General features: G+C 68.5%; 52 protein-coding genes and 1 pseudogene (1 of these 53 cut by a window edge). 30 read left to right on the forward strand and 23 right to left on the reverse strand.

Going from position 1 to position 56,211, the window contains the following annotated elements:
- Window positions 1–86: 86 nt before the first annotated feature.
- The 5 genes from WT53_RS30310 to WT53_RS30330 are packed head-to-tail and all read right to left on the reverse strand — an operon-like array spanning window position 87 to window position 4,626.
- Window positions 87–590 carry a phage protein NinX family protein gene (locus WT53_RS30310; RefSeq protein ID WP_060262573.1) on the reverse strand — a complete coding sequence of 168 codons (504 nt, stop codon included), beginning with the start codon at window positions 588–590 and terminating at the stop codon, window positions 87–89.
- Window positions 591–618: 28 nt separating this feature from the next.
- Window positions 619–1,410, reverse strand: coding sequence for an endonuclease/exonuclease/phosphatase family protein (locus WT53_RS30315; protein ID WP_034209226.1), 792 nt, complete (start codon window positions 1,408–1,410; stop codon window positions 619–621).
- Window positions 1,401–3,599: a VTT domain-containing protein gene (locus WT53_RS30320; protein ID WP_060262575.1), complete on the reverse strand. Its 2,199-nt coding sequence runs from the start codon at window positions 3,597–3,599 to the stop codon at window positions 1,401–1,403. The genes WT53_RS30315 and WT53_RS30320 overlap by 10 nt, the downstream gene beginning before the upstream one ends.
- A complete protein-coding gene (locus WT53_RS30325) occupies window positions 3,596–3,934 on the reverse strand; it encodes a hypothetical protein (RefSeq protein WP_034209224.1) in 339 nt (112 codons plus the stop codon). Before WT53_RS30325 ends, WT53_RS30320 begins: the two co-directional genes overlap by 4 nt.
- Entirely contained in the window at window positions 3,931–4,626 is a 696-nt protein-coding gene (locus WT53_RS30330) for an MgtC/SapB family protein (RefSeq protein ID WP_034209491.1), read from the reverse strand. The genes WT53_RS30325 and WT53_RS30330 overlap by 4 nt, the downstream gene beginning before the upstream one ends.
- A 176-nt stretch (window positions 4,627–4,802) precedes the next feature.
- Here WT53_RS30330 and WT53_RS30335 point away from each other — a divergent pair, with 176 nt between their 5' ends.
- From WT53_RS30335 to WT53_RS30345, 4 genes are all read left to right on the forward strand, one after another.
- Window positions 4,803–5,045 (forward strand): DUF6566 family protein, encoded by a 243-nt coding sequence (locus WT53_RS30335; protein WP_034209223.1) that lies wholly within the window; start codon window positions 4,803–4,805, stop codon window positions 5,043–5,045.
- Window positions 5,046–5,131: 86 nt separating this feature from the next.
- On the forward strand, window positions 5,132–5,839 hold the full coding sequence (locus WT53_RS30340; protein WP_034209222.1) for a succinate dehydrogenase/fumarate reductase iron-sulfur subunit: 708 nt from the start codon (window positions 5,132–5,134) through the stop codon (window positions 5,837–5,839).
- Window positions 5,840–6,308: 469 nt separating this feature from the next.
- Window positions 6,309–6,455 carry a hypothetical protein gene (locus tag WT53_RS33715; protein WP_155294510.1) on the forward strand — a complete coding sequence of 49 codons (147 nt, stop codon included), beginning with the start codon at window positions 6,309–6,311 and terminating at the stop codon, window positions 6,453–6,455.
- 508 nt (window positions 6,456–6,963) lie between these two features.
- Window positions 6,964–8,955: an alpha-galactosidase gene (locus WT53_RS30345; RefSeq protein ID WP_230624962.1), complete on the forward strand. Its 1,992-nt coding sequence runs from the start codon at window positions 6,964–6,966 to the stop codon at window positions 8,953–8,955.
- A 145-nt stretch (window positions 8,956–9,100) separates the two neighbouring features.
- Here WT53_RS30345 and WT53_RS30350 read toward each other — a convergent pair whose 3' ends face one another.
- A complete protein-coding gene (locus WT53_RS30350) occupies window positions 9,101–9,775 on the reverse strand; it encodes an HAD family hydrolase (protein ID WP_034209221.1) in 675 nt (224 codons plus the stop codon).
- Between the two features lie 199 nt (window positions 9,776–9,974).
- Here WT53_RS30350 and WT53_RS30355 point away from each other — a divergent pair, with 199 nt between their 5' ends.
- On the forward strand, window positions 9,975–11,159 hold the full coding sequence (locus WT53_RS30355) for a sugar transporter (RefSeq protein ID WP_034209220.1): 1,185 nt from the start codon (window positions 9,975–9,977) through the stop codon (window positions 11,157–11,159).
- On the opposite strand, the gene WT53_RS30360 is transcribed toward WT53_RS30355, so the two are convergent.
- The 7 genes from WT53_RS30360 to WT53_RS30390 all read right to left on the reverse strand — a co-directional run bounded on the left by WT53_RS30360 (window position 11,156) and on the right by WT53_RS30390 (window position 18,648).
- Window positions 11,156–12,346 carry a helix-turn-helix domain-containing protein gene (locus WT53_RS30360; RefSeq protein WP_230624961.1) on the reverse strand — a complete coding sequence of 397 codons (1,191 nt, stop codon included), beginning with the start codon at window positions 12,344–12,346 and terminating at the stop codon, window positions 11,156–11,158. The two genes, WT53_RS30355 and WT53_RS30360, sit on opposite strands and share 4 nt — an antisense overlap.
- A 167-nt stretch (window positions 12,347–12,513) precedes the next feature.
- The gene (locus WT53_RS30365) at window positions 12,514–13,641 is read right to left on the reverse strand and encodes an NAD(P)-dependent alcohol dehydrogenase (RefSeq protein WP_034209219.1); all 1,128 of its coding nucleotides are present in this window, start codon (window positions 13,639–13,641) and stop codon (window positions 12,514–12,516) included.
- Between the two features lie 14 nt (window positions 13,642–13,655).
- Window positions 13,656–15,125 (reverse strand): benzaldehyde dehydrogenase, encoded by a 1,470-nt coding sequence (locus WT53_RS30370; protein ID WP_060262577.1) that lies wholly within the window; start codon window positions 15,123–15,125, stop codon window positions 13,656–13,658.
- A gap of 260 nt (window positions 15,126–15,385) precedes the next feature.
- A complete protein-coding gene (locus WT53_RS33180; RefSeq protein ID WP_080747850.1) occupies window positions 15,386–15,997 on the reverse strand; it encodes a C39 family peptidase in 612 nt (203 codons plus the stop codon).
- 3 nt (window positions 15,998–16,000) lie between these two features.
- Complete coding sequence (locus WT53_RS30380) at window positions 16,001–16,843, reverse strand: hypothetical protein (RefSeq protein ID WP_155294509.1); 843 nt, start codon at window positions 16,841–16,843, stop codon at window positions 16,001–16,003.
- The gene (locus WT53_RS30385) at window positions 16,761–17,561 is read right to left on the reverse strand and encodes an aspartate/glutamate racemase family protein (RefSeq protein ID WP_034209215.1); all 801 of its coding nucleotides are present in this window, start codon (window positions 17,559–17,561) and stop codon (window positions 16,761–16,763) included. Before WT53_RS30385 ends, WT53_RS30380 begins: the two co-directional genes overlap by 83 nt.
- 13 nt (window positions 17,562–17,574) lie before the next feature.
- Complete coding sequence (locus tag WT53_RS30390) at window positions 17,575–18,648, reverse strand: ATP-grasp domain-containing protein (protein ID WP_060262579.1); 1,074 nt, start codon at window positions 18,646–18,648, stop codon at window positions 17,575–17,577.
- A 1,080-nt stretch (window positions 18,649–19,728) separates the two neighbouring features.
- Here WT53_RS30390 and WT53_RS30395 point away from each other — a divergent pair.
- The 9 genes from WT53_RS30395 (at window position 19,729) to WT53_RS30435 (ending at window position 29,366) form a co-directional block, all read left to right on the forward strand.
- A complete protein-coding gene (locus WT53_RS30395) occupies window positions 19,729–20,865 on the forward strand; it encodes a muconate/chloromuconate family cycloisomerase (RefSeq protein WP_034209213.1) in 1,137 nt (378 codons plus the stop codon).
- Window positions 20,866–20,916: 51 nt separating this feature from the next.
- Window positions 20,917–21,858, forward strand: coding sequence for a catechol 1,2-dioxygenase (gene catA / locus WT53_RS30400; protein ID WP_034209212.1), 942 nt, complete (start codon window positions 20,917–20,919; stop codon window positions 21,856–21,858).
- 116 nt (window positions 21,859–21,974) lie between these two features.
- Window positions 21,975–23,333, forward strand: a complete 1,359-nt coding sequence (locus WT53_RS30405) for a Rieske 2Fe-2S domain-containing protein (RefSeq protein WP_034209211.1) — start codon at window positions 21,975–21,977, stop codon at window positions 23,331–23,333.
- The gene (benB, locus tag WT53_RS30410) at window positions 23,330–23,818 is read left to right on the forward strand and encodes a benzoate 1,2-dioxygenase small subunit (RefSeq protein ID WP_034209210.1); all 489 of its coding nucleotides are present in this window, start codon (window positions 23,330–23,332) and stop codon (window positions 23,816–23,818) included. Before WT53_RS30405 ends, benB begins: the two co-directional genes overlap by 4 nt.
- Before the next feature lie 39 nt (window positions 23,819–23,857).
- Window positions 23,858–24,880 (forward strand): benzoate 1,2-dioxygenase electron transfer component BenC, encoded by a 1,023-nt coding sequence (benC, locus tag WT53_RS30415; protein WP_034209209.1) that lies wholly within the window; start codon window positions 23,858–23,860, stop codon window positions 24,878–24,880.
- On the forward strand, window positions 24,877–25,653 hold the full coding sequence (gene benD / locus WT53_RS30420; protein WP_034209208.1) for a benzoate diol dehydrogenase BenD: 777 nt from the start codon (window positions 24,877–24,879) through the stop codon (window positions 25,651–25,653). The genes benC and benD overlap by 4 nt, the downstream gene beginning before the upstream one ends.
- A 108-nt stretch (window positions 25,654–25,761) precedes the next feature.
- Complete coding sequence (locus tag WT53_RS30425; RefSeq protein ID WP_034209207.1) at window positions 25,762–26,160, forward strand: RidA family protein; 399 nt, start codon at window positions 25,762–25,764, stop codon at window positions 26,158–26,160.
- Between the two features lie 91 nt (window positions 26,161–26,251).
- Window positions 26,252–27,388, forward strand: coding sequence for a porin (locus WT53_RS30430; protein WP_052100418.1), 1,137 nt, complete (start codon window positions 26,252–26,254; stop codon window positions 27,386–27,388).
- 172 nt (window positions 27,389–27,560) lie between these two features.
- Window positions 27,561–29,366, forward strand: a complete 1,806-nt coding sequence (locus tag WT53_RS30435) for a tannase/feruloyl esterase family alpha/beta hydrolase (protein ID WP_230624960.1) — start codon at window positions 27,561–27,563, stop codon at window positions 29,364–29,366.
- Window positions 29,367–29,450: 84 nt separating this feature from the next.
- On the opposite strand, the pseudogene WT53_RS33185 reads toward WT53_RS30435, so the two are convergent.
- The 5 genes and pseudogenes from WT53_RS33185 to coxB form a co-directional block, all read right to left on the reverse strand.
- Window positions 29,451–29,639: pseudogene (locus WT53_RS33185) on the reverse strand (hypothetical protein); the annotation flags it as partial.
- A 127-nt stretch (window positions 29,640–29,766) separates the two neighbouring features.
- Window positions 29,767–31,368, reverse strand: a complete 1,602-nt coding sequence (locus WT53_RS30440; protein WP_034209205.1) for a cytochrome c — start codon at window positions 31,366–31,368, stop codon at window positions 29,767–29,769.
- Window positions 31,359–31,760, reverse strand: coding sequence for a hypothetical protein (locus WT53_RS30445; RefSeq protein ID WP_034209204.1), 402 nt, complete (start codon window positions 31,758–31,760; stop codon window positions 31,359–31,361). The genes WT53_RS30440 and WT53_RS30445 overlap by 10 nt, the downstream gene beginning before the upstream one ends.
- Window positions 31,757–34,396 (reverse strand): cytochrome c oxidase subunit I, encoded by a 2,640-nt coding sequence (gene ctaD / locus WT53_RS30450; RefSeq protein ID WP_034209203.1) that lies wholly within the window; start codon window positions 34,394–34,396, stop codon window positions 31,757–31,759. Before ctaD ends, WT53_RS30445 begins: the two co-directional genes overlap by 4 nt.
- A gap of 13 nt (window positions 34,397–34,409) precedes the next feature.
- On the reverse strand, window positions 34,410–35,468 hold the full coding sequence (coxB, locus tag WT53_RS30455; RefSeq protein WP_060262582.1) for a cytochrome c oxidase subunit II: 1,059 nt from the start codon (window positions 35,466–35,468) through the stop codon (window positions 34,410–34,412).
- 303 nt (window positions 35,469–35,771) lie between these two features.
- On the opposite strand from coxB, the gene WT53_RS30460 reads away from it, so the two are divergent.
- Together WT53_RS30460 and WT53_RS30465 are read left to right on the forward strand one after the other, a co-directional pair.
- Entirely contained in the window at window positions 35,772–36,755 is a 984-nt protein-coding gene (locus WT53_RS30460) for an SDR family oxidoreductase (protein WP_034209487.1), read from the forward strand.
- A 5-nt stretch (window positions 36,756–36,760) separates the two neighbouring features.
- Complete coding sequence (locus WT53_RS30465) at window positions 36,761–38,539, forward strand: glycoside hydrolase family 15 protein (RefSeq protein ID WP_034209486.1); 1,779 nt, start codon at window positions 36,761–36,763, stop codon at window positions 38,537–38,539.
- Window positions 38,540–38,564: 25 nt separating this feature from the next.
- On the opposite strand, the gene WT53_RS30470 is transcribed toward WT53_RS30465, so the two are convergent.
- Window positions 38,565–40,400, reverse strand: a complete 1,836-nt coding sequence (locus WT53_RS30470) for a thiamine pyrophosphate-requiring protein (RefSeq protein WP_034209201.1) — start codon at window positions 40,398–40,400, stop codon at window positions 38,565–38,567.
- 131 nt (window positions 40,401–40,531) lie between these two features.
- Between WT53_RS30470 and WT53_RS30475 the strand changes: the two genes are divergently transcribed.
- From WT53_RS30475 to WT53_RS30515, 9 genes are all read left to right on the forward strand, one after another.
- The gene (locus tag WT53_RS30475) at window positions 40,532–41,632 is read left to right on the forward strand and encodes an enolase C-terminal domain-like protein (RefSeq protein WP_034209200.1); all 1,101 of its coding nucleotides are present in this window, start codon (window positions 40,532–40,534) and stop codon (window positions 41,630–41,632) included.
- An 18-nt stretch (window positions 41,633–41,650) separates the two neighbouring features.
- Window positions 41,651–42,502 (forward strand): hypothetical protein, encoded by an 852-nt coding sequence (locus tag WT53_RS30480; protein ID WP_060262584.1) that lies wholly within the window; start codon window positions 41,651–41,653, stop codon window positions 42,500–42,502.
- Window positions 42,499–43,164 (forward strand): gluconate 2-dehydrogenase subunit 3 family protein, encoded by a 666-nt coding sequence (locus WT53_RS30485; protein WP_059779934.1) that lies wholly within the window; start codon window positions 42,499–42,501, stop codon window positions 43,162–43,164. The genes WT53_RS30480 and WT53_RS30485 overlap by 4 nt, the downstream gene beginning before the upstream one ends.
- A complete protein-coding gene (locus WT53_RS30490) occupies window positions 43,151–44,821 on the forward strand; it encodes a GMC family oxidoreductase (RefSeq protein WP_060262586.1) in 1,671 nt (556 codons plus the stop codon). The genes WT53_RS30485 and WT53_RS30490 overlap by 14 nt, the downstream gene beginning before the upstream one ends.
- Window positions 44,822–44,919: 98 nt before the next feature.
- Complete coding sequence (locus tag WT53_RS30495) at window positions 44,920–45,303, forward strand: DUF305 domain-containing protein (RefSeq protein ID WP_034209196.1); 384 nt, start codon at window positions 44,920–44,922, stop codon at window positions 45,301–45,303.
- 127 nt (window positions 45,304–45,430) lie between these two features.
- On the forward strand, window positions 45,431–46,171 hold the full coding sequence (locus WT53_RS30500) for an FRG domain-containing protein (protein ID WP_034209195.1): 741 nt from the start codon (window positions 45,431–45,433) through the stop codon (window positions 46,169–46,171).
- Between the two features lie 163 nt (window positions 46,172–46,334).
- The gene (locus WT53_RS30505) at window positions 46,335–46,838 is read left to right on the forward strand and encodes a low affinity iron permease family protein (RefSeq protein ID WP_034209194.1); all 504 of its coding nucleotides are present in this window, start codon (window positions 46,335–46,337) and stop codon (window positions 46,836–46,838) included.
- A 181-nt stretch (window positions 46,839–47,019) separates the two neighbouring features.
- Entirely contained in the window at window positions 47,020–47,499 is a 480-nt protein-coding gene (locus tag WT53_RS30510; RefSeq protein WP_034209193.1) for a BON domain-containing protein, read from the forward strand.
- Window positions 47,500–47,612: 113 nt separating this feature from the next.
- Window positions 47,613–48,095, forward strand: a complete 483-nt coding sequence (locus WT53_RS30515) for a hypothetical protein (protein ID WP_034209192.1) — start codon at window positions 47,613–47,615, stop codon at window positions 48,093–48,095.
- Window positions 48,096–48,105: 10 nt separating this feature from the next.
- Here the strand turns inward: WT53_RS30515 and WT53_RS30520 are convergent, their stop codons facing one another.
- Both WT53_RS30520 and WT53_RS30525 read right to left on the reverse strand, forming a co-directional pair.
- A complete protein-coding gene (locus WT53_RS30520; protein WP_052100416.1) occupies window positions 48,106–48,543 on the reverse strand; it encodes an NUDIX hydrolase in 438 nt (145 codons plus the stop codon).
- Between the two features lie 200 nt (window positions 48,544–48,743).
- On the reverse strand, window positions 48,744–48,944 hold the full coding sequence (locus WT53_RS30525) for a hypothetical protein (RefSeq protein WP_034209191.1): 201 nt from the start codon (window positions 48,942–48,944) through the stop codon (window positions 48,744–48,746).
- Window positions 48,945–49,103: 159 nt separating this feature from the next.
- On the opposite strand from WT53_RS30525, the gene WT53_RS30530 reads away from it, so the two are divergent.
- The 3 genes from WT53_RS30530 (at window position 49,104) to WT53_RS30540 (ending at window position 53,809) form a co-directional block, all read left to right on the forward strand.
- Complete coding sequence (locus tag WT53_RS30530; protein WP_034209190.1) at window positions 49,104–50,486, forward strand: HlyD family secretion protein; 1,383 nt, start codon at window positions 49,104–49,106, stop codon at window positions 50,484–50,486.
- Between the two features lie 85 nt (window positions 50,487–50,571).
- Window positions 50,572–52,164: a DHA2 family efflux MFS transporter permease subunit gene (locus WT53_RS30535; protein ID WP_034209189.1), complete on the forward strand. Its 1,593-nt coding sequence runs from the start codon at window positions 50,572–50,574 to the stop codon at window positions 52,162–52,164.
- A gap of 1 nt (window position 52,165) precedes the next feature.
- Entirely contained in the window at window positions 52,166–53,809 is a 1,644-nt protein-coding gene (locus WT53_RS30540; RefSeq protein ID WP_034209188.1) for an efflux transporter outer membrane subunit, read from the forward strand.
- A gap of 67 nt (window positions 53,810–53,876) precedes the next feature.
- On the opposite strand, the gene WT53_RS30545 is transcribed toward WT53_RS30540, so the two are convergent.
- Window positions 53,877–54,587, reverse strand: a complete 711-nt coding sequence (locus WT53_RS30545) for a response regulator (RefSeq protein WP_034209187.1) — start codon at window positions 54,585–54,587, stop codon at window positions 53,877–53,879.
- Between the two features lie 588 nt (window positions 54,588–55,175).
- Here WT53_RS30545 and WT53_RS30550 point away from each other — a divergent pair.
- Together WT53_RS30550 and WT53_RS30555 are read left to right on the forward strand one after the other, a co-directional pair.
- Entirely contained in the window at window positions 55,176–55,508 is a 333-nt protein-coding gene (locus WT53_RS30550; RefSeq protein WP_034209186.1) for a hypothetical protein, read from the forward strand.
- 23 nt (window positions 55,509–55,531) lie between these two features.
- Window positions 55,532–55,753 carry a hypothetical protein gene (locus WT53_RS30555; RefSeq protein WP_034209185.1) on the forward strand — a complete coding sequence of 74 codons (222 nt, stop codon included), beginning with the start codon at window positions 55,532–55,534 and terminating at the stop codon, window positions 55,751–55,753.
- Between the two features lie 22 nt (window positions 55,754–55,775).
- Here WT53_RS30555 and WT53_RS30560 read toward each other — a convergent pair whose 3' ends face one another.
- Window positions 55,776–56,211, reverse strand: the 3' portion of a protein-coding gene (locus tag WT53_RS30560; protein ID WP_034209184.1) for a GNAT family N-acetyltransferase. Its footprint extends 131 nt past the window's final position; 436 of the gene's 567 nt are visible here — the last part of the coding sequence; its start codon lies beyond the right edge, outside the window; the stop codon is at window positions 55,776–55,778.

Raw genomic sequence — 56,211 nt, forward strand, 5'->3', positions numbered from 1 at the left:
CGCGACCGCCGGCCGGGCAGGCGTCGGCGGGAATGCGGATTGAAGGGGACTGTCGTTTTTACATGACCGCCGACTCGCGCCTGCACTCACATGCGCGGAATCGACCGAATATCCGAACTGTCGCCGGCCGCCGGATCGCCGGCCGCCGGGTCGTCGTCCGAAGTTGGAATCGGCACCCCCGGGTCATACCGCACCACCGCGCCATGTTCGATCCGGTGCGGGAACGGCGGCGGCTCGCCCACCTCGTCGCCGAAGCGCGCGCGCACGAACGCACGCAGCAGCGCTTCGCGGGCCGTGCGGCCGCGGGCGCCGCAGGTCGATGGGCCGTCGACGAAGGTCGCGTCGCATTCGACGGTGTCGCCGTGGCCGGCGATCCGAAGGTCGATCACGCGATCGAGCACCGCGCCCGCATCGGCCCACGACGCCGAAGGCGCGAACGGCGCGTCGAGATGCCGGAGCGCGTCGCATGCGGCCGTCACGACGACGGTGGGCGAGACGGCCGTGAAGCGCAGCGTGTCTTCGTCATCCGCGCACAACGCGCGGGCGCACCAGTAATCGAGATCCTTTCCGTCGAGGGCGTCGGTTCGCATGAGCGGGCTCCGTCGGATCGAAAAAAGCTCACCGCGCAAGCGCCGTGCCCGTCGCGGGCGTCGCGCGCATCCGCGCCACCAGCGGGTAGTGATCGGACGCGTGCCGCGCCCGCGCGCTGCGATGCACGACCACGTCCACCAGCAGCTCGCCCGGATGGATCCAGATCCGGTCCAGCGAGAACACCGGCCACACGGTCGGGAACGTGCGCGGCGCAGGCGCGCGCCGGAACCGCGTGACGAGCGCCTGCAGCGCGCGGCCGCGCACGAACCATTCGTTGATGTCGCCGAGCAGGATCACCGGCATCGCGCCCGTGTCGAACGCCGCGAGCAGCCGCTGCACCTGCGCGCTGCGCTCGCTGGCCGACAGCCCGAGATGGGTCGCGACCACGCGGATCGGGCCGGCGCTGCAATCGATGTCGGCGTCGAGCGCGCCGCGCGGCTCGCGCGGGTGGAACGACAGGTCGAGCGTGCGCGCCGCGCGGATCGGGCAGCGCGACAGCACCGCGTTGCCGTAGCGGCGCTCCGGCGTGTCGATCGTCGGGCCGGCCACCGCGTGCATGCCGGTCGCGTCGCGCAGGTGCGCGAGCACGTCCGGCGCACGCGTGCCGCCGAGCGGCACTTCCTGCAGCGCGATCACGTCCGCGTCGAGCTCGTCGATCACCGCCGCGATTCGGTCGGCCGCGCGCGCGTGCCACACGCCGTAGCCGCCGCGGATGTTGTAGGTCGCGATCCGCAAGTCGCGTCCGCCCGGCGCGGCGACGGGCGCCGCGTCGGCGGCGACGACGTGCGGCGGCGGGGCCGCGTGTGTGCTCAGCGCCATCGTCGCAGCACCCTCACGAGCAGGATCGACACGCCCACCAGCGCGAGGCCGATCGCCGCGAGCCACGCGAACGCGCCCGGTCCGGGATGGCTGAGCGCGGCAGTCAACTGGTGCGCGAACGTGACGGTCAGCACGATGCCGGGCAGCATCCCGAGCGCGGTGCCGATCAGGAAGTCGCGCAGCCCGATGTGCGACGCGCCGGCGACGAGGTTCACGACGGTGAACGGTGCGATCGGCAGCAGCCGCAGCACGGCCATCGCGACCACGCCGCGCCGGCCGATGTGCTCGCTCAGCCGGTTCGCACGCGGGCCGGCGAGCCGGCGCACCGCGTCGCGTCCGAGCCAGCGACCGAGCGCGTAGGTCGCCGCGGCGGCCGCCATCGAGCCGACCCCCGCATACGCGAAGCCCGGCCACGCGCCGAACACGAGCCCCGTCGCGGCGATCAGCAGCGTGATCGGCACCGCGCAGGCCGCCGCGACCACGTAGGCCGCGAGCAGCAGCACCGGCGCGGCCGGCAGCCGCGCGATGCCGGCCACCGCGCGGGACAGCGACGCGACGTTCAGGTACGCACCCAGCGGCGTGAAGCGCCACGCGAGCGCCAGCGCGGCGATGGCGAGCACGATCGCCCCCAGCACGAAAAAGCGCGCGGTGAGCGAGCGATGCTGCTCGTGCGGCACGAATTCGCGGACGAACCGGTCCGGCTCGATCGGCTGCTCGGGGTCGAGCCGCGCGCTGACCGGCACGAGCGCCTCGAATTGCGGCGACACGGCCGGGTCGAGCGTGCGCAGCGTGCGGCCCGGCTTCGCGCGCAGCCGGTCGAGCACGACGTTGGGCCGTTCCCCGCACGCGAACGCGTTGGCCACCGCATCGGGCGTCGTGCCGAGATGCTCGGCCAGCAGCCGCTCGCGCATGCGCGCGATCGCGCCGCGAATGCGGGCGTCGCCGGCCGCGACGAGCGCGATGCAGCATTCGGTATCGAGCAGCATCGAGCGGTTGTTCAGGTTCGCGCTGCCGATCACGATGCATTCGTCGTCGACGATCGCGACCTTGCTGTGCACGTTCACGCACGCGTCGCCGAGCCCGTCGACGTGCGGATACAGCAGCCGGTAGCGGTCGAAGCGGTCGGCCGACGCGAGCGTCGCGTGCAGCCGCGCGCGCAGCACGCCCATCGTCGCTTCCTGCAGCCAGCCGCTCTGCACGCGCGGCGCGACGACCGTCACGTCCGGCCCGTGCGCGTCGGCGAGGCGCGCGGACAACGTTTCGCGCACGACCGCCGCGGTGAAGTACTGGTTTTCGACATACAGGTGCCGCTGGGCGGCGCGGATCGCGTCCTCGACGAGCGCGCGCACCTGCCGCACCGGCTCGCGGCCGCCGTGGCGCGGCGCCGTATACGCGATGCCGAGCCGCACGTCGCGCACGTCGACGCGCGCATCGGGCGGCCACGGATCGTCGTCGTCCGCCCGGTCGAGATGGCGCTGCGCGCGGATCGCGATCGGGCGCCCGCATGCCTGCAGCCAGCGGGCCCGCGCCTGTTCGCCGATCGCGGCGGCGGCGTCGCCGTCGAACATCGCATGCACGTCGTGGAACGGCCCGTACGGCATGCCGTGCTCGTCGCGGCGGCGCGGGTCGTCGGCCGCATGCGCGGGCGTGTCCCAGCGGGCACGCGTCAGATCGAGGCCGCCGACGAAGGCAAGCCGGTCGTCGATCACGACCAGCTTCTGGTGATGCGACGCGCCGCGCGGGTGCGCATCGTCGAGCCGGAACCGGATGCCGCGATGCGCGCGCCAGCCGGCCCGATACACGGGCGGCCAGTCGCGCTCCAGCGCGTAGATCATCGCGAAGTCCCACGCGAGCACGTAGATGCGCAGGTTGTGGCGGGCGGATGCGAGCGCGTGCAGAAAGGCCGCGAGCGTGTCGGGCAACGTGTCGTCGGCGCCGCCCGGCGCGAGCCGCATCCGGCTGTCCACGTCCCAGCCGACGATGAACACCGTATGGCGTGCGCGCAGCAGCGCCGCGCGCAGCGTCGAGAAGTACGCGTCGCCGTCGACCAGCATCGCAAAGCGGTCCGCGCCGCGGATCGCGTCGCAGTTGCGCCCGCGCTCGAGCAGGCCGTGCTGCGGCGGGCCGTCCGCCGGCGCGGCGTCGAGCCGACCATCGTCGGCGCGGGCGATGCGATCCGGCACGATCATCGGGCGCCGACGTCCCGGTCGCCGTCGAGCCACTGCAACAGCGCATCGCAGCGTGCACGCAGCGCCTGCAGTTCCGGCGAATCCGCGTCGAGCCGCACGCGCTCGCCGCTGTGCGGATCGCCGTGCGCGACCGCGATCTCGTAGATCTCCTGCGCGATCGTCGCCGACGCGTGCGCGATCCTGATCCGGTCCAGCCAGTCGCATTCGGCGTGGCGGCACGCGAGCCACGCGCGTAACGCGCCGACCAGTTGGCTGGTCGTGAGCCAGGCCCCGCTGCGCATGCGCGCGGCCAGTTGGCTCGTCACGAGATAGGAGAGCAGGTCGGTCTGGGTCACGCGAAACTCCTTGACGAGGTGTCGGGTCGACAGGTCCGTACGCACGCGATGTTTTGCAGCGTCTCGCAGATCGCCGCGAATTCCGGCCCGCTCGTGCGCGAGAACGAGACGGAGATGTCGTCGGTGTCCGGATCGTCGTCCGACTGCTGGACGATGAATCGTTTCACGCGCACGCGGCCGGGGCCGAGCGCTTCGTGCAGCGTGCCGAGCGTCAGCCCGCCGCGCTCGGCCACGAGCAGCAGCGTGCGCTGCTGGCGCTGCGCGATGAAGCTGCGCTCGAGCGGCTTCACGCCCGCGAGGATCGCGAGCACGATCGCGGTTGCGCCGATCGACGCAACCACCATGCCGCCGCCCGCGGCGAGCCCGACGCCGGCCACCGCCCACAGGCTCGCGGCCGTCGTCAGCCCGCGCACCATTTCGCCGCGCAGCAGGATCGAGCCCGCGCCCAGAAAGCCGATGCCGGACACCACCTGCGCGGCGACCCGCGACGGATCGAGCACGACGCCGTTTTGCCCGCGCACGTCCTCGAAGCCGAACGTCGACACCAGCATCACCAGCGCGGCGCCCACGCACACGAGCATGTGCGTGCGCAGCCCGGCGGCCCAGTTCAGGCGCTCGCGTTCGAGCCCGATCACGCTGCCGAGCAGCGCGGCCAGCAGCAGGCGTCCGAGTAATTCGAGGTGGCCGATCATGATGTGCATTCCTTCCGGCCCTGCGCGAGGCGGGCCCGTTGCGCTTCGACGCGGAAAAGGGACGCAAGCGGCGTGCCGGCCGGGCACGGCGCGTGCGCACGAGGCCGACGGCGTGCGTGGCGCGCCGCCGGCGCGCATTTTTTGCATCGCCATCGCAGATAAGACAGGAGGCCACCGTGGCACATCAACAGGACGCACAGGTTCGGGACCCGTATCGCGGTCATGAAATCCTCGTATGGGCGCGGCCCAACGAGCGAGGCGCGTGGCGCGACGAGGTACAGGTGTACGCCGCCGGCGCGCGCATCGAACTGGCCGTACCGGAGGCCGCCGGCCCCGAATGGCTGACCGAGGTCGAGGCGCTGCGCGCGGGCGTCGAGCGCGGCCGCTATCTGGTCGACAAGCGCGTGGACGACGATTGATCGGCATGGCGCTTGCGGCGCCGTGCGCCGCAACGCCGTCCCGCAGCATCCCGTGAACCCATGCCGGCCCGCGCCGGGAGGAACCGATGAGCGATCCGCGCACCTTGCATATCTACCGCTACGATCCCGATCGCGACACGCAGCCGTACCTGCAGCGCTACGAGATCGACGTGGACCCGGCCGACCGCATGCTGCTCGACGTGCTCGGCCGCGTGAAGCGCGACGACGAGACGCTCGCGTACCGGCGCTCGTGTCGCGAGGGGATCTGCGGCTCGGACGCGATGAACATCAACGGCAAGAACGGCCTCGCATGCCTGACCAACATGCAGACGCTGCCGCGCGAGATCGTGCTGCGGCCGCTGCCGGGGTTGCCGGTGGTGCGCGACCTGATCGTCGACATGACCGACTTCTTCAACCAGTACCACTCGATCCGGCCATACCTGATCAACGACACGACGCCGCCCGCGCGCGAGCGGCTGCAATCGCCGGAAGAGCGCGACCAGCTCGACGGGTTGTACGAATGCATCCTGTGCGCGTGCTGTTCGACGTCGTGCCCGAGCTATTGGTGGAACCCGGACAAGTTCGTCGGGCCGGCCGGGCTGCTGCAGGCGTACCGCTTCATCGCCGATTCGCGCGATCTGGCGACGGCCGAGCGGCTCGACGATCTCGAGGATCCGTACCGGTTGTTCCGCTGCCGGACGATCATGAACTGCACAGACGTGTGCCCGAAGGGGCTGAATCCGACGAAGGCGATTTCGGAGATCCGGACGATGCTGGTCAGGCGGACGGTGTGACGCGCGACGCCTGAATGCTTGCCGTGGAACTGATGACAATACCGCGGTCAGCAGTTGCAGCAGAGGTCGTCGCGCCGTCCAGCCGTCCATCCTGGAAGGCGACATGGCGATGAAGCGCGACGCGCACGACTTCGATGGGTCGTCGTGGAAAGGTCTATCGCTTCGGCGTGGTTGCCGGCTGAAACGCTGAATAGCGCATGACGTGGGTCGAGGTCGCTGCGTCATTCTCAATGTGTCTCAGGATCACCGTGCTGGAGGCCCCGACGTACGTTCGATGCTCGACCATGCGCCTCCGATCGTTCTCGACATTCAGCGCACGAACCTCGAATCCCGGTTCGCGTGCCAGGGGTGACCTTCAATCCCGTGCATTTGTCCGCTTGGCCGCCTCCACGCCTCACCGCGGTCATCTTTTTTGTCCCATATAAATCGCCTTGACCGTCAACGTCTGGATGAACGCGATTGTCCGGACGTGCGCCGCGATATCAAGGATACCGAAGAAATACTGCGGCATGTGTACGCGATCAAGGGAGGATTTGCGATGGTGCAGGAGCATGCGATAGTCGCGATCCGCGCCGAAATCGAGACGCAGGGCCTGCGGGGCATGTCGACGCGATGAGCGGGTTGCTCGCGAGGTTGTCGGATGCGTGACCCGGCTGCTCGGATCATGCAGCGATGGGATCGGACAGCAAGACGACGCTATCCACGCCGACGGGAGCGGTCCGGCAGCATGAGCGTGTCAACCGAAATTGATTGAATCGGTTAAATAATTGCATCTTTCGGCTTGATTGTGGAAATGATCCCAGTATCTGGCCGCGCGTCGCAAAGATTGAATAAACGCCAAGGAACTCACTAATCTGCGAACGCGTGCCGCGCACACGGGTACGCGCCACTCAAATAATCTGGAGACGCAGATGAATTTGAAAAATAAGTTAGGAATATTGACTGTCGGCATGCTGCTGGCGGCCGGCGTGATATCCGGGTGTGGCGGTGACGATGCGAGCCCCGCCTCCGTCAGCAGCAGCGCCGCGATGGCGGCTACCGGAGCGGGCGGTACCGAGACGACCGCGACGTCCGACAGTGACGCGACGACGGACGCGGCACCGTCCGCGCGAAAGCAGATCGCCGTGAATCCTCCGCCGATGGGCTGGTCGTCATGGAACAGCCTCGCGGAAGATGTCAGTTTCGATACGATCAAGGCGCAAGCGGACGGGTTGGCCAAGCTGAACGAGAGCATTGCGTCGGGCAACAAATACCAGTATGTGAATATCGACGAAGGCTGGTGGACCTCCCGAAAGCGCGACGCGAACGGCAACTTCATTATCAACGTCGACATGAACGGCAATCCCACCAACCAGTGGCCGGGCGGCATGAAGGCGATGGCCGACTACATTCACGGCAAGGGGCTGAAGGCGGGCATCTATATCGACTCGGGGCCGCAGGGCTGCGGCAGCACGAACGGCGTGCACTTCGTCGGCAGCGATTACGCGCACTACGATCACGATTTCCTGCAGTTCGCGCAATGGGGCTACGACTTCGTGAAGGTCGACTGGTGCGGCGGCAGCGCGGCCGGATACGATCCGCAGCAAGCGTATACGGCGATCTCGCAGGCCATTCAGAAAGCCTACGCCGCGACCGGAAAGCTGCTGGTGCTGAACATGTGCGACTGGGGCACGTTGGGCAAGAGCGGTTATCCCGATGCTGGGCTGGGGCCGTGGGCCTGGGGCGCGGGGATCGCCACGTCGTGGCGTACGACGGGGGACATCTACGGCCCCGGAAGCGGCGTTCCGAAGTTCGGCTCGGTGCTGGGCAACTTCAACGGAAACTATCATCCGGAAGGGCAGCACACCGGCTACTACAACGATCCCGACATGATGGTTGCCGGCATGGGCATGACGGCGGCGAACGATCTCGCCCACGTGAATCTATGGGCGATCGCCGGCGCGCCGATGATCCTCGGCAACGATCTGTCGAAGCCGCTTTCGAGCGACAGCGTGACCCTGCTCACCAACCCCGAACTGATCGCGATCGACCAGGATGCGCTGGGACTGCAGGGATTGAAGGTCGCGGACGCCAACGGGCAGCAGATCTGGGCGAAGCTGCTGGCCGGCAGCGGAAGGCGTGCGGTCCTGCTGTTCAACAACGGCGCCGCGGCGAGCCCGATGACGGTGACGTGGAAGCAACTGGGGCTGGCTGCGGGCACCCGGGCCACGGTGCGCGATGTCTGGGCGCACAAGAATCTCGGCACGGCCGCCGACGCCTATACGGTCGCGAGCGTTCCGGCCGGAGGCACCGTGATGCTGGTGCTGCGCGGCAAGGACGCGCCGTCGTCCACGTTCCTGCCGAGCACGCTGTCGGGGGGCGCCGCGTATGCGCATTGCATCGCTTGCGCGAGCGGCAGGAAGGTCACGGGGCTGGGCACGGTGACGTTCAGCGACGTCGCGTCGTCGACGGTCGGCGGCTTCGTCCGGATCGCTTACCTGAATGCCGGGCCGGAAACCGCCAAGGCGCAGCTCGGCGTGAACGGCGGCAATCCGACGACGGTGGCATTTCCGCCTGCCGGCAAATCCGTCGGCACCGTGACGGTATACGTCGGGCTGAAGTCGGGGCTGAACACGTTGACGCTGTCGAGCCTCGACGGTGCCACGCCGGCGCCCGAGATCGCATCGGTCGCCGTGGTGGCCGGGCCGGTGAAACTGCCGCCCCCGCCTCCGCTGGCGTACGAAGCCGAGGCGGCCGGCAACACGCTCGGTGGCGCGGCGCGCGTTGCGCCCTGCAACGGCTGCTCGGGCGGCCAGGACGTCGGCTACATCGGCAACGGCGATGGAACCAGCAACGGCACGCTGACGATCAACGGCATCAACGTGGCGGCGAGCGGGACGTACAGTGTGTCGGTCAGCTACGCGAACGGCGATGGGGCGCCGCGTAATGCGCAGATCAGCTTCGACGGCGCGACGCCGGTCACGGTATCGTTCCCGTCGACGGGCGGCTGGGGGAACGTATCGACGCTGACGGTGACCGGCACGTTCCAGCAGGGCAGTGCGAACACGCTGCGTTTCTCGAACCCCACGGGCTGGGCGCCCGACATCGACGGCATCGCCGCTCCGGTGAAGCAGTAACGACGACGCGCGCGGCCTGCCGGTTCGGGCAGGCCGCGCCTTCACGTCGAGCTTGTCGCCCACGCAAGCTGCCGGAAACTTGCATGCGATCGCCGCACCGGCCCTCGGGTGGGCCGGTTGCCGACATCGACGGGCCGCCCGGCGCTCAGGGCCGCGCCGCCACCTCGTCGAGGTGCCACAGCAGGTCCGCCGGATCGTCGTACACGCGCAGTGCGCCGGCGCGTTCCAGTTCGTCGCTGCCATACCCGCCCGAGAGCAGGCCGACGCCGAGCGCGCGGCAGCGGGCGGCCGCGAGCATGTCCCAGATGCTGTCGCCGACCACCACCGTATGCTCGATCGGCACGTTCAGCTTCGCGGCGGCGGTCAGGAACAGGTCCGGGTCCGGCTTCGCATATTTCACCTGATCGCGCGTGACGACCACGTTCTTCGCCGGATCGACGCCGAGCGCCTCCAGATTGATCGCCGCGGTTTCCATCCGCCCGCTAGTCGCGATCGCCCAGCGGATGCCGGCATTCGACAGCGCGGCCAGCAGCTCGCGCGCGCCCGGCAGCGGCCGGACCTGCGCGCGCAGCCGCTGGTATGCGGCCGCATGCAGCCGCGCGAGCCGCTCGACGCGCGCCGCGTCGATGTCGCCGGCCGTCTCGCGCAGCAACTGATTCAGGAACAGGCCGCCGCTCATCCCGATCTTGCGGTGGATGCGCCATACCGACAGCTCGATGCCTTCGGCGTCGAGTGCTTCCTTCCACGCGAGTACGTGCTGATAGACGCTGTCGACGAGCGTGCCGTCGAGATCGAACAGAAATGACGTTTCAATACGCATGCGAATCTCCTGGCCCGGTAGCGTTCGGGCAAATCGTCGGCAAAACCCGGTTCGTCACATTATCGGCGCGCGGCCGTGTCACCGCCATGTCCCGCGCGGCACGCGCCGCGTCCGCGGCAGCGTGTCGAACGGCGCTGGTACAATCGCGCCGATGCGCCGGGCGGGCCGCCCGCGCGCCCAACCTTCGCCGAATTCCCGTATGGCAACCCCCGACGCCGTCAGTTCCGAGCAATCGTGGTGGGGCGTTCTGGCCCTTGCACTCGCCGCCTTCATCTTCAATACCACCGAATTCGTGCCCGTCGCGCTGTTGAGCGCGATCGGCGACAGCCTGCAGATGCAGCCGACCGCGGTCGGCCTGATGCTGACGATCTACGCGTGGGCCGTTGCGGTCGTATCGCTGCCGCTGACGTTCGTCACGCGTCACGTCGAGCGCCGCAAGCTGTTGAGCGTCGCGCTGCTGGTGTTCGTCGGCAGCCACGTCGTGACCGGCGTCGCGTGGAATTTCACGGTGCTGATGATCGGCCGGCTCGGCATCGCGTGCGCGCATGCGGTGTTCTGGTCGATTTCGGTCCCGCTCGCCGTGCGGCTCGCGCCGAGCGACCGCAAAAGCCGTGCGCTCAGCCTGCTCGCGATGGGCTCGGCGATCGCGATGGTGGCCGGGATTCCGCTCGGTCGCGTGATCGGCGAGGCGTTCGGCTGGCGCGTCACGTTCCTGATCATCGCGGGCGCGGCGGGCGTCGCGTTGCTGCTGCTGCGCGCGACGTTGCCGTTGCTGCCGAGCCAGGGCGCAGGCTCGCTGAGCAGCATCGGGGTATTCCTGCGCAAGCCGGCGCTGGTCGCGCTGTACGCGATTACCGTGCTCGTCGTGTCCGCGCACTTCACGTCGTACACGTACATCGAACCGTTCGTGCAGAGCGTCAACCATGCGAGCAGCAGCCGGATCACGTACGTGCTGATCCTGTTCGGCGTCGCCGGCCTGCCGGCCGCGGTCTGCTTCAATCGCCTCTATCCGCACCGGCCCGACGATTTCCTGCTGGCGTCGATCGTCGCGCTGTCGGGCTGCCTGCTGATCCTGTTCCCGTGCGCGCTGAACATCGTCACGCTGTCCGTGCACACGCTGGCGTGGGGCGGCGCGATCGTCTGTTTCGGGCTGGCGATGCAGGCGTGGGTGCTGAAGCTGGCGCCGGAGGCGACCGACCTGGCCGTATCGATCTATTCCGGGCTGTACAACGTCGGCATCGGCGCCGGTGCGCTGCTCGGCAACCATATCGCGGGCGACTTCGGGCTGCCGTGGATCGGCACCTTCGGCGGCGCGGTCGCGATCTTCGCGGCCGGGATCGCGTGGCTCGCGTTGCGGCTGCACGAGCGGCGGGCGGAGGCTTAGGGCTTCGTCCCGAATCGCCGATGCGGCCCGTCGGGCCGGATTCCCGCCGTATCGAGCTGCCGAAGTTTCGCGTACAGCGTCGTGCGTGAAATGCCGAGTTGCCGCGCGGCCGCCGACACATTGCCGTCGTGTTCGTCGAGCGCCCGGCGGATCGCATCGAGCGACTGTTCGTGCAGGCTCGCCTGCGGACCGGCGGCCGGCGCCGCGTTGCATACGTCGGCGGCGTCTTCGAGCCCATCGGCCTGACGCGCGAGCGTCGCGCGATCGAGCGGCGCACGCACGGTGCGCACCCATACGTGGCTACCGTCGTCGCGCGCGATCCGCTGCGGCGTGCGCGACGGCGTCAGCAAGCGCCGCTGCTGCGCGGGCGTCGCGCCGGGAAACAGCTGCCGGAGATCGTACGGCCCGAGCGGCCCTTCCGGCGCGAGATCGAGCATCCGGCGCGCCAGCCGGCTCACCGCGCGCACGCGGCCCGCTTCGTCGAGCGCGACGACGCCGGCGAGCGGCGTGCCGAGCCAGCGCGCGTCGTGCTGAACCTGCAGCAGATGGCAGTCGCGCAGCATCGCATAGAGCCGCTGCTCGGCGGACAGCGACGCGTGCCGGAACGACTCGCGCAACTGCGCGACATTGCGCCGGCCGACGCCGGTGATGTCCAGCGCACCGATCACTTCGCCGTCGAAGCCGACCAGCGGCACCGCGAGACAGAACACCCGCGAAAACGCGTCGAGATAGTGCTGCGCGCCCGCGACGACGGTTTCGGCGCCGTCGTGGATCACGCAGCTCGGGGCGGTCGTGCCGATGTTCGGTTCGACGATCCGGCGTCCAATGACGATCGGCGTGAGCAGCGCGTCGTCGCATTGCGGGCTGCGCCGTACATGGACGATCGTGCCGTGCGGATTGACGCACATGATCGTCCATTCGTTGCCGCCGAATGCGGCCCACAGCGGCTCGATTTCCTGCGCGACGCAGCGGGTCAGCCGCCGGTCCGCGCGCGATTCGTCGAGTTCGCGCTGCATTTCGTAGCGGGCGGTTTGCCACGGCCGCAGCCCGGCGTCGCGCGAACGCAGCCACGAGCGCGCGACGCTGGCCGGCAAGGCCGTTTCCGGCAGCGGTTCGCCCGCGGCGAAGCGGGCGCGGAGCCGGTCGAGGTCGACCGGCCGAGACAGGGATTCGGGGGCTGGGTTCACGCTGCGCTCCAGTGGGGTCGATGTCCGGGCCGGGTATTGCCGGCCCGGCGTGTCGCGCGAATGCGTAATATAGCCCGGTGCCCGAAGCCGGGTATTTTCGTTCCCGGCAACGGCGTCCACCGCATGACGCCGGTTGGCGTCGGCGGGCGGCCGGCGGTGCCCCGCGCCTAGTGCGGCAAACGCAGGATCGGCTTGAGCGTGCTCCCGTCGCTGCTGTCCGCAGCCGCCTGATTGATCTGGTCGAGCGGATAGAACTTCACCAGCCGGTCGAACGGAAACCGTCCTTGCAGATGCAGTTGCACGAGTTGCGGGATGAACGTCTGCGGCACGCTGTCGCCTTCGACGATGCCGCGGATCGTGCGGCCGCCGAGCAGCAGACTGTTCACGTCGAATTCGGCCTTCGTGCCGAGCTTCGGCGCGCCGACCACGCCCATCGTGCCGCGCGAGCCGAGCGCTTCGATCCCTTGCGACAGCACGGCCGGCAGCCCGGTCGATTCGAGCGCGAAGTCGGCGCCGCCGCCGGTGATCTCGCGGATCGCGTCGACGACATCGACTTCCCGGCTGTCGATCGCGTGCGTCGCGCCGAGCTCGAGCGCCAGCGCGAGCCGCGACGGCACGATGTCGACGGCGATGATCGTCGTCGCGCCCGCGATGCGCGCGGCCATCACGGCGCTCATGCCGACCGCGCCCGCGCCGAAGCTCGCGAAGCTGCTGCCCGGGCGCACCGCGAGCGAATGGATCACCGCGCCCGCGCCGGTCTGGATCCCGCAGCCGAGCGGGCCGAGCAGCTCGAGCGGCGCTTCCTTCGGCACCTTGATCGCGTTGTTCTCGCGCGCGAGCGCGTAGCTCGCGAACGACGACTGCGCGAAGAAATGATCGTGCAGCGGTTGCCCGGCTTCGTCCCGGATCGCGGTCTGCCCGTCGGCGTCGGCGCCGCCGAAATTCAGCGCGAAGAACTGCCGGCAATACGCGCCGTGACCGCCGACGCACGACGCGCAGTGGCCGCACGCGCCGTAGGTCAGCACGACGTGATCGCCGGCGGCGAGCGTCTTCACGTTCGGGCCGACCGCCTCGACCACGCCCGCGCCTTCGTGACCGAGCACGGCCGGCAGCGGCACCGGATAGTACTGGTCGCGCACGATCAGGTCGGTATGGCACAAGCCGGTCGCGACGACGCGCACCAGCACCTCGTCGCCGCGCGGCGCGCGGATCCGGGCCGCTTCGATCGAAAAGGGCGCGCCGGCGGCGCGCGCGACGGCCGCGGTGACGGCGCGTGTATCGTGTTCGGTGTACATGGTCGGTCTCCTCGTCAAATCGGATAGAGCGGCGCTTCGCCCTTGATCGTCAGCCACTGCCACTGCGTGAATTCTTCCCAGTTTGCCGCGCCGCCGATGCTCGAGCCGTTGCCCGACGCGCCGACGCCGCCGAACGGGTTGATCGCCTCGTCGTTGACCGTCTGGTCGTTGATGTGCAGCAGCCCCGTGTTCAAGCGCTCGCCGATGCGCAGCGCGCGGCCGACGTCGGCGGACAGGATCGCCATCGACAGCCCGTATTCGGTCCGGTTCGCGAGCGCGATCGCGTCTTCGTCGGTATCGAACGGCACGACGACCGCCACCGGCCCGAAAATCTCCTCGTCGAAAGCCGGATTGCCCGGCGCGACGCCGCTCAGCACCGTCGGCTCGAAGAACAGGCCGCGATGGCCGCCGCCCGTCTCGACGCGGGCGCCCGCGCGGCGCGCCGCGTCGACCAGGTTCGCGGCATGGTCGCGTTGCGCGGCGTTGATCAGCGGGCCGAGGCCGACGTCGCCGGCGGCCGGGTCGCCGACGCGCAGGCTGCGCGCCTTCTCGACGAGCTTCGCGACGAAGCGATCGTGAATCGCGCGCTGCACGAGCACGCGGCCGGTCGTCATGCAGATCTGGCCTTGATGCAGGTACGCGCCCCATGCGGTGTTGGCGATCGCGCGGTCGAGATCGGCATCGTCGAGCACGATCAGCGAGTTCTTGCCGCCGAGTTCGAGCGACACCTTCTTCAGGTGGCGGCCCGCCGCTTCGCCGACCTTGCGCCCGGCCGCGGTGGAGCCGGTGAACTGGATCATCGCGACGTGCGAATCGGCGACCAGCGCCGCGCCGGCCGCGCCGTCGCCGGGCAGCACGTGCAGCACGCCTTCGGGCAAGCCGGCGAGCTCGAACACGCGCGCGATCGAGACGCCGCCGCATACGGCGGTACGCGGATCGGGCTTCAGCACGACCGCGTTGCCGAGTGCGAGCGCGGGCGCGACCGCACGCATCGCGAGGTACAGCGGGAAGTTGAACGGCGAGATCACGCCGACCACGCCGCGCGGGCGGCGGCGCGCGAGCGACAGCCGGCCGGCTGCGGACGGGAGCACTTCGCCGGCCGCGCGCGATGGCAGGCCGGCTGCTTCGTGGAGCGCCTTGATCGTGACCGACGTTTCGAACGCCGCCTTCGCGCGCGTCGAGCCGCTTTCGCGCACGAGCCAGTCGACGATTGCATCGAAGTGCGTTTGCGCGACGGCCGCCGCGCGGCGCAGGACCGCTGCGCGCTCGTCGTAGGGCAGGGCGAACCATGCGGGCTGGGTGCGGTGGGCGGCGGCCGATGCTTCGGCGATGGCCGCGCCGTCGGCGAGACCGACGCGGCCGAGCGTGTGGCCGGTCGCCGGTTCGATCACGTCGGCCGTGTGCGGGCTCGCATGCCAGCGTCCGGTGAAGGTCTTGCCGCGCCAGACGTCGGGGTCGAATAGGGCGGGGTGGGTGATATCCATGTGCGCTCCTGGGGAAATCGGATCGGCCGGGGCGGGGTTGGTGCTTGGGGGCTGGCCGGCATGCGCGGGAGGGTAGGCGGGGGCGGAGAGGCGGGGCTATCCGGGTTTCTTCCCACGCGCGGAGGGCGCGTGGATTGGGGGGGGTTTGCGATTCTGTGTGCGGAAACTGAACAGTCGTTGCGCGATTTTTGCCGCATGCTGTCTGATGACACGACAGGTATGGCTGGTGCGGCGGGACGTGTGCTGTGTCTTTTGTGCGCTTATGGTGCAATCAGAATCCCTCTGTTTGCGAAATAGCGATCGAATGTACTACGCTCCATCGACACGTATTCCTGCGTGTTATGTTCAAAGCCTGACGGATTGTGAAACACCCACTCATCGGTCGCGGGATTGACTCCAAGCACCAGGACAAGATGCCCGCCACGCGTAGGAGGCTCAAACCCTGCATGCCGGATTCCCGGATGAACAGACGCCATGAACATATATCCGTCGCGCAAGCTGCATTCGATCATAGATGATTCCGTATGCTCGACGACACGACCATCGATCTGAAAGCGCTCGCGAATCCAGTTGACGAATGGTCGGTAGAGCAGGCGCTTTCCTTTGTCGCCAATCTCGGGTTGATAGACACCGAAGGTTACGGCCTCACGCACGAGTTCCAACAGCGGAATCACTCGCGCGGTGCGATGTGCCAGCAACATCTTCAAGCATGTGATGCCGCAAATGTGCGGGCTCCATTGAGCATACTCGGCTGGGCTGCTGGCGCCTGAGTTGCGCCAGAGCGGATCGTCCTCGGCGCGCAGTTCGCGCGACACGAATTGAGAGACCAAGGCCCTTGATTCCCATTGCGAAAAATACGGCACGTCAATCATTTTTCATCCCATGAACAGAAGTGCAACGCCTACGGCCGCCACTGCGCCGAACACGAGTTGCTCGCGAAGTTTGCCTTCGTCGTAGAGAATGGCTGAGACGCCCAATAGCAACGGGACACGCAGCGCAATCGCTAGGTAACCTAACGCGACGGGCAAGATCGTTTGTAATGAAAAATTGAAGAATAACTCGGGGAGCGCCCATATTGCCCCCACAAACAGGAGCGGGCGGACGCGAATGCCGAAAAGCGTGCGCCGGACGCACCATGCCGCAAGTACGTTTCCGAGACCGGTCCAGAACAAATAGGGAAGCCAGCCGGCTCGCGGGATGCCAATCTTGTCGCAGACAGCGAAACCAACGACTATCACGATCATCCACACAAACCGCCGCTTGTCTGCCACTTGCATCGAAGCGAGATGACCGAACATGGCAAAACCGACCCCAGCCGCAAACAATATCGAGATCGCTGCGATACCGCTTGGCGTGAGGTGGGTTCCAAATGCCCACGATTCGACGGCCGCGATGAAGCCGATAGCGATTGGGAACGTATAAGTCGTCGCGGACAAGCTCCGCCCGATGAGACGCTGCTGCATGCTCATCAGCACAGCGAGCAACGCGCCCTTGACTAGACCTGCGCCAACGCCGCCAAGATGTGAGTGCAGAACCGGCGCGCGGCCGGCTATAGCCAGAACCGACCACAATGCGACGCAGCTCACGACTGTGCCGAGGCCTACACACAGCGAGGTGGCATCGGGGTCAATGTCGTCAACGACCCGCTTGAACAGTAGCGTCCGAACGGTGACGAGCAGCAGAATTACCAGAAAAAATTCGGCCTGTACCAAGCTCAAGGTTGCTGTCCTCAATCGTGGATCGATGGCTCGATACGCCGAGTGCCGAATCGAGATGCACGTCGATGGAGTCGATGATCGCAATTCCGCCGTGGAAGGCGAAGTTCGGAAGGATGAGCGGGATTTCGGTGCATCCCAGAATTACGGCCTCGACGCCGGACAGCGCGAAGTTCTTCACGACCCCCATGAAGATATCGCGCGATACTTGGGAAAAAATACCGTGGCACAGTTCGCGATAGATGATGTTGTGAATAACGGCGCGGTCGCTTGCTTCAGGCGTCACCACTTTGACACCGGCCGATTCGAGTCGCTCTCGATAAAACTCGCGCTCCATTACGTACCGGGTTCCCAACAATCCGACACGCCTATAGCCGCAATTCAGAATGTGCGACCGCGTTGAGTCGATGATGTTGACGATGTCCAGATCGAAGCTGCGTTGAAGCCGGTCGCAGGTATTGCTCGTCGTATTCGAGCAAATCAGCAACTTTCGTGCTCCTGCATGCTGAATAACCTCCGCCGCCCGGGCGAGAATGCCGTACTCCCCGTCGACATCGTTTGCCTGCTGCCGTGCGAGGATCTCTTCGAAATTCAGACTTACCATGACGAGATCTGCAGAGACATGCGAGCCTCCCGATTGCTGTGCTCGCATGTTCAGCCGCCGATAGTATTCCATCGTCGATACCCAGCTTACACCGCCTATCAAGCCAATCCGTTCCATTCATGCCTCCACGTCAGTCGATTTGATAATCGACGAAGCTTTTCCGCGGCTTCTCAGAAAGAAGATTGCTGCGGAACTGCAAGATTGCTTCGGCGAGGGTGATATTGGATGCCCCGAGCATCTTTGGGAACAGGCTGTTACGCATCAGGCCTGGGATCGGATTGGCCTCGAGGAAGAAAACAGAATCATCTGAGGATGAAATGAAATCGAATCGACACATGTTTCTAAAACCGACGGATCGAAATATGTCGACTGATATCTTCTTCATAGCCCGAATGACTGTCGATTCATTCGTTACGACGATCTCGTTCGCTTTTCCGGTACGATGCTTTTGTTCGTGACCAAAAAATGCGCCATCCGTTTCGATGCGGACTGCAGGCAATGCGATGATGGAGTCATTCTTCTGGATGCATCCGATTGAATACTCAGTGCCTGAAATATATTTTTGGACGAGGGCATGTGTGTCATGTTGGAAAATTTGCTCTAGATTCTCGTTGATCGACGTTATATTGTCGAAGTCGACGATATAGCGATGCGTGAATAGGGATGCGCCAAGGGAATTTGGCTTGACGACGACGGCCATTCCGGAAAATCGATCCATGATGCGAGTGCCGGCTTCAAGGAGGTCGTGGTCCTGTAGCAAGAGCGTGTCAGGGATTTGTACCTCCGGATGCGTGCTGGCCACAAATTGATTCATGTGGTATTTGCTCATCGCCAGACTGGCTGCAAGAACGGGCCCGAAACTTCCAGGCACAGATGTTATTGCTGCCGCACCTTGAACATGGCCGTCTTCGCCGAAGTTTCCGTGCAGCAGGTTCAGGACAAATGTGCCAGCGTTCGCCATTCGTCCTAGAGCAGCCCAGTATGGCATGGGCTTGCAAGACCCCATGTAGTCGTCCAGAGAGAGATCAGGCTGGAACGGCGTGATGGTGACGCGGCCTTCGACATCTACGTAGTAGATGTCTTCTATCTCTATCAAATCACCTTGATGGATTTCCCTGGCAACGTGACGGAACGATTCTACCGATGCTCGATGTTCCGAAGACTTCCCGCCAAATACGATCGAAATACGTACACGACTCGACATTAGAGCCTCCGACGGTTTCAGTGGTATTGAAGGAATTCGACGGATCTCAGATCAAAAATCCGTCACGAAAGCAAGTTCACGGATTCTAACGGCAGCGGAGACGAAAAATTATTTTATTTTGGTCTAAAATTAACTTTAGAACATGATTATTATTTTTCTCGATGGATAGCCTGGCAGAATTGTCAGAGTCTAAAAAATGGATTGATGATGAAACATTTTTATATTGGACTATCTCCGAAGCGTTGATAAGGTCCAGGTTCAAGCGCATCACGTGCAGCCTGCTTTTGTCACGGGATCCCTACGGGGAACGCCTATAGCAGGAAGACATCGAGATTGCCCTGAACTGTCGCAATCGCCTCGTTCGTGCTACAGACGAAGAAAGGAGAGATAGTCCCTTTCGGGAAGTCTCTTGTGAGTCCGCTGCGGCCGAAGGAGAAGGTGACCTCTCGCTCGAAGATCGGCGCGCGGAGCACTGAGTGTTCTTTTGCAGGGAGTATCAGCGCATAGAGCGACCGCCTACAGGATCAATACCGCTCGTTTGCGAGGCGTTCGATTCGATGGCCGATTGGGGTTGGCCATTCAATTCGGCTGCTATCGGTCTACACGCTGACGTTCGGTAAGGGATTCCCAAGGACCGCTCCTTGCCGATAGTTGCCGTCAGCCTCTGATGAACGACGAGTATCGTCAACAACGTAGGTTTCTACCTACCCCCTTACTTCCCGTCGTTCGCAGAAACCGACGCCGAAGCCGAAAGCTGCAAGGCCAGCCCACCGTTTTCCCATCAGGAAAACCCTGATCGACCCAGGCCGGCCGCCGATTCCAGCCGATTTGCCCGCTGCAGAAAGCAACCGCGCCGCGCCCCCCGCCAAGCGATATCCCGCCCCCCAGCGACCCCGCTCCAGCAAGCCTTCCAGCCCGTATACCTAGCCAAATCAGGTATGGTGCAACGCAATATTTCGCATCCTGACCGCGATTTCCATACCCACCAGGTATCAAAAATCCCGCCTAAAAGTATTGGACGCTCCATTTCCCCGCCGCGTATAAATCCGTCCCATGAACTCCCCCCACGCAGCGTGCCCCATGTCCTCCGCCACCATCGAACGCATCGAAACCCGCCTCGTCGATCTGCCGACGATCCGTCCGCACAAGCTGTCGGTGGCCACGATGCACGGCCAGACGCTGATGCTCGTGAAGGTGTTCTGCAGCGACGGCGCGATCGGTATCGGCGAAGGCACGACGATCGCCGGAATGGCCTACGGCCCGGAAAGCCCGGAAGCGATGAAGCTCGCGATTGACGCGTACCTCGCGCCGGCGATCGTCGGCAAGGACGCGACGCGCGTCCAGACGCTGATGGCGTTCGTCGGCAAGCTCGCGAAGGTCAACCACTTCGCGAAGAGCGCGCTCGAAACCGCGCTGCTCGACGCGCACGGCAAGCGGCTCGGCGTGCCGGTCAGCGAACTGCTCGGCGGGCGTCGCCGCGATCGCCTGCCGGTTGCGTGGACGCTCGCGTCGGGCGACACGTCCACCGACATCGCCGAAGCAGAACGGATGCTCGACCTGCGCCGCCACAACGTATTCAAGCTGAAGATCGGCGCGAAAGCGCCGGAAACGGATATCCGCCACGTGGCCGAGATCAAGAAGGCGCTCGGCGAGCGCGCGTCGGTGCGCGTCGACGTGAACATGGCGTGGAGCGAGACGCAGGCCGCTCGCGCGATTCCGGCGCTGGCCGATGCGGGCTGCGAACTGGTCGAGCAGCCGGTGGCGTCCGCGGCGGCGCTGGCGCGCCTGATGCGCCGCTTCCCCGTCGCGCTGATGGCCGATGAAATCCTGCAAGGCCCCGACAGCGCATTCGAGATCGCGAAGCATCACGGCGCGGACGTATTCGCGATCAAGATCGAACAGAGCGGCGGCCTCTTCGCCGCACAGCGCGTGGCCGCAATCGCGGACGCGGCCGGCATCGAGCTGTACGGCGGCACGATGCTCGAAGGTGCGTTCAGCACGGTGGCGTCCGCGCACCTGTTCGCGAGTGTCGCGAACCTGCAGTGGGGCACTGAGCTGTTCGGGCCGCTGCTGATCACCGAAGAAATCCTGACGCAGCCGCTGGATTACAGCGACTTCGAACTGACCGTGCCGGACGGCCCCGGTCTCGGCATCGCGCTCGACGAGGACAAGGTCAGGCGCTTCACCCGCGACGGGCTGACGAAAGTCGTGCGGTAACCGAGTCAGGCAAAGACCGTCATTCCCCCAAATACACGTGGAGACAGCATCATGAGCGTCAAAGTTTTCGATACCCGGGAAGTGCAGGACCTGCTGAAGGCCGCGTCGAACGCGGGCGCGAACGGCACGAAGGGCGACGCGCGCACGCAGCAGATCGTGCTGCGCCTGCTCGGCGACCTGTTCAAGGCGATCGACGATCTCGACATCTCGCCCGACGAAGTGTGGGCCGGCGTGAACTACCTGAACAAGCTTGGTCAGGATGGCGAAGCAGCGCTGCTCGCGGCCGGCCTCGGTCTCGAGAAATATCTCGACATCCGGATGGACGCCGAGGACGAAGCGATCGGGCTGCACGGCGGCACGCCGCGCACGATCGAAGGGCCGCTGTACGTGGCCGGCGCACCGGTGCGCGAAGGCGTCGCGAAGATCGACCTCGATGCCGACGACGGCGCGGGCCCGCTCGTGATTCACGGCACGGTCACGGGCCTGGATGGCAAGCCGATGGCCGGCGCGCTGGTCGAGTGCTGGCACGCGAACTCGCATGGCTTCTACTCGCACTTCGACCCGACCGGCGCGCAGAGCGATTTCAACCTGCGCGGCGCGGTGAGGACGGGTGCGGACGGCAAATACGAATTCCGCACGCTGATGCCGGTCGGCTACGGCTGCCCGCCGCAGGGCGCGACGCAGCAACTGCTCGACCGCCTCGGCCGCCACGGCAACCGCCCGGCGCACGTGCACTTCTTCGTGACGAGCGACGACCACCGCAAGCTGACGACGCAGTTCAACATCGACGGCGATCCGCTGATCTGGGACGACTTCGCGTATGCGACGCGCGAGGAGCTGATTCCGCCCGTGGTCGCCAGGACCGGCGGCACGGCGCTCGGCATGAAGGCCGATGCGTACCAGGACATCGAGTTCAATTTCGTGCTGACGCCGCTGGTGCAGGGCCGGGACAACCAGATCGTCGAACGCCCGCGCGCTTCCGCAGCGGCATAACTGCCGGCGGCACGGCGGCGCGCGTGCGCCGCCGCTGTCGGCCGGTCCCCCGAGATTCAACCGATACCGATGCGAGCGTGCTTGCAGGACGCGGCACGCGCATGGAAGGAGCCATCATGTCCGCCACGATCGACCACACCGACACACTGGATCACCTGCTCGAAACCGCCGTGCAGGATGACAAGGAGGCCGGCATCTTCCGCTGCCGCCGCGACATCTTCACGAACGCGGAACTGTACGAACTCGAGATGAAGCACATCTTCGAGGGCAACTGGGTATATCTGGCGCACGAAAGCCAGATTCCGGACAACAACGATTACTACACGACGTGGATCGGCCGCCAGCCGATCGTCATCACGCGCGACAAGACCGGCGAGCTGCATGCGGTCATCAATGCGTGTGCGCACAAGGGCGCGATGCTGTGCCGCCGCAAGCACGGCAACAAGGGCAGCTTCACGTGCCCGTTCCACGGCTGGACCTTCTCGAACACCGGCAAGCTGCTGAAGGTGAAGGACGAGAAGACGACCGAATACCCGGTGCAGTTCAACACGCACGGCTCGCACGACCTGAAGCAGGTCGCGCGCTTCGCGAACTATCGCGGCTTCCTGTTCGGCAGCCTCAATGCGGACGTCCTGCCGCTCGAGGATTATCTCGGCGAGGCGCGTGTGATCATCGACCAGATCGTCGACCAGGCGCCGAACGGCCTCGAAGTGCTGCGCGGCAACTCGTCCTACATCTACGAAGGCAACTGGAAGATGCAGATGGAGAACGGCTGCGACGGCTATCACGTCAGCACCGTGCATTGGAACTATGCGGCGACGATGGGCCGTCGCAAGGAAGACGGCACCAAGGCGGTCGATGCGAACAGCTGGAGCAAGTCGGTCGCGGGCGTGTACGGCTTCGACCACGGCCACATCCTGCTGTGGACCCGAACGATGAACCCGGAAGTGCGGCCCGTGTACCGGCATCGCGACGAAATCCGTGCGCGCGTCGGCGACGTGCAGGCCGATTTCATCGTGAACCAGACGCGCAACCTGTGCGTGTACCCGAACGTGTTCCTGATGGACCAGTTCAGCACGCAGATTCGCGTGGTGCGGCCGCTCGGCGTCGACAGGACCGAGGTCACGATCTTCTGCTTCGCGCCGAAGGGCGAGAGTGAAGCGGATCGCACGACGCGGATTCGCCAGTACGAGGATTTCTTCAACGTGACCGGCATGGGCACGGCCGACGATCTCGAGGAATTCCGCGCGTGCCAGGCCGGCTATGCGGGCATCACGGCGATGTGGAACGACCTGTCGCGCGGCGCGCCGCTGTGGATCGACGGGCCGGACGAGAACGCGAGAAGGATGGGGCTGAACCCGCGCATTTCCGGCGAGCGCAGCGAGGACGAAGGGCTGTTCGTGTGCCAGCACGAACACTGGGTGAACGTGATGCGCGATGCGCTGAAGAAGGAACGCGGGGAGGTGGCGGCATGAGCTTCGATTACCGGACGATTTGCGCGGCGCTGTATCGCGAAGCGCGCCTGCTCGACGATCGTGCGTGGGACGAATGGCTGACCTGCTACGCCGAGGACGTCACGTACTGGATGCCCGCGTGGGACGACGACGATCGCCCGACCGACGATCCGACCAGCCAGATCTCGCTGATGTACTACACGGACCGCGGCGGCCTCGAGGATCGCGTGTTCCGGATCAAGACCGAGCGCAGCGGCGCATCGACGCCCGAGCCGCGCACCAGCCACAACGTGACGAACGTCGAGGTGCTGGCCGAACGCGACGACGAGGTGGACGTGCGCTACAACTTTCACACGCTGAACCACCGTTACCGCGTGACCGATCACTTTTTCGGCACGATGTTCGTCACGTTGCGCAAGGTGGACGACGCGCTGCTGATCTCGAGCAAGAAGATCGTGCTGAAGAACGACTACATCCGGCAGGTGCTCGACGTGTACCACGTCTGACGCCGATCGTTTCGACAGGAAGGAAAGGGAGGCGACGTCATGTCCACCTACAAGATTGCACTGAATTTCGAGGACGGGGTCACCCGCTTCATCGACTGCAAGGCCGGCGAGAAGGTGCTCGACGCGGCCTTTCGCGCGAAGATCAACCTGCCGATGGATTGTTCCGACGGCGTGTGCGGCACCTGCAAGTGCCGCGCCGAAAGCGGCCGCTACGACCTCGGCGACGATTACATCGACGACGCGCTCACCGAGGACGAGAAGGACGGCGGCCTCGTGCTGACCTGCCAGATGGTGCCGCAAAGCGATTGCGTGATCGCGGTGCCGACGTCGTCGGTCGCCTGCAAGACCGGGCAGAGCAGCTTTGCCGCGACGGTCGCGAAGATCGAGCAGCACAACGATGCGGCCGTCGTGCTCGAACTCGATGTCGGCGCGAGCGCGCCGGTGTTCCTCCCGGGCCAGTACGTGAACATCGGCGTGCCGGGCAGCGGCCAGCACCGCTCGTATTCGTTCTCGTCCGCGCCGGGCGACGCGAAGGTCGGTTTCCTGATCAAGAAGATTCCCGGCGGTGTGATGAGCACATGGCTCGAATCGGCGCGGCCGGGCGACACGCTCGAGCTGCACGGGCCGCTTGGCAGCTTCTATCTGCGCGACGTGCAGCGGCCGCTGCTGTTCCTCGCCGGCGGCACGGGCCTCGCGCCATTCCTGTCGATGCTCGACGTGCTCGCGCGCAGCGGCTCGCAGCAGAAGGTGCACCTGATCTACGGCGTCACGCGCGACCTCGATCTCGTGCTGGTCGATGCGCTCGACGCGGTGGCGGCGAAGCTGCCGAACTTCAGCTTCGCGACGGTCGTCGCCGACGCCGCGTCGAGCCATCCGCGCAAGGGCTGGGTCACGCACCACATCCCGGCCGACGCGCTGAACGACGGCGACGTCGACGTGTATCTGTGCGGGCCGCCGCCGATGGTCGATGCGGTGCGCCAGTATTTCGACGACGCAGGCGTGAAGCCGAACAGCTTCCACTACGAGAAGTTCACCCCCAACGTCACGGCAAAGGCGGCATGACCATGCAACGATTCTCCGGCAAGGTCGTCGTCGTCACCGGCGCGGCGCAGGGCATCGGTCGCGGCGTCGCACTGCGCGCGGCGGCCGAGGGCGGCAAGGTGCTGTTCGTCGATCGCGCGGATTTCGTGGCCGAGGTGGCCGCGCAGGCGTCGGGCGGCGATACGGCAGGCTTCGTCGCGGATCTCGAGACGTACGAAGGCGCGCATGCGGCGATGGCGCGCGCGGTGCAGGCCTTCGGCGGCATCGACATCCTGATCAACGGCGTCGGCGGCGCGATCCGCATGCGGCCGTTCGCCGAGTTCGAGCCCGCGCAGATCGACGCGGAAATCCGCCGCTCGCTGATGCCGACGCTTTATGCGTGCCATGCGGTGCTGCCGCATCTGATCGCGCGCGGCGGCGGCACGGTCGTCAACATCTCGTCGAACGCGACGCGCGGCATTCGCCGCGTGCCGTACTCGGCCGCGAAGGGCGGCGTGAACGCGCTGACGTCGGCGCTTGCGATGGAGTATGCGGAGCACAACATCCGCGTCGTCGCCACCGCGCCGGGCGGCACCAGTGCGCCGCCGCGCCGCGTGCCGCGCAATGCGGCCGGCGACACCGAGCAGGAACAGGCGTGGATGGCCGAGGCCGTGCGGCAGGTGACCGAATCGACGTACTTCAAGCGCTACGGCACGCTCGACGAACAGATCGCGCCGATCCTGTTCCTCGCGTCGGACGAGGCGAGCTACATCACGGGTACGGTGCTGCCGGTCGCGGGCGGTGACACCGGTTGAAGCGCGCGCCTGCCGAGCTGCTTGCCTCACGGGGCAGGTGTCGCGGCCTGGTGCACGACGACCATGACACAACAGGCCGGCGCGGCAAGCCCGGCCACGGAGACACTCATGAGCAAACGCGAAGCGATCATCCCGGCCGGCATGGAGGCCGTATACGAAAAAATCGGCTATGCGCCGGCGATCAAGGTCGGCGATACCGTTTACGTATCCGGCCAGATCGGCCGCGACGCGGCGATGCAGTTGGTCGAGGGCCGCGAAGCCCAGATCGTGCAGGCCTTCGAGAACCTCAAGCGCGTACTGGACGCCTGCGGCGCGTCGTTCGACGACGTGGTCGATCTCATGACCTTCCATACCGACATGCGCGACCTGCCGTTGTTCATGCAGGTACGCGACCGCTATTTCCATGCGCATCCGCGGCCGGCATGGACCGCGACCGGCGCGCACATGCTCGGCGGCTCGCCCGGCTATATCGTCGAGATCAAGGCGGTGGCGGTGCTGCGGCCCTAGTCGCGGCGGCGCATCGCCCGTCCGGCCGGTCGATGCGATCAATCAGCTCTACATATAAACAGAATCGACCATCAAAAGGTTTGGAGACAGCATGAGACTTCGGCATCTCGTCGGCGGAGCTTTGTTCGGAATCGCAACGACCGGTTTCGCGCAAGGCAGCGTGACGTTGTACGGCATTCTCGATACGGGCGTCGAATACGTGTCGCACGCGAATGCGCAGGGCAAGGGCATCGTGCGGATGCCGTCGATTACCGGCGAGCTGCCGTCGCGCTGGGGGTTGCGTGGTGCGGAGGATCTCGGCGGCGGCTACAAGGCCGTGTTCGCGCTCGAAAGCGGCTTCAACGTCGGCAACGGCACGATGGGGCAGGGCGGCCGTCTGTTCGGCCGGCAAAGCTGGGTGGGGATCGAAAGCCCGTACGGCACGCTGTCGTTCGGCCGTCAGTACACGATGACGTACTACGCGGTGCTCGACGCGGATCTGCTCGGCCCGAACATCTACGGGCTCCCGTCGCTCGACGCATACATTCCGAACGGGCGCGCGGACAACGCGGTCGCATGGCGCGGCAAGTTCGGCGGCTTCACGGCCGGAGCGATGTATTCGTTCGGCCGCGATTCGGCCGGCACCGGCAACTCGCCGGGGCAAGGCACCTGCGCGGGCCAGACGCCCGGCGACACGACCGCGTGCCGCCTGTGGTCCGCGATGCTGAAGTACGACTCGACCGCGTTCGGGATCGCGGCATCGTACGAGGAGCAGCGCGGCGGCAGCGCGACCGCGGCCGCGAATTTCTTCGACGGCGTGAAGCCGGTCCCGCTCGCGTCGAACGGCGACCGCGACGACCGCGCGCAGGTCAACGGCTACGTGAACGCATTCGGCATGAAGCTCGGCGGCGGCTGGATCGGCCGTTGGGCCGACGCCGGCGCGTCGGGCGGTCCGAACCTGCACTCGAACATCTACTACCTCACCGCGAGCTACTACGTGACGCCGGCGTTCGTCGCCGATGGCGGCGTCTATCACGTGAACGTGTCCGGCCAGGATGCGCGCGCGACGCTCGGCGCGCTGCGCGGCACCTATTTCCTGTCGAAACGATCCGCCGTGTACCTGCAGGGTGCGTACCTCGCCAACAGCGCGCACGCGGCATTCACGGTCAGCGCCGGCGGGGGCGGCACGACGCCCGCGCCGGGGCAAAACCAGGTCGGCGTGATGGCCGGAATCCGGCACATGTTCTGACCGGACGTGTCGGGCGACGCATGAGCGGCCCGGCATGCGATGCAATGCGATGCCCGCGGTTTTCGCGCGGGTATCGGCTTTCCCTATACGCAAATCGATCGAGAGAGAACGGAGGGATGCAATGGTGTCGATGCTCAACGGTAGAACCCGTCGTGGTGGATGGTGTTTCGGCATGGCTGTCGCGGCGTCCGCGGCCGGCATGCTGATGGTGTCCGGTTGCAATGACGACGAAGCCCGGAATGCAGGAGGCGGCACGGCCGACGCCGCGTTGACCTGCGATCAGACGATGAAGGCGCGATTCGCGCCGGATGCGAACACGACGGTGATCGCGGTGAAGTCGTTCAAGGCGGGCGATCCACTGGCGCTCGATGCGTCCGCCGTCACCTCCGCGACGCCCGTCGCCGGCAACGATCTGTGTCTCGTCAAGCTGAACGTCGGCCCCGGCAACGCGGGCCCGTCGGGCGCGCCGTCGACGTCGGCCGGCATCGGAATGGAAATCTGGCTGCCCGCGCCGTCGAACTGGAATCGCAGGATTCACAACCTCGGCGGCGGCGGGTGGCAGGGCGGTGCGTACGGCGACCCGACGAAGATCGCCAGCGCGGGCGGCACGCCGAGCGCCGCGACGATCGCGGCGTCCGAGGGCGCGGTGGTCGGCACGACGGATACCGGGCACACGATCCAGAACGGCTCGTTCGCGATGAATCCCGACGGCACGATCAACACGACGCTGTGGACGGACTTCGCGCAGCGCAGCCTGCACGAGCTGGCGCTGAAGACCAAGGCGCTGGCCGCCGCCTATTACGCGGCGCCGCAGAAGTATGCGTACTGGGACGGCTGCTCGACCGGCGGCCGGCAGGGCTACAACGAAGCGCAGAACAACCCGTCCGACTACGACGGCTACCTGACCGGCGCCCCCGCGTTCAACTGGTCGAAGTTCATCACCGGCGAACTGTATCCGCAGGTCGTCGCGCAAACCGATCTCGGCGGCGCGACGTTGACCGATGCACAACAGGCGTTGCTGTCGGGCGCGGCCGTCAGCGCATGCGATGCGGTCGCCGGCCAGCACCTCGGCTACCTGATGGATCCCGCGCAATGCCGCTACGATCCGACGCAGGATGCGAGCGTGCTGTGCGCGGGCGTGACGGTCGGCACCGTCACCGGAACGAATACGACGGCCGCGTGCGTGACGGCCGCGCAGGCGAGCGCGATGAACAAGACCTGGTACGGGATGACGCGCGACGGCTCGGTGCCGAGCCCGGCGCTCGACACCGGCACGGCGACGTCGCTCGCCGGCAACCAGATGTGGTTCGGGCTGATGCGCGGCACGGGCACCGGCGCGCTGGCCGGCGCGACCCCGTTCAGCATCTCGACCGACCTCGTCGCGCTGGAGCTGCAGGATCCGACGATCGCCGGCGCCGGCTTCGCAAACGCGACCGGCAACGGCGCGAACCAGTGGAAGCGCCTCGGCTATGCAGGTCTTGCGCATGCGTACGATCAGGGTATCGCGCTGCAGCCGTCGTTCGGCAACATCAATACGGACAACCCGGACCTGTCGGGTCTCGTGCGGGCCGGTGCGAAGGTCCTGCACTATCACGGTCTTGCCGATCCGCTGATCACGCCGTCGGGCAGCATCAACTACTACGAACGCGTCGCGAGCCGGATGGGCGGCATACCGGCGGTGCAGCAGTTCGACCGGCTGTTCCTCGTGCCAGGCATGGGGCACTGCAGCGGCTACGGGGGAGTGAACGGCACGGCCGGCCCCGCGCAGACGGCGAATACGGTGCCGCTGCCGCATGCGGACCGTCAGGATCTGTACGCGCGGCTGGTCGACTGGGTCGAGCACGGGCAGGCGCCGGCCCGCATCGACCTCACGTCGGCGGACGGCAGCGCGAGCCAGCCGGTGTGCATGTATCCGACGAAGGCCACGTACATCGGCTCGGGGTCGATCAGGGACGCGGCGAACTACTCGTGCAAGTGACGGACGGGGGGGCCGCGGTGCGTCGCGGTTGCCGTGCATGTCGATGCGGGCGGCGCAGGCCGCCCGCGCCGCGTCGAGCGAGCCGGCGGCATGTCCGGGCCGGATCCGGAACCAAATCGCGTACATGGCCGGCGGGAACACCAGCGTCAGCACCGTGCCGGCGAACGTGCCGTAGATCAGCGTGTACGCGAGCGTTCCCCAGAACACCGAATGGGTCAGGGGAATGAACGCGAGCACCGTCGCCATGGCAGTCAGGATCACCGGGCGCGCACGCGTTCGCCAGCACGGGCGGTGGCCCACGGGTGATGTCGTCAGGGCCGGGCGGGAACTTTCGCGCCGGGCCTGCCCGTATCGATCCGGCCGGCATCGCGCGAAGCCCTGCGCGCAGCGCAGCTCGACGCTACCGCTTGATTGCCCCCCGCAACCGCCTCACATCCCGCTCCGACACCGGCGCAGCCCGATTTCCCCACGCACCGCGCACGTAGCTGACCACCGCGGCGATCTCGCCGCTCGTCAGCGCGCCGCGCATCGCCGGCATCCGCTGCACCGGCCCTGGCTTCCCCGGCGTGGGCCGCGCACCTTCGACCACGATCCGGATCGTGCTGGTCGGATCGGCTGCGAGCACGATCGAACTGCCCGCGAGCGCCGGCCCGCGATCGGGGACGCCTTGACCTTCGGCCCCGTGGCAACGCGCACAGAACCCCGCATACACGCCGGCTCCCGGCGCCTGCTGGCCGCTTTCCGGACGCGGGCCGGCCACCGTCAGCCGCGGCACGCCGACCGCGAGCGGATTCGTCGCCGCAGTCGGTTGCGCCGGCAACGACTTCAGGTACACCGCCATCGCATGGCGGTCGGCATCGGTCAGCAACGCGGTGCTTTCGCCGACGACCGGCGCCATCGCGCCGAACACCGCGCCGCGCGCCGCATGGCCGCTGCGCAGGAACGCGGCGATGTCGTCGGCCGACCAGCGGCCGAGGCCGTCCGGGTCCGCGCCGGTCAGGTTCGGCGCGAACCAGTGATCGTTGATGCCGCCGGTGAGGAACGCGGGGCTGCGCTCGTCGTAGCCGCGTTCGTTGTAGGCCGGCCCGCGCGGCGTATGGCACGCGCCGCAATGGCCGAGCCCCTGCACGAGATAGGCGCCGCGATTCCACTCCGCCGATCGCGACGGCTGCGGCGCGAACCGCTCGCGGTTCGCGAATGCGAGGCTCCACAGTCCGAGCGCCCAGCGCTGGTTGAACGGAAACGGCAACTGTGTGAGTTTCGCCGCGTTCGGGGAGGGCGAGACGCCGCGCATGAAATACGCATACAACGCGCGCACGTCGTCGTCGCTCAGGTGCGCGAGCGACGGGTAGGGCATCGCCGGATACAGCCGGCTGCCGTCCGCGCGCACGCCGCGCCGCAACGCATCGTCGAACTGGCGCAGCGTGTAGTGGCCGATTCCGTGCGTCGGGTCCGGCGTGATGTTCGGCGCGTAGATCGGCCCGAACGGCGAATTCACCGGCTGGCCGCCCGCGTACGGCGTATGGTCGGCCGCGTCGTGGCATGCGGCGCAATCGCCGGCGAGCGCGAGGTAGCGGCCGCGCGCGAGCGTCGCGGCATCGGCGCTCGCGGCAGCCGCGGCGATCGCCGGGCGGCGGGCGGTCGAAGCGGATGCCGCATGCGGCGGCTGGGCGGCCGCGCCAGATGTGCCGGATGCGCCAGATGCGCCGGAATCCGCCGCCCCCGCCTCCCGCGACCGGGAAAGGCGTGGATCGTTTCGCACACGAGCGGACATCGACGCGCCGGCATCGGCCGCCGCCGTGCGAATCCGCACGAACCGCCAGCCCGACGCGGGTTCAGGCGCTTGCGCCGCCGACGCGGTGTCGGCCGCATCGGCGGGTGCGGCGGTGTTGTCGTCATGCTGCATGTCGCATCCGCCGAGCGCGACGCATACCGCGAACGCGACCCCTGCGCGGCGGCCCGGAGCCCGGAACGGGAACGAAGCGAACGAGATCAGCGCCATGGGCTGCAAGGCCCCACGAAAGCGGTGACGATCCCCGTAAACACCAGACCGATCACGAAGCCGAGCGCGGCGAGCATCCCGCAGCGCGCGAGAAAGCGCGTACTGTCGTCGCGCGTCGCGGCGGGCGCTTCGGCATCGTGCCGGCGCCGCCACGCGCGCGCGAGCCACGTCGCGCAGGCCGCGGCCAGCGCGAACGCGCCCGCCGCGATCAGCGCGAGCCACACGCCGACGTGCGCCCAGCGCGGCGCGGCCTGCGCGACGCCGAGCGGATAGCACGCGGTGGACGCGAGCGTCTCCGACACGAGCATCTGCGCGAACCACAGCGCGGGCGCGCCGACGAGGCCGGCCGCGATCGCGAGCAGCGGTGTCCACGCGCGGCGTGTGTCGTTCATCCGGTACTCCTCAGCCAGAACGGCGATACGTACAGCGCGGTGAAGATGAACAGCCACACGATGTCGACGAAGTGCCAGTAGAGCCCGCCGACCGTCAGCGCGACGCGTCGCTCGCGGCTGAAGAAACCGGCGGCCGTCCACCCGGCGAGCAGCGCGAGGATCGCGAGGCCGGCCACGACGTGCGCGAGGTGGAACCCGGTGATCGTGAAGTAGAGGCTGCCGTACAGATGCGCGGTCGGGCCGTACGGATGGTCGCGCCATTCGTGCCACTGGACCAGCGCGAACGCGGCGCCGAGCACCAGCGCGACGACGAGCATCGCCACCGCGCGCGCCTGCCTGTCGGCGCGCACCGCGCGTTCCGCGAGCCACACGAACACGCTGCTCGACAGCAGCACGACCGTGTTGGCGGCTGCGAGCCCGATCTTCGGCATCCCTTCCGGCGGCCACGGTGCGGACCATTGCGACTGCAGGTAGAAATAGCAGAACAGCAGGTAGCCGAACAGCCCGGCCTCGGTCACGATCAGCGTGAGCACGCCCCACCAGCCGCCCGCGCGCTCGCCGCAACTGCCGACCGGCAGCGGCTCGATGTACGCGGCCGGCGCGCCGGCCGGCGCCGTTGCCGACGGCGGCTCGTCCGGATGCGGCCCGGCGGCCGCGGCGGGCGCCTGCGTGTCGGCGCGGGCCGGCAGGCGCGCGCGCTGCCCGAGCGTGCGGCGCGGCCACAGCCACGCGGCGGTGGCGATCGCGCACCCGGCGACGGCCGCGCAGACGAGGGTCGGCGAGCGCGCGAGCATCGCCGCGAACACGGCGGTCGCCAGTAGCGCGAGCACGAACGGCACGCAACTGTCTTCGGGCATCTTCAGGATCGCGCTGGGTGCCGCGGCGAGCGGCGTGACCGCGAGCGCCTCGCGCCCGTCCGCGAGCCGGTAGCCGACCCGCAGGCTGGTGCGCGCCGGATCGTCGCGCGTTTCCCACAGCGGATGCCGCGACGCGACGAGCGGCAGCACCGCGAAGTTGTACACGGGCGTCGGCGACGCGACCGACCATTCGAGGCCGGCGCCGCCCCACGGGTTGTCGCCGGCGCGCGCGCCGCGCCGCGCGCTCACCAGCGCATTGACGACGAACATCACGATGCCGATCCCGAACACGAACGAGCCGATCGTCGTCAGCAGGTTCGACGTATCCCAGCCCATTCCGGACGGATAGGTATAGATGCGGCGCGGCATCCCGAGCAGCCCCGACACGTGCATCGGGAAGAAGCCGAGATTGAAGCCGACCAGCACGACCCAGAAGGTCCAGCGGCCGAACCGCTCGTTCATCATCCGCCCGGTGAACTTCGGGAACCAGTACGCGACGCCGCCGAGCACCGGAAACACGTTGATGCCGAGCAGCACGTAATGCAGGTGCGCGACGACGAAGTACGTATCGGTGAGCTGCCAGTCGAGCGGCACGGCCGCGGTCATCACGCCCGACACGCCGCCGATCACGAACATCAGCACGAAGCCCGCGAAATACAGGAACGGCGTGCGGAACACGGGGCGGCCGGTCCAGATCGTCGCGATCCACGCGAACACCGCGACCGCGCTCGGAATCGAGATCAGCATGCTCGCGGCGCCGAAGAACGCGAGCGCAAGCGGCGCGATGCCCGTCGCGAACATGTGATGGACCCACACCTCGAAGCCGATCAGCATCGTCGCGACGGTCGACACCGCGACGGCCTCGTACGCGACGAGCGGCCGCCGGCAGAAGGTCGGCAGCGCATCGGACACGATCCCCATCGCCGGCAGCACGACCACGTAGACCCACGGATGCGCGAACATCCAGAACAGGTGCTGCCACAACAGCGGCCGGCCGCCGTGCGCGACGTCGAAGAAGTGCGTGCCCGCATTGCGGTCGAGCCACAGCAGCAGGAACGCGAGGCTCACCGACGGCACCGCGACCAGGTTCGCGACCGACGCGGTCAGCGTGCCCCACACGATGATCGGCAGCCGGTCGATCGACATGCCGTGCGCGCGCATTCGCAGCAGCGTGACGACGAAGTTCGCGGCGCCGCCCGTCGTCGAGATGCCGAGCAGGATCATCCCGAGCGCGTAGATGTCGATGTTCGCGCCGGCGCTGTAGTCGAGCGACGTGAGCGGCACGTAGTTGAACCAGCCGCCGTCCGGCACCGCGCCGAGCGGAAAGCTCGCGTACAGGAACAGCCCGGCGAACAGGAACGCCCAGTACGAGAACGCATTGAGCCGCGGAAACGCCATGTCGCGCGAGCCGAGCATCAGCGGCCACAGGTAGTTCGCGAAACCGGACAGTACCGGCAGCGCGTACAGGAAGATCATCGTGACGCCGTGCATCGTGAACAGCGAATCGTATTGCGCGGGCGTGAGCAGCGTCGCGTTCGGCCGCGCGAGCTGGATGCGCATCACGAGCGCCTCGACGCCGCCGAGCAGCAGGAACGCGAACGCGGTGACGATGTAGCGCAGCCCGATGCGTTTGTGATCGACGGTGCCGAGCCAGCCGCGCCAGCCGGGTTCCGATTCCCACTGCTCGGCCAGCGCGCGCTCGTGCGCGGAACCGGGCGGCGCTTCGCCGAGATCGGGTACGCGGCTGAGCGGGGTGGGCGTGTCGCGGGCGATGGCCATCGGCATCCTCGGTTCAGTGCAGCGTCGCGAGATACGCGGCGAGATCGTCGGCGTCGCGCGGCGCGAGCGCGATCGACGGCATCAGCGATTGCGGCTTGATCTGCTGCGCATGCGCGATCCAGCGGCGCAGGTCGTCGGGCGTGTTGTCGAGCGTGCCGGCCGCGAGCAGCCGGCGCGTGCCGACGTGCGTGAGATCGGGGCCCGCGTCGCCCGTTGCGTCGGTGCCGCGCACCGCGTGGCAGCCCGCGCAGCGCGCGGCGAACACGCGTTGGCCGCGACGCTCCGCGCTGGCCTCAGGCACCTGGGCCGGTTGGCGTTGCGCGGCGAGCCACGCACGAAACGCGGCCGGCGGCTCGGCCACGACTTCGAACGCCATGTGTGCATGCTGCGCGCCGCAGTATTGCGAGCACTGCCCGCGATAGATGCCAGGCCGGTCAGCCTGCAGCCACTGGCGATTGGTCTGGCCGGGAATCGTCTGGGTCTTGCCGGCGAGTTGCGGCACCCAGAACGCATGGATCACGTCGGCGCTCTTCAGTTCGATCGCGACCGGCTCGCCCACCGGAATATGGATTTCGTTCGCGGTGACGAAGGCCGGGCCGTCGGCATCGTCGGGATAACGAACGGCCCACCACCAGTCGTGCGCGGTTACCGCGATCGTCAGCGCGGGCGGGCGCGGCGGCGTCGCGATCGCGCCGAGCACGCGCAGCATGTAGACGAGCGCGCCGAACAGCAGCAGGATCGAGATCGCCGAGCCCACGGTCACGATCGTCAGCCCGCTGCCGTGGCCGCCGCCCGCCCGCGCGCGACGGCGAAACAGCGCGATCAGCAGCAGCACGGCGATCGCGACGCAGACGAACAGGCACAGCGTGAGCAGCGCCCAGCCGAGCACGAAGACCGGCTGCGCGGCGGGGCCGGCCGCGTGCACGACGTAGGCGAGCGGCAGCGGCGCGGTCGGATTATTGCCGGGCGCCGCAGGCTCGGCGGCCGCGCGCGCGACGAGCGGCGCGACCGCCCACGCGAACGGTGCGATGCATGCGATACGACGCGTTTTTCTGGGCAGCGGAACGAGCAAACGCGACTCCTTGCCGATGGCGGCGGCATGACCAAAGCCGTTCGCGGCGGAGCAAGTTCCGTGCGTACGCGGCTCGCACGCAGGCGGCTGCGGCAACGCGCAATGGCGCACGCAACGCGCCGGTGCGTTACAGCCGGTTTGTAAATCGGGTGGCCGTTCACGGCGCGCGCCGGCGCGATACGGTCCGCATGGGTCCGCATCGCCGGCGGCATGTCGTTTGCTGCGCCGATCGCGTTCCGGCACGCTGCGGCGCAAAAGCTTCGTCCGCATGCCGGCCCTCATCGGAAACGGGAGGAACCGACCGTGAAGACCGTCGCGATCACCGGCGCGAGCGCCGGCGTCGGCCGCGCGACCGCCCACGCGTTCGCGCGGTGCGGCGCGAACGTCGCGCTGCTTGCTCGCGACCCGGATGCACTGCACGACACCGCGTGCGAGGTGCGGGCGTACGGCGTCCGGGCGCTGCCGATCGCCGTCGACGTCAGCGATGCGGCCGCGCTCGACGCGGCCGCCGAGCGGATCGAACGCGAGCTCGGGCCGCTCGACGTGTGGGTCAACAACGCGATGGTCACCGTGTTCGCTCCGTTCGACGCAATTTCGCCGGAAGACTATGCGCGCGTGACGGCCGTGACCTACCTCGGCTGCGTATACGGCACGCGGGCCGCGCTTGCGCGAATGGGGCCGCGCAACCGCGGCACGATCGTACAGGTCGGCTCCGCGCTCGCGTACCGGTCGATTCCGCTGCAAGCGCCGTACTGCGGCGCGAAACACGCGATCCGCGGCTTTACCGACGCGCTGCGCTGCGAGCTGCTGCATGCGCACAGCCGTGTGCGCGTGACGATGGTGCAATTACCCGCGATCGACACACCGCAGTTCGACTGGGCCGAATCCGCGCTGCCGCACGCACCGCGTCCGGTCGCGCCGGTCTATGCGCCGGAGGTGGCGGCCGATGCGATCGTGCATGCCGCGCGGCATCCGTGCCGCGAACGCTGGGTCGGCTGGTCGTCGCTCGCGGCGATCGTTGCGAACGGTATCGCGCCCGGCTTGTTCGACCGCTATCTCGCACGCACGGCGGTGCGCGGCCAGCAGCGCGCCGCGCCTGCCGGCCCGCGCCCGTCGAACCTGTGGACGAGCGTGCCCGGCGGCCATGCGACGCGCGGCGCGTTCACCGACGAAGCGTGCCGCACCGGCGTCGAGGCCGGGCTCGGCGCGTCGCGTGCGCTCGCGTTCGGCGCAGCGGTCGCCGTGCTCGCGACCGCGGTTGCCGTCGCGCGTAAGCGGAACCGGTGAGCGCGATGCGGATCGAGGATTACGCGCTCGTCGGCGACGGCCGCAGCGCGGCGCTCGTCGCCCGCGACGGCAGCATCGACTGGCTGTGCTGGCCGGACTTCAATTCGCCGCCGTGCTTCGCTGCGCTCGTCGGCACGCCGGACAACGGCCGGTTCCGGATCGCGCCGGGCGAGCCGGATGCGCGCGTGACGCGGCGCTATCTGCCGGGCACCGCGATACTCGAGACGACGTTCGACACGCCGTCCGGCTGCATCGCGATCACCGACTGGATGAGCTGGAACGCACGCGATCCGTGCCTGATCCGCAGCGTGTGCGGCGTGCGCGGGACGGTCGACGTCGACGTCGATCTCGGCGTGCGCTTCGACTACGGCGGCGCGCTGCCGTGGTGCCGGCGTTTCGGCCGGCGCTGGAGGATGATGACGGGCGGCGACGCGATGTGGCTCGACACGGATGCGCGGCTCGACGTGCAGAGCGACCGGCTCGTCGGCACGCGCCGGATCTCGGCGGGCGAGCGGACGGATTTCTGCATCAGTTACGCGCGTTCGTTCGACCCGGCGCCGGCCGTGCCCGACGCGTATGCGTCGCTGCGCGACACGCAGGCATTCTGGCGCGTCTGGTCGAATTGCAACGCGGCCGACGGCCCGTATCGCGACGCGGTCGAACGTGCGCTGATCACGATCAAACTGCTGTCGAGCCTGCGCACCGGCGGCATCGTCGCGGCGCCGACCAGTTCGTTGCCCGAGCGCTTCGGCGGCGCGCGCAACTGGGACTACCGGTTCTGCTGGCTGCGCGATGCGAGTTTCACGCTGCGCGCGCTGGTGCGCTGCGGTCATCGCGACGAAGCCGCGCGCTGGCGCGACTGGCTCGTGCGGGCGATCGCCGATCATCCGTCGCAACTGCAGGTGCTGTATGCGGCCGATGGCGGGCGGCGCGCGTCCGAATGGGAGGCCGCGCATCTGGCCGGCTACGAAGGCGCGCGGCCGGTGCGTTTCGGCAACGCGGCGGCCGACCAGTTGCAGCTCGACGTGTACGGCGAGGTGCTCGGCGCGCTGTATCAGGCGCGCCGGCACGGGCTGCCGCCCGACGACGACGCGTGGACGCTCGAGCGGCGCCTGCTCGAACATCTCGCGACGATCTGGCGCGAGCCGGACGAAGGTATCTGGGAGGTGCGCAGCGGGCGGCACCCGTTCACGTCGTCGAAGGTGATGGTGTGGGCCGCGGTCGAAAGCGCGTACCGCTCCGCGCGCGCGTTCGGCCATCACGCGCCGCTCGACGTGTGGCGGCGCTGGGCCGACGCGGTGCGCGCGGAGGTGCTTGAGCGAGGCTACCACGCGCAGCTCGGCCGCTTCGTCGACCGTTTCGACGGCGACGGCATCGACGTCAGCCTGCTGCTGATTCCGCTCACCGGGATGCTCGACGCGACCGACCCGCGCGTGGTCGCGACGGTCGCCGCGATCGAGCGGGAGCTGGTCGACGACGGCTTGCCGTTCCGCTATCGCCCGCCGCGTTTCGCGGACGGCTGCGAGGGCGACGAAGGCGCGTTTCTCGCGGCCGGCTTCTGGCTCGTGCAGGTGTACCGGCTGCAGCGGCGCGACGACGACGCGCACGCGCTGTTCGAGCGGCTGCTCGGCTTGCGCAACGACGTCGGGCTGCTGTCCGAGGAGTACGACGTGAACGCGCGGCGCCTATGCGGGAATTTTCCGTTCACGCTCGCGCAGGTCGGGCTCGTGAATGCGGCGCTCGCGCTGCACGGCGACGGGCGGGACGACGTCGACATCGACTAGCCGCGTCGTCCCGCGCGTGCCCGCCTTACGATTCGCCTTTCCCTCCGTTGCCGGCCTTGTCGCCGTGTTCGCCGTTGCCGGGCAGCACGGCCGACAGCACCTGCCGCGCGGTCTCGACGATCACGTTGGCTTCGCGCGCGTCGCCCTTCACCAGCATTTCGGCGAAATGCTTCGCTTGCTGCAGCGTCACGTGCGGCGGCAGCGGCGGCACCTCGGGGTCGCTCTTCACTTCGAGCACGACCGGCCGGTCGGACGCGAGCGCCTCGTCCCACGCGGCGCCGAGCTGCTCGGGATCGTCGACGTAGATGCCCTTGAGGCCGAGCAGCGTCGCGAAGCGGTAGTACGGCACGTTCGGGATCTGCTGCGACGCGTCGAACTTCGGGTCGCCCTCCATCACGCGCTGCTCCCACGTGACCTGGTTCAGGTCCTCGTTGTTCAGCACCATGCAGATCCAGCGCGGGTCGGGCCACTGGCGCCAGTATTTGGCGACCGTGATCAGCTCGGCCATGTTGTTCATCTGCATCGCGCCGTCGCCGACCATCGCGATCACCGGGCGCACCGGATGCGCGAATTTCGCGGCGATCGCATAGGGCACCGCGGCGCCCATCGACGCGAGCCCGCCGGACAGCGAGCCCATCATCCCGCGCCGCATCGTCAGGTCGCGTGCATACCAGTTTGCGCAGGAGCCCGAATCGCTCGTCAGGATCACGTCGTCGGGCAGGCGCGGCGACAGCTCGGTAAACGCGCGCTGCGGATTGACGCCACGCCCCGCGCTGGCTTTCGCGGCCGCGCGGGCCGCGAGCGTCTCGTGCCAGTCGTGGTTCCATTTCGCGATCCGGTCGCGCCACGCGGTATCGCGACGCTCGTTCAGCAGCGGCAGCAGCGCGCGCAGCGTCTCGGCGCTGTCGCCGACCAGATTGACTTCCATCGGGTAGCGCAGGCTCAGCATGTCGGCCTTCAGGTCGATCTGCACGCCGCGCGCCTGGCCCTCCTTCGGCAGGAATTCCGAATACGGAAAACCGGAGCCGACGACCAGCAGCGTGTCGCATTCGGTCATCAGCTCGTAGCTCGGCTTGGTGCCGAGCAGCCCGATCGAGCCGGTGACCCACGGCAGGTCGTCCGGCAGCGCGGCCTTGCCGAGCAGCGCTTTCGCGGCACCCGCGCCGAGCCGGTCGGCCACCGCGATGACCTCGTCGGTCGCGTGCAGCGCGCCGGCGCCGACCAGCAGCGCGACTTTCGACCCCGCGTTGAGCACGTCGGCCGCGCGCCGCAGGTCGTCCGCATACGGCACGACTTTCGGCGCCGTATAGCCGACCCCCGAATGCACGGTGCCGTGCGCGCGTTTCGGCGGCGCGTAGTCGAGCTCCTGCAGGTCGTTCGGCAGCACGAGCGCGGTGACCGTGCGCGCGCCGAGCGCGGTGCGCACCGCGCGATCGACCAGATGGCGCACCTGGCCCGGCACCGTCGCAAGCTGAACGAATGCGCCCGCAACGTCCTTGTAAAGCGCCGGCAGATCCACTTCCTGCTGATAGTGGCCGCCGAGCGACGCGCGCGCCTGCTGGCCGACGATCGCGAGCACCGGCATGTGGTCGAGCCTCGCGTCGTACAGGCCGGTCACGAGGTGGGCGGCGCCGGGGCCCGACGTCGCGACGCATACGCCGAGCTCGCCTGTAAATTTTGCATGCGCGGACGCCATGAAGGCCGCCATCTCCTCGTGGCGCGCCTGGATGAATTCGATCTTGCCGTCGGCGCGGTTCAGCGCGCCGAAAAAACCGTTGATGCCGTCGCCCGGGTAGCCGTAGATGCGGCGCACGCCCCACTCGTACAGCCGCTCGACGATGAAATCCGCCACTGTCGCCATGCCGTTTCTCCTTGGTTCGGGATGAGTCGATGCGAGGCAGCCGCGCAAGGCACGTGCCGCGCCGCATGCGTCGGGCACAGCGGTTGCACGGGTTCTCCGCAAGCAAAAAGCAAGCAGACCGGAGCGCAAAGATGGCCCTTTCCACCGCGCCGGCGATCGACGCCGTGCGCGCTCGCGCGTACCGCGTGCCGACCGACCGGCCCGAAGCCGACGGCACCTATGCATGGACCGCGACGACGGTCGTCGTCGTCGAGATCGACGCGGGGCCCGTGACGGGGCTCGGCTATACGTACACCGATGCGAGCGCCGTGCCGCTCGTCACGTCGCTGTTGGCCGGCGTGCTGCGCAACCGGCCGGCGGTGGACATCCCGGCCGCCGTCGACGCGCTGTGGCGCGCGGTGCGCAACGTCGGCCGCAGCGGGATCGCGGCGACCGCGATATCGGCGCTCGATGCCGCGCTGTGGGACGCGAAGGCGAAGCTCGCCGACGTGCCGCTCGCGCTGCTGCTGGGCCGCCTGCGCGAACGCGTGCCGGTGTACGGCAGCGGCGGGTTCACGACTTACGATGCGCCGACGCTCGCCGCGCAGCTCGACGGATGGCGCGCCGAGCGCGTGCACGCATGCAAGATCAAGATCGGCGTGCAGGATGCGCGCGATCCGGCGCGCGTGCATGCGGCGCGCGATGCGCTCGGGCCTGACGTCGACCTGTTCGTCGATGCGAACGGCGCGTACGCGCCGCGCACGGCGCTCGCGTTCGCGCAAGCGGCCGCGGATTGCGACGTTCGCTGGTTCGAGGAGCCCGTCAGCAGCGACGACGTCGCCGGGCTGCGATTCGTGCGCGAGCACGTCGGCGCACGCATCGACGTCGCGGCCGGCGAGTACGCGTATACGCCCGACGATTTCCGGCGCTTGCTGGAAGGCCGTGCGGTCGACGTGCTGCAGGCCGACGCGACGCGCTGCGGTGGCGTCAGCGGTTTTCTCGCGGCCGCCGCGCTCGCCGATGCGCACCACGTCGGCTTGTCCGCGCATTGCGCGCCCGCGCTGCACCGGCACATCGGTTGCGCGGCGCCGCGCCTGCGCCACGTCGAATGGTTTCACGATCATGTCCGCCTCGAGCGGATGCTGTTCGACGGCGCGCCGACGCTCGTCGACGGCGCACTGGAAATCGACGCGACGCGCGCCGGGCACGGCCTCGAATTGCGCACCGCCGATCTGCTGGATTTCGCGCTTTAACCCCGACGAGGAGGAACGATGCGACACCGCCGACATCGCGCCGCCGAGCGCGACAGATTGCTGGCCGACGCCGCGCGGCTGCTGAACCGCAGCGCGTTGCTGCTGGCCGGGTCGGTGCTCGCCGACAGCGGCGTCGAACACTATCGCGGCACCTTTCACAATCGCGCGATGCTCGCGCCGCTCGCGATGTCGACGCTGTCGGTGATCGCGAGCGTGCACGGCCACGCGGACGATACGCCCGTGCGTCACCGGCTGCGCGACGCGGTGCACGTCGCATCGGCCGCGGTTGGTGTCGCCGGTTCCGCGTTCCATCTGTACAACGTGACGAAGCGGCCGGGCGGTTTCAGTTGGCACAACCTGTTCTATGGCGCACCGCTCGGCGCGCCGTTCGCGCTGCTGCTGTCGGGCGCGCTGGGCGCGGCGGGCGAGCGGTTGCGCGAGAGCCCTGCCGATGCGCCGCGGCTCGCAGGGCTGCCGGCCGGGCGCGCGCTTGCCGGGCTGGTCGCGGCGGGGCTCGTCGGCACGCTCGGCGAAGTCGGGTTGCTGCATTTTCGCGGCGCGTTCCAGCATCGCGCGATGTTCGCGCCGCTCGTCGTGCCGCCGCTTGCCGCGCTGGCGACTGCCCGGCTCGCGCTGTCGCGCCCGCGCGCCGACCGGTGGCTCTGCCGCGGGTGGCTGCGCGCGACGGCCGTGCTCGGGTTCGTCGGCGTCGCGTTTCATGCGCGCGGCGTCGCGCGGCAGATGGGCGGCTGGCGCAACTGGTCGCAGAACCTGCTGTCGGGGCCGCCGCTGCCGGCGCCGCCGAGCTTCACCGCGCTCGCGATCGCGGGGCTGGCCGCGACCGCGCTCGCCGAACAGGAGGCGCCATGAACGATGCGAACCGCAAGCCGGTCGCGCTGCCGCGCTATCCGGGCTATGACGTGCTCGCCAAGCGCGACACGCCGTCGTGGAACGATGCGACGCGACGCGCGATCGATGCGCGCCTGCGCGTGGCGGCGAATGCACCGCGTCATCTGGATGCCGAACGATTCGCGACGCTCGGTGCGTTGTGCGCGCGCATCGTGCCGCAGCAACCGGGTGGCGCCGGCGCGATCCCGACCGCCGCGTTGGTCGATGCGCGGCTCGCGGCCGACGATGGCGACGGCTATCGCGATGCGCGTCTTCCGCCGCTACGCGCCGCGTGGCAGACGGGTCTCGCCGCGCTCGACGCAATGGCGCGGCACGCGCACGGCTGCCCGTTCGCGGCGCTCGCCGCGCGCGACGCCGACGCGTTGCTGCACGCGGTGCAGAAAGGCGACGTCGATCGACAGGTGGAACCGGCCTGGGCCGGCATGGACCCGCGCACGTTCTTCGCGAAGCGCGTGCTGATGGATATCTGCGGCGCGTATTACGGCCATCCGTTCGCGTGGAACGAGATCGGCTTCGGCGGCCCCGCGAGCCCGCGCGGCTACGTGCGGATGGACTTCAACCGGCGCGACCCGTGGGAAGCGGAAATGCGCGTGGAGGAGGGCGATCGCGATGGCCGCCGATGAACCGCTGTCCGCCCCGTCGCCGCGCGGCCGCGACGGCCGTGCGCCGGATCCGTTGCGGGTCGGCGGCTGGTCGCCGATGCGGATGTTCCGCGACGACGACGCGGTCGACTTCGTGATCGTCGGCACCGGCGCCGGCGGCGGCACGCTCGCGTGCAAGCTCGCCGAATACGGCTTCTCGGTCGTCGCGCTCGACGCGGGCGCATGGTGGCGGCCGCTCGAGGAATTCGCGTCCGACGAGACGCATCAGCACAAGCTGTTCTGGACCGACGAACGGATCTGCGACGGCGCCGATCCGCTCACGCTCGGCACCAACAACAGCGGCCGCGCGATCGGCGGCAGCACCGTGCATTTCGCGATGGTGTCGCTGCGGTTCCGGCCCGAGTGGTTTCGCTCGCGCACCGTGCTCGGCTACGGCGTCGACTGGCCGCTCGACTGGCGCGAGATGTGGCGCTACTACCGCGAGGTCGAGCAGGCGTTGAAGATCAGCGGGCCGGTGAACTACCCGTGGGGGCCGCCGCGCCCGCGCTATCCGTATCGTCCGCACGAACTGAACGCGGCCGCGCTCGTGCTGGCGCGCGGCGCCGAGGCACTGGGCATCGACTGGACGCCGACGCCGCTCGCGACGCTGTCCGCGCCGCGCGGCCGCGCGCATCCGTGCGTGTATCGCGGCTTCTGCATCGCCGGCTGCGCGACCAACGCGAAACAGAGTGCGCTCGTCACGTGGATTCCGCGGGCGGTCGCGGCCGGCGCCGAAGTGCGCGATCTCGCGATGGCGCTGCGGATCGAGGCCGACGGCGATCGCGTGACCGGCGTGCACTACGCGCGCGACGGCCGCACGCGGTTCCAGCGCGCGCGCAACGTCGTCGTCGCCGGTTATGCGATCGAGACGCCGCGCCTGCTGCTGCTGTCCGCGAACGGACGGCATCCGCAGGGGCTCGCCAACCGCTCGGGGCTCGTCGGCCGCTACCTGATGGCGCAGCTCAACCAGGCGTCGTGGGGGACGATGGACGACGAAGTGCGCTGGTACAAGGGGCCGCCGTCGCTGTCGATCACCGAGCACTGGAACTACGCGGACGAAGGCAAGGATTTCTTCGGCGGCTATTGCTGGATGAGCCAGGGCCCGCTGCCGATCGAATGGGCGCGCAAGGTCGCCGCGCGCGGGCTGTGGGGCGACGCGCTGAAGCGCGAGATGGCGCGCTACAACTTCCAGGCCGGCTTGAAGATCGTCGGCGAGACGCTGCCGCGCGCGGACAACCGCGTGACGCTCGCCGACGAACGCGACGCGTTCGGGCTGCCGATCGCGCGCGTGACCTATTCGTACGACGACAACGATCGCCGGATGATCCGCCATGCGCTCGCGCAGATGGGGCGTTCGCTGGAAGCGGCCGGCGCGCGCGACATCTGGCACGAGGAGGACGACACGTGCCATCTCGCCGGCACCGTGCGGATGGGCGACGACCCGGCGACGAGCGTCGTCGATGCCGATTGCCGCAGCTGGGACATTCCGAATCTGTGGGTGTGCGACGGCTCGGTGTTTCCGACGGTGGGCGGCGTGAATCCGTCGCTGACGATCCAGGCGATCGCGTGCCGCACCGCCGACCGTATCCGCGCGCTGGTCGCACGCGGCGATGCGCATGCGCGCCGGCGATGGCGGTGAATCGCGCGGCGCGGCTCCGGCGGCGACCGATACGGCGTGTGCTTGCGCGCGAGGATGCCGCAAGCGAACCATTCACTTTCTTGTCGAGGAATCGTCTCATGCCAGCATTCAACCGTTCATTCCCGCGCCGTTGCGCCGCCTGCGCACTGCTCGCGGCGTGCGCGTCGGCGCTGCCCGCGGCCGGGCAGTTGCGCCCCGCCAATCCCGTCAGCGTGCCCGACACGTCCACGCAGGCGTTCAAGCGCGCCGACCGAAAAATGATGGAAGCGATGGAGAGTGCGCCGTACACGGGCGACGCCGACCGCGATTTCGTCGCGCACATGGCGCCGCATCACCAGGGCGCGATCGACATGGCGCAGGTCGAGCTCAAATACGGCAAGGACCCGACGCTGCGGCAGCTCGCGAGCCGGATCGTCGCCGCGCAGCGCGACGAGATCGCGTTGATGGAGCGCTGGCAGAAGGAGCACGGCAAGGCGCCGTGAAGCGCGATGCGATACGGCGATACGCAGCCGGCCGCTCCGATGGCGCCGCATCCGGCAAGCGACCCTGTCGGACACGAGCCGCCGCGACGGCCGCGAATACGGGCAAACGCGACAGGAGGCGCGAGACATGGACGGTGAGCACGAGGCGGCAGACCGCTCGGTCGACAGCGTGGCCGACTACATGGCCGTGATCGGTGCGCAGCGCCGGACGATGGCGCTGCGACTCTTTCGCGGCCAGTGCAACGCCGACTGGCCGCTCGTGCCGGGCATCGCGCGGCAGCGCGCGTCGCCCGACGTCGAAGCGCGGATGCTCGACGAATTCACGCGGCGCGCGCTGCCGCATCTCGAACCCGGGCAGAGCCTCGATGCGTGCGACTGGCTGGCGCTCGCGCAGCAGCACGGGATGCGCACGCGCCTGCTCGACTGGTCCGGCAACGCACTGGCCGCGCTGTGGTTCGCGGTCCGGCGCGCGGGCGAATCGGGCGGAGACGGCGTGGTGTGGTGCCTGTCGCACGACGCCGACGACATCGCGACCGCCGCCGAACGGCGCGCCCCGCTGCAGGTCACGCGCACCAAGGTGTTCCGGCCGCGCCACGTGATGCCGAGGATCACCGCGCAGGACGGCTGGTTCACGATTCATAGTTACGACGCCGGCGCCGAGCGTTTCGTGCCGCTCGACGCGCACGCGGACCTCGCCGGCCGTCTCGTGCGCATCGTCGTGCCGGGCGCCCGGTTCGCGACGATCCGGCAGGAGCTTGCCGGCGTCGGCGTGAGCGTCGCGACGATCTTTCCGGATCTCGACGGCATCGCGCAGCTGACCGACACGCGCTATTTCCCGGACGACGAGGACACGCACGCGCCGCGGTGAAGCCGCGGCCGCATGGGCGTGCGGGCCGGGCACGCACGATGCTCGTCTCTCGATGGCGTGCAGACGGGGCCGACCCCGGCGGCCCACGCTTGCGTCCGCTTCGCGGCGGGCGCGACGCGGTTCATGCCCATTCAAACAAACCATCGAATCGGAGGAGGCTTTCATGCGCGAACCCAACGAACCACCGCGCGACCGTCGCGATACGGCGTGCGAGCCCGGCGCCGGTACTCGACCGGCCGAGCACGCCGTCACCCGCGCGTTCGAACGTTTTGCGTCGAGCGTGACCACGTGGGCCGGCTCGCCGGTGGCGTTCGGCAGCGCGGTCGCCATCACCGTGCTGTGGCTCGTGAGCGGGCCGGTGTTTCATTACTCCGATGCGTGGCAGCTCGTCATCAATACCGGCACCACGATCATCACGTTCCTGATGGTGTTCCTGCTGCAGCGCAATCAGAATCGCGACAGCGTGGCGTTGCACCTGAAGCTCGACGAGTTGCTCGCGGTCACGCGCGCGGCGAGCGACCGGCTGATCGGGATCGAGGATGCGTCGGAGGAGGAGTTGCGCGCGCTGGCGCAGACCTACGTCGACATGGCGCAGCGCGCGGCCGAGCGCGGCGAGGACGAGCCGGGCGGCAAGCGCGCGGAAACGGCCGGCACGCCCGAGCCCTGAGCTTCCGATTCTCCGATTTTCAGGTCGAGCGATGCGCGGCCCGATGATTTTTCAAACGCTTGTCGTTTCCGGCGGCGCATCGCGACGCGACGGCTTGCACGCGACGCTCGCACCGGGGAACGGCACGTGCTGCATGCCGAAACGAAGCCCGGCTGTCCCGGGTATTGCCTACGGTGCCTCCATGAACTCCAGAACCCCTTCGAATCCGTTGTTGAATCTTGCGGTGGCCGTTGCGTGCGGGGCGGCCGCGATGTACTTCCTCGATCCTTCGTCCGGCCGGCGGCGACGCGCTTATCTGCGCGACAAGGCGGTTGCGGGCCGGCATGGCGTGGCCGATTATGCGAATACGCAGGCGAAGCGGGCGGCCGACCACGCACGTGGCGCGATCGCCGGCCTGCGGGCGGACTGGCTCGCGGGCGATGCGAGCGACGTGCAGGTCGCCGAGCGCGTGCGTGCCGCGCTCGGCCGGCTCGTCGGTCGCCCGCGCGACATCGACGTGAGCGTCGAGCGCGGCAACGTGTGCCTGACCGGGCAGGTCGAGGAGTCCGAACGGCAGGCATTGATCGACGGCGTCGCCGCACTGCATGGCGTGCATCACGTCGAGGACGCGATGGGCGCGCGCAGCGAATACAAGGCGCCGCCCGGCGGTCATTCGCACTGACGCGGCCGCGGCCGCCCGCACCGACGGGGGCCGGCGAACGAATCCGACACGCATTCGGCGCACGCACGGCTGCCGGCACGACGGCGGCCTGGCGCCCCAACCGGAGCAAGCCCATGACCGAACGCCAGCCCCCCGACACGACGCCTCCGCATCCGGAGCCCGGCGCGCATGACGCGCTCGAACACCTGCTCGGCAGCCTGCATCGGCACGGCTTCCTGCGCTTCGCGAACGAAGTGGTCAGCGCGAACGCGCGGCTGGCCGACACGTTCATCGACGCGCTCGACAAGCCCGGCATGCAGAGCGGCATGCAGAATCTCGCGATGCTCGTGACGGCGCTGTCGCGCATTCCGCCGGAACAGTTCGGCCGCGCCGCGTTTGCGGCAGCCGACGCACTGCGTCACGTCGGCGCATGGCAACCGGCGCAGCACGCGCACGTCGCGCCCGGCGTGCGCGGCATCTACCGGCTGCTGCACGACGAGGCGCTGTGGGATGCGTTGACGCCGCTGCTGGAAGGGTTGAAGGTCTTCGCGCAGGGGCTCGCGCGCGATCCGCAGCCGCCGGTCGCCGGGCTCGGCGAGACGACGAAAGACGCGTGACCGGCGCCGGTTACCGACCGCACGCGGCGTCCAGGTCCGCGAACTGGCGAATGATGCGCTGCGTCGGCGCGCTCGCCGGCCAGTGCGGCACCGCGTCGATTCGGACCCAGCGACACAGTGCGATCTCCCGGCCCGGGCACGCGTGGGCGCCGCGCGGCAGGTTCGCGACGAATACGTGATGGCGTTTCACGCTCCCGTCCACGTAGAAGAAATACGCGAGTTCGAGATCGGCGAGCCCCGTTTCCTCCCGAAGTTCGCGATGCGCGGCGTCGAGCGCCGATTCGCCCCGGCGAATCACGCCGCCCGGCAGCGTCCAGCGCGACGACGGTCCGCGCGCGACCAGCAGCACGCGCCGGTTGCGATGGCAGACGATCGTTGCGCGTTCCTTCGCCAGCGGCGCGAGCGGCACCGCGCGCACAGGGAAATCGGACGGGTCGGGTAGCGTCATGAAGGGCAGGCGACGGGCGAATGAAAGATCCATGGGCCGGTGCCGCAACGTGCGTTCCTGCGTCGCCGCCGCGCCGGCCGTCGCACGAGCGTTGCGGGGAAACCTGCCGGACCGCCGGTCCGCGATTTTTCAACGGCTTGTCATTTCTGCCGCCGCCTGTCGCGGCCGCTCCGGCGGCGCTTCGATGCGACGCGCGGTGCTCACGAATCGCCGTGTTCGCCCGATGGCGTGCGAGGCGGCGGCGTTCCGCCTTCCGACTCGGCCGGCTTGCCTTCGGCCGGGTCGCGTGCGCTGCGCGGCGGCGGCGTGGCCGTGCCGCGGCGCTTGCCTTCGGGGCCGGGCGTGCTGTCGCCGCGATCTTCGTCGCGCGTGTCGGTATCGAGCGAGGTCGAGCGTGTCATGGTTCGCGAATCCTGTCGGGGCCGTCGAAGCGTACCCGTCGCGCATCGGGCGTGCCGGGTTCGGGCGAAGTACGTCGCCGGGTCCGCTGTTTGCTTGACCGCGCGCTTGAGGTCGGCGCGGGCAATGACGCTCGCGGCCGCCGCCTGGAGCCCCGTTTCATGCCCGATGCGATCCTGTGCCCGTTATCCGTTCGCGAGCGACTCGGCGTCGCGCTCCGGCGCGCGTCGACGCCCGGACGACGCGGCGCCGGTGCGCCGGACGCGTTCGCGCCGGCGTTGCCCGATGCCGTGCCGTCGACACCGCTGCCCGCCCGCAGGCCGACCGCCGTCATGCGTGCGGGCGACAGCCAGCCTGGCGGCGGCGGTTCGGGCGCCGCGCCGGACGGCAGCAGCGAGCGCCCGACCGACGCCCCGGGCGGCGGTGGCGGCGACCACCGTCCGCACGACGATCGCGGCGGCCGCACCGGCGGCGACGGAGAAGGCGGCAACGGCGACGGCGAACGCAAGCGCCCCGGCAAAAAGCCGCTGTTCATCCTCGGCGCGGTGGTGCTCGTGCTGCTCGTCGCCGGGTTCGTCTGGTGGTTCGCGACGCGCAACCAGGTCAGCACCGACGATGCGTATACCGACGGCAACGCGATCGCGGTCGCGCCGCACGTGTCCGGCTACGTGACGCGGCTGGCGGTCGACGACAACACGTTCGTGCGGCGCGGCGACGTGCTCGTCGAGATCGATCCGCGCGACTACCGCGCGCAGGTCGACGCGGCGCAGGCGCAGCTCGGTCTCGCGCAGGCGCAGCTCGACGCGGCGGGCGTGCAGCTCGATATCGCGCGCGTGCAGTATCCGGCCCAGTACCGGCAGGCGCGCGCACAGATCGAATCCGCGGAAGCCGCGTACCGGCAGGCGCTCGCCGCGCAGGCGCGGCAGCGCGCGGTCGATGCGCGCGCGACGTCGCAGCAGGCGATCGACGCCGCCGACGCGCAGCGCGCGACCGCCGACGCGAACGTCGCGATGGCCCAGGCGCAGGCGCGTACCGCGAGCCTCGTGCCGCAGCAGATCCGGCAGGCCGAGACGGCCGTCGAGGAGCGCCGCCAGCAGGTGCTGCAGGCGCGCGCGCAGCTCGAGACGGCCAACCTGAACCTGTCGTACTGCGAAATGCGTGCGCCGTCCGACGGCTGGGTCACGCGACGCAACGTGCAACTGGGCTCGTTCCTGCAACCGGGCACGTCGATCTTCTCGATCGTCACGCCGCGCGTGTGGATCACCGCGAATTTCAAGGAGTCGCAGCTCGAGCGGATGCGCATCGGCGACCGCGTCGACGTGTCGGTCGACGCGTATCCGGATCTCGATCTGCACGGCCACGTCGACAGCATCCAGGTCGGCAGCGGGTCGCGCTTCTCCGCGTTTCCGACCGAGAACGCGACCGGCAACTTCGTGAAGATCGTGCAGCGCGTGCCGGTGAAGATCGTGCTCGACGGTCCGCTGCCGACCCGTCCGCCGCTCGGTCTCGGCCTGTCGGTCGTGCCGACCGTCCATCTGAAATGACCGGCCGCCGTGCCGCGGCCGGTTCCGACCGGAGCGATCCGATGCCCGATACCCGCATGCCGTTCCCGCCTGACGAGGCCCGCCGATGAACCGGCCGCCCGATCGCAGCGGCGCATCCGACGGCACGTGGCGTCCCGCCGCGAACCCGTGGCTCATCGCGATCGTCGTCACGCTCGCCGCGTTCATGGAAATCCTCGACACGACGATCGTCAACGTCGCGCTGCCGCACATCGCCGGCACGATGTCGGCGAGCTACGACGAGGCGACCTGGACGCTCACGTCGTATCTCGTCGCGAACGGCATCGTGCTGCCGATCTCGGGCTTCCTCGGGCGCATGCTCGGCCGCAAGCGTTACTTCCTGCTGTGCATCGCCGCGTTTACCGTGTGCTCGTTCCTGTGCGGCGTCGCGACCAACCTCGGCGAACTGATCGTGTTCCGCGTGCTGCAGGGGTTGTTCGGCGGCGGGCTGCAGCCGAACCAGCAGTCGATCATCCTCGATACGTTTCCGCCCGAGCAGCGCAACCGCGCGTTCTCGATCTCGGCGATCGCGATCGTCGTCGCGCCGGTGCTCGGGCCGACGCTCGGCGGCTGGATCACCGACCATTTCTCGTGGCGCTGGGTGTTCCTGCTCAACGTGCCGATCGGCGCGTTGACGGTGCTCGCGGTGATGCAGCTCGTCGAGGATCCGCCGTGGCGGCGCGGCGCCGAGCGCGGGATCTCCATCGACTACATCGGCATCGGGCTGATCGCGATCGGGCTCGGTTGCCTGCAGGTGATGCTCGATCGCGGCGAGGACGAGGACTGGTTCGGCTCGAACTTCATCCGCGTGTTTGCGGTGCTGTCCGCACTCGGGTTGATCGGCGCGACGCTGTGGCTGCTGCGCACGAAGAAACCGGTGGTCGACCTGTCGTGCCTGCGCGACCGCAATTTCGCGCTCGGCTGCGTGACGATCGCGACGTTCGCGGCCGTGCTGTACGGCAGCGCGGTGATCGTGCCGCAGCTCGCGCAGCAGCGTCTCGGCTACACGGCGACGCTCGCGGGGCTCGTGCTGTCGCCCGGCGCGCTGCTGATCACGCTCGAGATTCCGCTCGTGAGCCGGCTGATGCCGCACGTGCAGACGCGCTATCTCGTCGGGTTCGGTTTCGTGCTGCTGTGCGCGTCGCTGATCTATTCGCGCACGCTGGTGCCCGACATCGACTACACGCATCTCATGATGATCCGGTGTGCGCAGTCGCTCGCGATCGGCTTCATGTTCGTGCCGATCACGACGCTCGCGTACCTGACCGTGCCGCAGCGGCTCAACGACGACGCGTCCGCGCTGTTCACGATGTTCCGCAACGTCGCGGGCTCGATCGGCATCTCGGTGTCGACCGCCTTGATCCGCGAACGCACGCAGGCGCGCATGGCCCATCTGTCCACGCACATGTCGACGCTGTCGCAGAACTTCCAGGACGCGCTGCAGGAGAACGCGCGCGCGATCGCCGCGCTGACGGGCGCGCCGCCGTCGGCCGCGCTGCAGACGGCGAACGGGCGGCTGTACGAGACGTTCATCGCGCAGGCGACGATCCTCGCGTATATCGACGTGTTCGCGATCCTCGCGGTGTTCTGCGCGTTCAGCATTCCGCTGACGTTCCTGTTCACGCCGGCGAAGGCCGCGGGCGGCGCGGGAGGGCATTGACATGCACATGCATCGGGATCACCGCAACCGCCGCCTGATTCGCGCTATCGCGTGTCGCGCGGCGGCGATATTCATCGGATGCGCCGGTGTCGCCAGCTGCACCGTCGGGCCCGACTACCAGCCGCCGCACGCGGACGTTCCGGACACCTGGCATGCGATGCAGACGGACGGCCGGGCGGCGGCCCCCGCATCCGGCGCGGCCGCTCGGTCTTCGCCGACGATCGACGCCGACCCCGATCCGCGCTGGTGGCGCGCATTCGGCGATCCGCTGCTCGACCGGCTCGTCGAGCGCGCCGCGCACGACAACCTCGACGTGCAGGCCGCCGTGCTGCGCATCGCACAGGCGCGCGCGCAGGTGCGCGCCGCCGCCGCGCAGGGTTTACCGGACGTGCGTGCGACCGCGAGCTACCAGCGCGAACAGCTCGGCCTGAAAGGCATCGTCGAGGAACAGGGCATCGACCAGCGCGTCGATCGCCTCGGTGCGCCGGGCTCGCCGCTCGACCGGTTCGGGCCGGGAACCGGCGCGAGCGTGCAGCAAGGCGCGCGCGGCGCGCTCGATGCCCTCGAAGCGCCGGTCAACCTGTGGCAGGCCGGGTTCGACGCGTCGTGGGAACTGGACCTGTTCGGGCGCGTGCGCCGCTCGGTCGAAGCGGCCGGCGCCCAGACGAGCGCGGCGGTCGCGAGCCGCGACGACGCGCTGCTGTCGCTCGAGGCCGAGGTCGCGCAGACCTATCTGCAACTGCGCGGCGCGCAAGCGCAGCGCGCGCTCGCCGACGACCTGCAACGCGCGCAGCGCGAATTGCTCGACCTGACGCGCGAGCAGGCCGCGCATGGTCTCGCGAGCGATCTCGACGTGCGCAGCGCCGACGCGCGGCTCGCGCAGATCCGCGCGCAACTGCCGCAGTTCGACCAGCAGATTGTGCTGCTGCGCAACGGTCTCGCGTATCTGGTCGGCGGCGCGCCGGGCGCGCTCGACGACTGGCTTGCCGCCCCGCGCGCGTTGCCGGACGTGCCGCCGACCGTACCCGTCGGCCTGCCGTCGACGCTCGCGCGCCGGCGCCCCGACATCCGCCGCGCGGAAGCCGAGCTGCATGCGGCCACCGCCGACGTCGGCGTCGCGGTCGCGCAGTTCTATCCGGACATTTCGCTGACGGGGCAGGTCGGCCTGCGCGCGTCGCACGTCCGCGAGCTCGCGCACTGGTCGCATCTGTTCTATGCGTTCGGGCCGGCCGTGTCGCTGCCGATCTTTTCCGGCGGCGCGCTCGTGTCGAACCTGCGGCTGTCGCAGGCGCGCCAGGCCGAGGCGGCGCTGACCTACCGGCAGGCGGTGCTCGTCGCGCTGCGCGACGTCGACAATGCGCTGGCCGTGTACCGCACCGACCAGGCGCGCGCGGCCGCGCTCGACGATGCGGTGAAGGCCGAACAGGGCGCGCTGGACCTCGCGCGCGATCGCTACCGGAAGGGGTTGTCGCCGTTTCTCGACGTGCTGGACGCCGAGCGGCAATGGTCGGAGGGCCGGCAGCAGGCCGAGCAGGGTGCGCTGCAGACGACGACCGATCTCGTCGCGCTGTACAAGGCGCTCGGCGGCGGATGGCAGGCCGGCCCGGGCACGAATGCGGATGCCGGCGCGGCTCGCCCGCAATAGCCGCGAGCGCGCGCCGGACATCGCGGGCCGCGTTTGCACGATGCCGTCCGTCGGTCCACGCACGGCCTCAATCCCACGCGTGCTTGCTGAACTGATAGCCCTTGGAGCGGATGGTCTTGATCCGTTTCGGTTCGTTCGCATCGTCGCGCAGCTTGCGGCGCAGCTTCGAGATGCGGCCGTCGATCGAACGATCGAGGCCGTCGAACGCGATGCCGCGCAGCAGCAGCGTCAGGTCCTCCCGGCTGACCACCTCGCCCGCGCGACACACGAGGGCCCACAGCAGGTCGAATTCGGTCGACGTCAAACGTGGCATGCTGCCGTCGGGAAGATGCACGCGGCGATCGGCCCGGTCGATCGAGAACTTGCCGAACACGTATCGCTGCGGCGAATCCGGCACGGGGTCGCCCGCCGGCACGCGCGTGCGCCGCAACTGCGCCTTGATCCGCGCGAGCAGCAGGCGCGGCTCGACCGGCTTGCGGAGAAAATCGTCCGCACCGAGTTCCAGGCCGAGCAATTCGTCGAACGGTTCGTCGCGGCCCGTCACCATGATCACGATGCCGTCGTAATGCACGCGTGCCTCGCGGCAGATCTCGAAGCCGTCCTTGCCCGGCAGGTTGACGTCGAGCAGCACCAGGTCGGGGCGGCTCGCGACGATCGCCGGCACCGCGCCGGCGCCGTCGTACAGCGTGTCCACCTGGTAATGATGCTGGCGCAGATAGTCGGCGATCAGCGCGGACAGCGGGACGTCGTCTTCGACGAGCAGGATTCGGATCGGCATCGGTAAACGAAGGGGCAAAACGGGAAGGTGGCGAGCGGTCAGGCCCAGTCCGAGCGCGTCGTAGCCGAAGCGACGTGGATGATACTGCGCAACATTCCGGCGGTATGTGACGAAATCTGAATCGTTCGGTGAACTGAGCTATGGGCGAATCGCCGCCGGAAGGGGGGAAAGCGCGGGGCGGGCGGCGCCGGGCCGCGTGCGCGATTGAAACGGGGCGAGGCGAGATCCGGCGCGGCGCTCGCGGCGATGCGCGAGCGGGCATCCTTCAGACGAAAACGTTTGCGCCAATCCGGCCTCGCGAATCGCGTCCGCACCGGCGGAACCCAAGCCAGGCAAGGTTAGTCGACATATCATTACAAAATATTACCGACGTGGGCGCGTCCCGTTCCTACAATTCCCGAACCTGACTCACTCGCCTCGCATACTGCGGTGGCGTCCGTTTCCCGGCCGCATCGACTGCCTGCGTCGACGACACGTCGAGTCATGCTGCGCGCGTGCGGGACCGGAGGCGCACGGGTGGGATCGACGCCGCGCCGGCTCCCGGCGAGCGGGCAAGCGGACAGTGCGAATTATTCACGGGGAGGCGAAATGACGCCGTTGCAAGTCGTCCTGAGTCTCGAGTCGCTCACGCATGCGATCGAAGCAGCGGTGGCGCGTGCCGACTGGAGCGAGGCCGTCCGGGCTGCCGAGAGGCGTTCGGCGTTCATCGTTGCGCTCGCACCCGATCAACCGGACGAGGTCGTGTCGGCGCTGCTGAAACTGCAGGAGATCGACGTCCGGATCTCCACCGTCGCGCGCGACACGCTGGAGGCGCTCATCGCGGAAGGCTGGACGGCGTTGCACGCGGCCCGCGCGGCAACGAGCGCGCTGAGGGTGCGGCCGCGGTCGCTCGACACCGGTGCCGCGGCAACGCGACACTGAGATTCGTTTCTTTCGGTGGTGGCATGAAATTCAGAAAACGCGCCGGGCAGGTCGAGGCAACGCGCTGGTTCGCCGACGGCGACCATGAACGGGTAGAGCGCCGTCACGGCAGGTGGGCGGTCGCGACGCCGGAAGGCTGGCGCTCGGTGAAGCCGGGCGACTGGATCCTGCGTGACGAATGCGGCAACTGCTGGCCGATGGACGACGGCCTGTTCATGCATTGCTACGAACCGGTCGCCGATTGACCCGGCCGCCGGCTCGCCGCGCTTAGCGACGCCTGCGCGAAAACATCAACGAATCGGCATCGTTGAAGCGGATGCGCTGCGGCTCGCCGTAACCGGCTTTCTCCGCGACCCGAATCGATGCGACGTTGGTCGGTGCGATCAGGCACACGCTGCGCTCGAACCGCCGCTGCGCGTCGAGCCATTCGAGCGCGGCAGCGAGCGCCTCGGTCGCGTAGCCGTTGCCTTGCGCCCACGTCGCCAGCGCCCAGCCGGCTTCCGGCACGCCGCGAATCGGCGGCTCGATGTTCCGGTGGAAATCCGCGAAGCCGAGATCGCCGACATAGCGGCCCGACGCCTTTTCGCGGATCGCCCAGTAGCCATAGCCGAGCAGCGGCCACAGCCCGCGATACGCGAGCATGCGCATCCACGAGTCGCGCGGCTTGGAAGGCTCGCCGTTGAAGATGTGCGCGACGACGCCG

It is taken from the genome of Burkholderia sp. MSMB2157WGS (assembly GCF_001532755.1).
In the GTDB taxonomy this organism is placed as follows: Bacteria; Pseudomonadota; Gammaproteobacteria; order Burkholderiales; family Burkholderiaceae; genus Burkholderia.

What these genes read in the sequence shown, in the direction of transcription:
- WT53_RS30310 (WP_060262573.1), bottom strand. Translation starts at nt 590, where the DNA reads ATGCGAACCGACGCCCTCGACGGAAAGGATCTCGATTACTGGTGCGCC.
- WT53_RS30315 (WP_034209226.1), bottom strand. Translation starts at nt 1,410, where the DNA reads ATGGCGCTGAGCACACACGCGGCCCCGCCGCCGCACGTCGTCGCCGCC.
- WT53_RS30320 (WP_060262575.1), bottom strand. Translation starts at nt 3,599, where the DNA reads ATGATCGTGCCGGATCGCATCGCCCGCGCCGACGATGGTCGGCTCGAC.
- WT53_RS30330 (WP_034209491.1), bottom strand. Translation starts at nt 4,626, where the DNA reads ATGATCGGCCACCTCGAATTACTCGGACGCCTGCTGCTGGCCGCGCTG.
- WT53_RS30340 (WP_034209222.1), top strand. Translation starts at nt 5,132, where the DNA reads ATGAGCGATCCGCGCACCTTGCATATCTACCGCTACGATCCCGATCGC.
- WT53_RS30350 (WP_034209221.1), bottom strand. Translation starts at nt 9,775, where the DNA reads ATGCGTATTGAAACGTCATTTCTGTTCGATCTCGACGGCACGCTCGTC.
- WT53_RS30355 (WP_034209220.1), top strand. Translation starts at nt 9,975, where the DNA reads ATGGCAACCCCCGACGCCGTCAGTTCCGAGCAATCGTGGTGGGGCGTT.
- WT53_RS30365 (WP_034209219.1), bottom strand. Translation starts at nt 13,641, where the DNA reads ATGTACACCGAACACGATACACGCGCCGTCACCGCGGCCGTCGCGCGC.
- WT53_RS30370 (WP_060262577.1), bottom strand. Translation starts at nt 15,125, where the DNA reads ATGGATATCACCCACCCCGCCCTATTCGACCCCGACGTCTGGCGCGGC.
- WT53_RS33180 (WP_080747850.1), bottom strand. Translation starts at nt 15,997, where the DNA reads ATGATTGACGTGCCGTATTTTTCGCAATGGGAATCAAGGGCCTTGGTC.
- WT53_RS30385 (WP_034209215.1), bottom strand. Translation starts at nt 17,561, where the DNA reads ATGGAACGGATTGGCTTGATAGGCGGTGTAAGCTGGGTATCGACGATG.
- WT53_RS30390 (WP_060262579.1), bottom strand. Translation starts at nt 18,648, where the DNA reads ATGTCGAGTCGTGTACGTATTTCGATCGTATTTGGCGGGAAGTCTTCG.
- WT53_RS30395 (WP_034209213.1), top strand. Translation starts at nt 19,729, where the DNA reads ATGTCCTCCGCCACCATCGAACGCATCGAAACCCGCCTCGTCGATCTG.
- catA (WP_034209212.1), top strand. Translation starts at nt 20,917, where the DNA reads ATGAGCGTCAAAGTTTTCGATACCCGGGAAGTGCAGGACCTGCTGAAG.
- WT53_RS30405 (WP_034209211.1), top strand. Translation starts at nt 21,975, where the DNA reads ATGTCCGCCACGATCGACCACACCGACACACTGGATCACCTGCTCGAA.
- benB (WP_034209210.1), top strand. Translation starts at nt 23,330, where the DNA reads ATGAGCTTCGATTACCGGACGATTTGCGCGGCGCTGTATCGCGAAGCG.
- benC (WP_034209209.1), top strand. Translation starts at nt 23,858, where the DNA reads ATGTCCACCTACAAGATTGCACTGAATTTCGAGGACGGGGTCACCCGC.
- benD (WP_034209208.1), top strand. Translation starts at nt 24,877, where the DNA reads ATGACCATGCAACGATTCTCCGGCAAGGTCGTCGTCGTCACCGGCGCG.
- WT53_RS30425 (WP_034209207.1), top strand. Translation starts at nt 25,762, where the DNA reads ATGAGCAAACGCGAAGCGATCATCCCGGCCGGCATGGAGGCCGTATAC.
- WT53_RS30430 (WP_052100418.1), top strand. Translation starts at nt 26,252, where the DNA reads ATGAGACTTCGGCATCTCGTCGGCGGAGCTTTGTTCGGAATCGCAACG.
- WT53_RS30435 (WP_230624960.1), top strand. Translation starts at nt 27,561, where the DNA reads ATGGCTGTCGCGGCGTCCGCGGCCGGCATGCTGATGGTGTCCGGTTGC.
- WT53_RS30440 (WP_034209205.1), bottom strand. Translation starts at nt 31,368, where the DNA reads ATGGCGCTGATCTCGTTCGCTTCGTTCCCGTTCCGGGCTCCGGGCCGC.
- WT53_RS30445 (WP_034209204.1), bottom strand. Translation starts at nt 31,760, where the DNA reads ATGAACGACACACGCCGCGCGTGGACACCGCTGCTCGCGATCGCGGCC.
- ctaD (WP_034209203.1), bottom strand. Translation starts at nt 34,396, where the DNA reads ATGGCCATCGCCCGCGACACGCCCACCCCGCTCAGCCGCGTACCCGAT.
- WT53_RS30465 (WP_034209486.1), top strand. Translation starts at nt 36,761, where the DNA reads ATGCGGATCGAGGATTACGCGCTCGTCGGCGACGGCCGCAGCGCGGCG.
- WT53_RS30470 (WP_034209201.1), bottom strand. Translation starts at nt 40,400, where the DNA reads ATGGCGACAGTGGCGGATTTCATCGTCGAGCGGCTGTACGAGTGGGGC.
- WT53_RS30475 (WP_034209200.1), top strand. Translation starts at nt 40,532, where the DNA reads ATGGCCCTTTCCACCGCGCCGGCGATCGACGCCGTGCGCGCTCGCGCG.
- WT53_RS30480 (WP_060262584.1), top strand. Translation starts at nt 41,651, where the DNA reads ATGCGACACCGCCGACATCGCGCCGCCGAGCGCGACAGATTGCTGGCC.
- WT53_RS30485 (WP_059779934.1), top strand. Translation starts at nt 42,499, where the DNA reads ATGAACGATGCGAACCGCAAGCCGGTCGCGCTGCCGCGCTATCCGGGC.
- WT53_RS30490 (WP_060262586.1), top strand. Translation starts at nt 43,151, where the DNA reads ATGGCCGCCGATGAACCGCTGTCCGCCCCGTCGCCGCGCGGCCGCGAC.
- WT53_RS30495 (WP_034209196.1), top strand. Translation starts at nt 44,920, where the DNA reads ATGCCAGCATTCAACCGTTCATTCCCGCGCCGTTGCGCCGCCTGCGCA.
- WT53_RS30500 (WP_034209195.1), top strand. Translation starts at nt 45,431, where the DNA reads ATGGACGGTGAGCACGAGGCGGCAGACCGCTCGGTCGACAGCGTGGCC.
- WT53_RS30505 (WP_034209194.1), top strand. Translation starts at nt 46,335, where the DNA reads ATGCGCGAACCCAACGAACCACCGCGCGACCGTCGCGATACGGCGTGC.
- WT53_RS30510 (WP_034209193.1), top strand. Translation starts at nt 47,020, where the DNA reads ATGAACTCCAGAACCCCTTCGAATCCGTTGTTGAATCTTGCGGTGGCC.
- WT53_RS30515 (WP_034209192.1), top strand. Translation starts at nt 47,613, where the DNA reads ATGACCGAACGCCAGCCCCCCGACACGACGCCTCCGCATCCGGAGCCC.
- WT53_RS30520 (WP_052100416.1), bottom strand. Translation starts at nt 48,543, where the DNA reads ATGACGCTACCCGACCCGTCCGATTTCCCTGTGCGCGCGGTGCCGCTC.
- WT53_RS30525 (WP_034209191.1), bottom strand. Translation starts at nt 48,944, where the DNA reads ATGACACGCTCGACCTCGCTCGATACCGACACGCGCGACGAAGATCGC.
- WT53_RS30530 (WP_034209190.1), top strand. Translation starts at nt 49,104, where the DNA reads ATGCCCGATGCGATCCTGTGCCCGTTATCCGTTCGCGAGCGACTCGGC.
- WT53_RS30535 (WP_034209189.1), top strand. Translation starts at nt 50,572, where the DNA reads ATGAACCGGCCGCCCGATCGCAGCGGCGCATCCGACGGCACGTGGCGT.
- WT53_RS30540 (WP_034209188.1), top strand. Translation starts at nt 52,166, where the DNA reads ATGCACATGCATCGGGATCACCGCAACCGCCGCCTGATTCGCGCTATC.
- WT53_RS30545 (WP_034209187.1), bottom strand. Translation starts at nt 54,587, where the DNA reads ATGCCGATCCGAATCCTGCTCGTCGAAGACGACGTCCCGCTGTCCGCG.
- WT53_RS30550 (WP_034209186.1), top strand. Translation starts at nt 55,176, where the DNA reads ATGACGCCGTTGCAAGTCGTCCTGAGTCTCGAGTCGCTCACGCATGCG.
- WT53_RS30555 (WP_034209185.1), top strand. Translation starts at nt 55,532, where the DNA reads ATGAAATTCAGAAAACGCGCCGGGCAGGTCGAGGCAACGCGCTGGTTC.